Raw genomic sequence first — 57,279 nt, forward strand, 5'->3', positions numbered from 1 at the left:
GAGCGCGACGGCATGGAGCTGCCTGCGGAGGTCTGCCTGACCATCGCCGAGCTGGTCCGGTCCAACGTCCGCGAGCTCGAGGGCGCGCTGCTGCGCGTGACCGCCTTCGCCCAGCTGCGCGGCGTGGCCATCGACAAGGCCTTCGTCGAGTCCGTGCTCGGCAAGCGCCGCGTCGACAAGACCCCGATCACCATCGAGGCCGTGCAAAAGGCCGTCGCCGGCTACTACTCCGTGCGCATCAGCGATCTCAAGGGCAAGCGCCGCCACCGGGGCATCTCCCGCCCGCGCATGGTCGCCATGTACCTGTGCCGTCAGCTGACCGACTCGAGCTTCCCGGAGATCGGGATGCGCTTCGGCGGCAAGGATCACTCGACGGTGATCAACGCGTGCAAGCGCATCGCCGCCCTCCAAGAGGACGACGAGGAGCTGCGCGGCGCCGTCGAGTCCCTGCGCGGCCAGCTGGCGAGCTGAGGCTCTCCGAGCCGGCTCGGGGACGGACCTCGCGGGCTGGCGTGCGTGAGGCCGATGGCTCGTTCTGGCGCGCTCAGCCGGGGACGCGGGCCACCATCTCCACCTCGATCAGGAGTTTGGGCCCCGCGAGCACCTGGACGCCGACGCCCGTGATGCTGGGCTCCACGCCGTCGAGAAAGTCGGCGAGGGGGGCGAAGATCGCCTCACTCTTGTCGGGGGTCCAGTCGACCACGTAGACGCGCAGGGCCACGATGTCGTCCTGAGTCGCGCCGACGGAGTCGAGGCAGGTGCGCAGGTGGTCCATGACGATCTTGGTCTGCTCCCCGTGGGAGTCCGGGGGTGGTGTGCCGTCGGGCCTCCAGGCGACCTGACCGGAGAAGAACGCGAGCTCACCCGGCTCGACGACGCTGACTTGGGAGTGATGGTTGACGGACGAGTCGAAGAGTCCCGGTGGGTTGAAGCGACGGATCGGAGTGTTCATGCTCGTGGGCCCTGCGGGTGTTGCTCGCTAACGGTAGACCTTCGATTGCTGAACTGGGTTCGCGGCACTGAGGACGAATTTTCGCCTCGCCAGCCCCGTCGACCTGGTCGAGACTGAGTCGTGGACGTGGGGCAGGGAGGGCGTGGCGTCGTCCACGACGGCTAAAATAGACAGGGACTGTGATTTACTCACAGTCCCTGAGTCGTGGACGTGGGGCAGGGAGGGCGTGGCGTCGTCCACGACGGCTAAAATAGAAGGGGCTGTGAATTCCTTCACAGCCCCTGAACTCGACGGCTGCGATGAGCACCCAGGCCAAGCTCAACGAGATCTTGATCTTCATGGCGGTCGCCGACGCGGGGACCTTCGTCGGGGGTGGTCGCGCGCTCGGTCTCACGGGCTCGGCGGCGAGCAAGGCCGTGTTGCGCCTCGAGTCTCGCCTCGGCGCGAAGCTGCTGTACCGGACCACCCGCGCTGTCAGCCTGACCGACGAAGGGCGGGCCTTCTACAAAGGAGGGGTTCGGATCGTCGAAGCGATCGAGGCCGCGGAGTCCAGCGTCGGCGGCGACGTGGGTGAGCCCCGCGGAACCCTTCGACTCACGGTCCCCGACGCCTTCGGTCGCAGGGTGCTGATGCCGTTGGTGCGCGGGTACCTGGAGCGGTGGCCGAGCGTACGCGTGGAGATCAGCTTCACCGATCGCCCGGTCGACCTCGTCGAGGAGGGCTTCGACCTGGCGATCCGAATCGGGGGCGCGAGCGCGAGCGAAGGCCTCATCTCCCGCGTCGTCGCGCGCTACGAGGTGTTCATGTGCGCGTCGCAGGCGTACCTCGACGCCGAGGGCACGCCGCGGACCCTCGGTGAGCTGGAGGCCCACGAGGGCATCGTGTTCCGCAGCGGAACGACCTCGCAGGCTTGGACGCTCACGAGCGCCGACGGTGAACGGGCGCGCCACCGTCCACGCTCCCGCGTCGCCCTCGACAGCGGCGAGGCCATTCGCGACGCGACGCTGGCCGGCCTCGGGATCGGCTACCTCCCCGAGTTCCTCGTCGGCGAGGACCTCGGCGCGGGACGCTTGGTCCGCCTCCTCCCCGAGATCGACGCTGGCGTCGCTCAGATCGTCGCCCTCTACCCGAGCAAGCGCATGCTCGAGCCCCGCGTCCGGCAGTTCATCGACCTCGTCATCGCGCAGCTGCCTCACCCGAGCACGGGCGCGTGACCGGGGCGGCCGCTGTCGGGGTCACGCATTGCGCCGCCCTCGCGCTTGTCGGATCATGGGCCGACATGGCCTGGGTCAAGATCAGCTCCGGGGCGCAGGCGGGCGCGCGGATCCGCCTGGACCAGAACAAGCTGACGGCCGGGCGCGACGCGGGCAACGACATCGAGCTGCGCGACAGCAAGGCGTCGCGGCGGCACCTGGAGTTCGTGTGGGTCGAGGACCACTACGAGGTGGTCGACCTGGACAGCAAGAACGGGACCCGGGTCAACGGCGTGCCGGTCGAGCGGCGGGCGCTGAGCGACGGCGACTGGATCGAGGTCGGGGGCTACGTGCTGATCTACGAGTCCGAGACCGACCTGCCCGCGCGCGACGTCCAGATCATCACGGGCTGGCTGCGGGTCGTGGCCGGGCCGCGGGCGGGGGCGACCTTCCTGCTCGGCGAGCGGACCTGCACGGCCGGGCGCGACCCGGGCAACGTGATCCAGCTGGTCGACGACGACACCTCGCGCCGCCACGTGCAGTTCAAGTGGACGGGGCAGCACTACGAGGTCCAGGACCTCAGCAGCACCAACGGGACCTTCGTCAACGAGGCGCGCATCGACGAGCCCGTGCGCCTCGACGACGGCGACCTGGTCCAGGTCGGCGCCCACGCCCTGCGCTTCGAGCTGCTCTCGGCGGCGCGCTACCGCGACGAGACCCTGCGGGCCAAGGACGTGCGCGTCGAGAACCGCGTCGAGCAGACCAAGGTCATGCGGAACCCGCTCTATCGCCGCCCGGCCGCGCGCAAGGCTGCCCGACCCGCGGTCGACTCGGAGTACGGCATCGAGCTCCACGGCGGCGACGCGGACAGCTTCGAGCACAGCGTTGAGGTGGGGCACAGCAGCTCCATCGACTTCGAGGTCGACGTGGACCTCGAGGAGAGCCTGGTCATCGACATCGAGGTGGAGTCGGGCCCGGACCTCAACGCCGCCCTCGGGCGCTTGCTCGAGCAGGCCCGCGGCGACTCGCCCCTGGCGGATTTTTGGGCGGCCATGCTCGACCTGCTCGTCGGCGCCCTCGAGCCCGACCGGGCCCTGCTGCTGGCCTTCAAGGGCCCGAGCCTGGTCGCCCGGGGGATCTACGCCGAGGGCCGCACGGGCCACCGCTCCATGCCGCCGGACCTCGAGCAGGGGGTGGTCCGCGAGGTCCTCAGCACGCGCCGGGGCCTGTGCGTCCGCGACCTGCTCATCGGCCGGGGCGAGACCCCCGCGCGCCTGCTCTCGCTGCCGAGCACGGCTTTGTGCGCGCCCTTGAAGACCATGGCCTTCGACTGCGGCGTGGTCTACCTCGATCGCCTGGGCCCGAAGGTGCGGGCCTTCAGCGACCACGAGCTCAACTTCTTGCGCAACGCTGCGGGGCACATCGCCGAAGGCGTGGCCGCCCGGCAGCCGCCTTGAAGGGCGAGGGGCTTTCACCGCTTGGGCACGAGCTGGGCCCTGGTTGGAGGCGATGCAAAGCATCGACCAGCTTTGGAGTGGATGATTAAAAAGAAAGTAAATAGCCATTGTGTGAGCTCACCGAAAATCCACGACGGGGCACGTCGCTTTTCGTTGACCCCCACGGCGAAGCCGGCTAAGGCTTGAAGCATGCACGGCGCCGCAGCACCGAGCCAAGCCAGGACCGCGCCCGCGGCCTGGTCTTCGGCCGCCCGCGGCCAGACGCCCTCCGCTGGCGAATTCGTGCTTCTGAGCGCCCCTAGCCCCGTGCTAGCGGGCGTTTCGCAATTGATCGGCTCGAGCCTTCCGGTCCTCGCTCTCGTCCTCGTCCTCGTCATTGGAGGTGGGGCGGGGCTCTGACGCGAGACAGCAACTCGAAGCGCAGAGCCCCGCACCTCCCAAGGTCGCGGGGCTTTCGCTTTTGAGGGCGTCGACGCCCGCAGGTGGGTCCTTTGACCCGGCCTCGGCCGCGCCTTGCCTCGCCTCCAATCACCGCACTCGCGACTCGCACTCAAACGTCGTTTCAATGTCTGACTCCAAGCCCATTCAACGACCCAGTCAGCTCGTCACCCTCGGGCCCAGCCGCGCCCCCGCCCGGGCCATGCTGCGCGCCACGGGCCTCGAAGACGAGGACCTCGCCAAGCCGCTGATCGCCGTGGTCAACACCTGGAGCGACGTGACCCCCTGCAACGTGCACCTGCGCGGGCTCGGGGAGGCGGTCCGCCGCGGGGTCCAAGACGCTGGCGGAACGCCCTTCGAGTTCAACACCATCGTCGTCAGCGACGGCATCTCCATGGGCACGGAGGGCATGCGGGCGTCGCTGGTCTCGCGGGAGGTCATCGCCGACAGCATCGAGCTCGCCGTGCGCGGGCACAGCCTGGACGCGGTCGTGGTCATCGTGGGCTGCGACAAGACGATCCCGGCGGCGGCCATGGCCCTCGCGCGCCTCGATCGTCCGGGGCTGGTCCTCTATGGCGGCTCGATCGCCAAGGGCCGGCACCGGGGGGCCGACGTCAGCATTCAGGAGGTCTTCGAGGCCGTGGGCGCCTGCGCGGCCGGGCGCATCGACGCGGACGAGCTCGACGCCATCGAGCGCAGCGCGTGCCCGGGCGCGGGGGCCTGCGGGGGCCAGTTCACGGCCAACACCATGGCCCAGGTGCTGACCTTGCTCGGGCTCTCGCCCCTGGGCGCGAACGACATTCCGGCCACGCACCCGGCCAAGCTCGAGGTCGCCGAGGCTTGCGGGCGTCAGGTCCTCGAGCTGCTCGAGCGCGAGCTCCGGCCGAGCAGCTTGCTGAACCGGGCGGCCTTCGCCCGGGCGACGGCGGGGGTGGCCGCGAGCAAGGGCTCGACCAACGCCGTGCTCCACATCCTCGCCATCGCCCGGGAGGCCGGCTGCGACTTCTCGTTGCGCGAGCTCGACGAGGTCTGCGCGGCGACCCCCGTGCTCTGCGACCTCAAGCCCTCGGGGCGCTACCTGGCCGTCGACATGAGCGAGGCCGGCGGGACGGCCCTGCTCGCCCGGCGGCTGTTCGAGGCCGGGCTGTGCGAGGACGGGGCGAGCGTCGACGGGCCCTCGCTCCGGGCCCTGGTCGCCGACGCCCCCGAGCGCGAGGGGCAGCGGGTGATCCGGCCGGCGAGCCAGGCCTTCGCGCCCCGGGGCGGGCTCATGGCGCTGTTCGGCAACCTGGCGCCCGAGGGCTGCGTGCTCAAGCTGCCCCCCGAGCTCCCCGAGGTGTTCGAGGGGGTCGCCAGGGTGTTCGACGACGAGGACTCGGCCTTCGCCGCGGTGCAGGCCGGCGCCGTCGAGGCCGGCGACGTCGTCGCGATCCGCTACGAGGGGCCGGCCGGCGGCCCGGGCATGCGCGAGATGTTGGCGGTCACGGCTGCCCTCGTGGGTCGGGGCCTCGGCGGGCGCGTGGCGTTGATCACCGACGGGCGCTTTTCGGGGGCGAGCCACGGGCTGGTCATCGGCCACGTCGCCCCCGAGGCCGCCCGGGGCGGCCCCCTGGCCAGGCTCCGCGACGGCGACCGCGTGCGCATCGACGTCGTCGGCCAGCGCCTCGACGTGCTCGACGCGGACTTCGAGGCCCGGCGAAGCCCGGCCGCGAAGGCGCCTCGCTACCTCACCGGCGCCCTCGCCAAGTTCGCCGCGCTGGTCGACTCGGCCAGCGAAGGCGCCACGACTTCTCGTCCGCAGTTTTGACTTCTCACCCCGACTCCAGCTCCACACCAATCCCCAGAGACAACACCATGCACGTCTTCACCGAGCGAGACCTCACCACCACCCTCGACTCCTCCACCCGCGTCTGCGTCGTCGGCTACGGCAGCCAGGGCCGCGCCCACGCCCTCAACCTCCGCGACTCCGGCGTCGACGTCGTCCTGGGCCTGCGCCCGGGAGGGGCCAGCGCGCGCCAGGCCAGCGCCGAGGGCTGGTCGCCCCGGCCCATCGCCGAGGCCGTCCAGGGCGCCTCGATCGTGATGATCTTGCTGCCGGATACGGCCCAGCCGGCGGTGTTCCGCGAGGCCATCGCGCCCCACCTCGAGCCCGGCGCGCTGCTGATGTTCGCCCACGGCTTCAACGTCCACTACGGCCAGATCGACGCGCCCGCGGGCGTCGACGTGGCCCTCGTCGCGCCCAAGTCCCCGGGCGCCATGGTCCGCCGCGAGTACACCCGCGGCTGCGGCGTGCCCTGCCTGATGGCCGTGCACCGCGACGCCACGGGCAGCGCCCGCGCGCGCACCCTGGCCTACGCCCACGCCATCGGCGGGACCCGGGCGGGGGTGCTCGAGACCAGCTTTGCCGAGGAGACCGAGACCGACCTATTCGGCGAGCAGGCCGTGCTCTGCGGCGGCGTGACCGAGCTGGTGACCAAGGGCTTCGAGACCCTGGTCGAGGCCGGCTACCAGCCCGAGATCGCCTACTTCGAGTGCCTCCACGAGCTCAAGCTGATCGTCGACCTGATGCACGAGGGCGGCCTGGCCAAGGTCCACCAGTTCGTGAGCGAGACGGCGATCTACGGCGACCTCAGCCGCGGCCCGCGGATCGTCGACGCCGGGGCCAAGGCGCGCATGAAGGAGGTCCTCGAGGAGGTCCAGACCGGGGCCTTCGCGCGGGAGTGGTTGGTCGAGAACCAGGTCGGCAAGCCCAGCTACCGGCGCATGCTCGCCCGCGACCTCGAGCACCCCATCGAGGCCGTGGGCCGGTCCCTGCGCGCGCGCATGACCTGGCTCGAGGAGGGGCCCGGGGACGCGGACCAGGAAGACCGGAGCGCCGCGCAATGAACGGCGCCCAGGCCCTGGTCCACGCCCTCGAGGCCGAGGGCTGCACGCACGTCTTCGGCTACCCCGGCGGGGCGATCATGCCGGTCTACGACGCGCTGCGGGACAGCCCCATCGAGCACGTCCTCGTTCGCCACGAGCAGGCGGCCGCCCTCGCGGCGGACGCCTGGGGCCGGCTGCGGCGCGAGCCCGGGGTCTGCCTGGCGACCTCGGGGCCGGGGGCGACCAACCTCGTGACCGGCATCGCCAACGCGGCCATGGACTCGGCCCCGCTGGTCGCGATCACCGGGCAGGTCCCCACCCAGGTCCTGGGCACCGACGCCTTCCAAGAGCTCGACGTGTTCGGCGTGACCATGCCGATCGTCAAGCACAGCTTCCTGGTCCGCGACCCCGACCAGGTCGCCTCGACCCTCCACGAGGCCTTCGCCATCGCTCGGGAGGGCCGGCCTGGGCCCGTGCTCGTCGACTTGCCCAAGGACGTGCAGATGGCCCCGGCCTCCGTCGAGGGGGCAGCTCGGCGCCCGCTCGCGGCGACCGAGCCCGTCGATCCGGCCGGCCTCGTCCGCGCCCTGGATCTCCTCGACGCCGCCGAGCGCCCCTTGGTCTACGCGGGCGGGGGCGTGGCCATGGCCAGCGCCGTCGAGGCCTTCCGCGCCTTCATCGAGGCCAGCGGAATCCCCTGCGTCACCACCCTCAAGGGCCTGGGCCTGCTGCCCCGGGAGCACGACGCCTTCGTGGGCATGCTGGGCATGCACGGCACGACGGCCGCCAACGCCAGCGTCCAGGCCTGCGACCTGCTCGTGGTCGTCGGCGCCCGCTTCGACGACCGCGCGACCATGGCCCTCGGCGAGTTCGCGCCCGCGGCCCGGGTCATCCACCTCGACGTCGATCCTGGCGAGGTCGGCAAGCTGCGGGCCGCCGACGTCCGGCTGATCGGCGACCTCGCCAGCGCCCTCGCGGCGCTCTCGGGCCGGCGCAGCATCCCGGCCTGGCGCGACCGCTGCCGGGCCCGCAAGGCCTCGGCCCGGCCCCGCCTCGACCACCCCGGCCCCGGCGTGTTCGCCCCCCGCTTGCTCGACCGCGTCAGCGAGGCCTTCGGCGACGAGCTGATCCTCGCCTGCGACGTCGGCCAGCACCAGATGTGGGTCGCCCAGCACTGCCGCATCCCCGAGCCCCGGGTGCACCTGAGCTCCGGGGGCCTCGGGACCATGGGCTACGGGCTGCCCGCGGCGATCGGCGCAGCCCTGGCCGAGCCCGAGCGCCACGTGCTGTGCGTGACCGGAGACGGCTCGATCATGATGAACATCCAGGAGCTGGCGACGGTGAAGCGCTACGGCCTGCCCGTGAAGATCCTGCTCCTGGACAACGCCTGCCTGGGGCTCGTGCGCCAGTGGCAGGAGCTGTTCTTCGAGGCCCGCTACTCGGAGATCGACCTGTCCGACAACCCCGACTTCGTCGAGCTCGCCGAGGCCCTGGGCATCCCCGCCTTTCGCATCGAGCGCGCCGACCAGGAGGCCGAGGCCGTCGAGCGCCTGCTCGCCGCCGAGGGCCCCACGCTGTGCCACTGCGTCATCGACCCGCGCGAGAACGTGTGGCCGCTGGTGCCGCCCGGCCAGTCCTTGAACACCCAGATGCTCGGGCCCCGCGGCGGGCCGAGCTGAGCGTCCCCCTTCGAACTCCAACGTTCCATCCGCCTAGAGAGCGCACCGTCATGTCCCAGATTCGCCAGCCGATCCTCGCCGACCGTCCCCAACTGAGCATTCGCTTCACCGAAGCCGAAGGCGCGCTGACCCGAGCGCTGCTGGTCGTCGGGCGCCGCGGCTGGTCGATCGCCGACTTGCGGGCGTGGCGGGAGCCGGGCTGCCTGCGCGTCGACGCCCAGCTCGAGGCCACGCCCCGGGCGACGCCGCTGCCGGCCCGCGTGCTGCAGCGTCAGCTCGCCCGCCTCCACGACGTGTCCGAGGTGGTGCTCCGGCCCCCTCGCGTCCCAACCGGCGAGCGGCCACCATGCTAGGCGCGCTCGCCCCGTCCGCGCCGGCGCAGCCCGAGGTCGAGATCGAGGATCCTGCGCTCGCGGGCCTGCGCCCCAGCTTTGCCGAGATCCTGGGCGCGCGTCGGCGCCTGTCGGGCCTGCTCCCGCCGACGCCGCTCGTGCGCCACCCCGGGCTGTCGGCGCGGGTCGGCGTCGACTGCCTCGTCAAGCTCGAGAACACCCAGCCCGTCGGCGCCTTCAAGGTCCGCGGGGGCCTGAACCTGCTGCTCACTTCGAGCCCCGAGCAGCGCGCCCGCGGCTACGTCACGGCGACCCGGGGCAACCACGGCCAGTCCTTGGCCTACGCCTGCGCCCGCTTCGGCAGCCGCTGCGCCCTGGTCGTCCCGCGCGGCAACGATCCCGCCAAGAACCGGGCCATGCGCGAGCTGGGGGCGGAGCTGCTCGTCACGGGGGTGGACTTCGACGCCGCCTGGGAGGCCGCCCGCGGCCTCGCCGAGCAGCGCGGGGCGACCCTCGTCCACCCCGGGGCCACGCAGGCCCTCGTCGCCGGCGTCGGCACCTGGGCCCTCGAGCTGCTCGAGCAATCGCCGGGTCCCCTCGACGCCGTGTTCGTACCCGTCGGCGTGGGCAGCTGCGTCGCGGGCACGGCCATCGCCCTGCGCGCGCGCAGCCCCCACACCCAGGTCATCGGGGTCCAGAGCGCGGCGGCCCCGGCCATGACCCTGGCCTGGCGCGGGCGGAGCGACGCCGGCCATCCGCCCGCGCCGACCCTCGCCGACGGCCTCGCCGTGGGTCGGGTCGTCGCCGAGACCATGGCGGTCATGCGCGCCCTGGTCGACGACATGGTCCTGGTCGACGAGGACGCCCTGGCTCGGGCGATCCGCTGGTACGCCGAGACCCTGGGCCAGCTCGCCGAGGGCGCGGGCGCGGCCGCGCTGGCCGGCGCCCACCAGCTCGCGTCGCGCTTTCGGGGCGGTCGCGTGGCCGTGTTGCTCAGCGGCGGCAACGTGGACCCGCGGCGCCTGCTGACCGTGCTCACCGGTGAGGACCGCGAGCGCGGTTAGTCAGGGGCCTGGCAGCAGCAGCGCAGCTCGCCGTTGAGGGACGAGCGCACGGGCGAGTCGCAGTCGGTCAGCTGCGACTGCCCGGAGCCCGGGTCCCGGCAGACCTGATCGGTCACGCCGAACAGCTGGGTCGCGCCCTCGCAGCCGGGGGTGGTGCAGCCCGGCTCGAGGGGGCAGCCGCCCTTGATGCAGCGGCTGCCCGCGCGGGCGCACAGCTGGTTGCAGTCCTCGACGGTCTCGCTGGGGCTGCAGGTCGACCACGCGCCGTCGCCGACCTCGACGGTCGGGGTCTCGGCCTCTTTCGCGGCGCGCTCCCGGGCCTCTTGGTTCCAGCGCACGAAGAACACCACGAGCAGGCCCAGGAAGCCGACGACGAGCAGCGAGGCGACGGTCCAGGGCGGGGGTCCTGCGCGCTTGGGGCTGGGCGAGCGGGTCTGCGAGAGGTGGGAGAGCTGGGTCGGGCCCTCGTCGCTCGCGTTGGCTGCCGAGGGCTCGCGCGAGGGCTTGGTCGTCGCGCGTCCCCGCGGGGCGGCGCGGTCGGCCTCGGTCGCGGTGCGCTCCCCGGTGCGGGTGTGGAGGTCGACGGAGAGCTCGCTGAGCGCCAGCCCCGAGCTCGCCGCCGAGCTCGGGCCCGAGTGGGGGCGCGCGGGGGACGGCTCGCCGACGTCCACGCCCGTCTCCGTGACCTCCTCGGTCCCGACCATCGCCGAGCTCGAGTGCGCGGCCTGGGTCGGCTCGGTGCCTTGCGGCAGGGCGTCGGACTCGACGAACTGCCGGACGAGGGCCTCGAGCTCGAAGCTCAGGTCGCGCAGGCCGGGCCAGCGATCGAGGAGCGCGAGGGCTTCGCGGGCTGACTGGACCCGCTGCCCAGGATCCGCCGCGAGCAAGGCCACGCGCAGGGCGTCGAGCTCGGGCGGCACGTTCGCGTTGTCGAGGGGCGGGATCCGGCCGGCGAGGATCATCCCGTAGAGCTCGCCGTCGTCGGCGGCTTCGCTGCGGAATTTCTTGTTGTCGAGGAGCTCGTGGAGGATCGCCCCGACCGCGAACAGGTCGATGGTCGGCTCCCGGGCGTTGCCGCGCAGCTGCTCGGGCGGCATGTAGCGCGGCTTCCCGCGGATGTGCCCGCCGCTGGTCTCGTCGCTCGACAGCCGCGCGATGCCGAAGTCCATCAGCTTGACTCCGCCCTCGACGGACAGCATCACGTTCTGCGGCGAGACGTCGCGGTGGATGATCTGCCCCTTGGTCCCGCGGTGGTCGACGCTGTGGGCGTAGTCGAGGGCGCGGAGCAGCTTGGCGACGACGTGGGCGACGAGCCCGACGTTGAGCCGCCCGCCCTGGGCCCGCAGCCGCGCCGTGAGCCGGGCCAGGTCGAGGCCGTCGACCCACTCCATGACCATGCAGCAGGTCGAGCCCTCGGCGATCACGTCGAAGACCTGGACGATGTTGGCGTGGGTCAGGCCCATGGACAGCCGGGCCTCTTGCACGAACATCTGGCGCAGGGGCTCGGAGTCGGCGTGGCGCGCCCCGAGCATCTTGATGGCGACGATCTTCGCAGCGCCGATCGTCGTGGACCGCCGGCCGAGCCAGACCTCTCCCATGCCGCCCTCGCCGAGCTTGCGCAGCAAGGTGTAGCCGCCCACGCGGGTCACGCTTCCTTCTCACACGCCGCTGACCCCGTGGTCAACCGCACGTATCACGGGGAACACCTTCGGGCCGCGCCGGGGTTGTAGACTCATGTCCTTGGCCACGCATCGCCCCCCCTTTGTTTCCATTGCCCTGCTCGCGTGCGGGCTCGCCTTCGCCTGTGGCGAGGACGGGAGCGGCGAACTCGGCGGGGGCGCGGGCGACGAGGTCGGGGAGACCCAGCCTGGGCCGGAGACCACCGAGGGCACCGAGACCAGCCCGGGAGACAGCACGGACACGGGCGCCGAGGGGCCCGCCGGCCTCGAGTTCGTGCCAGCGCTGGCGGGGCTGTGGACCGGGCCGGTGACCATGACGCCCCTGGGCGCCTTCCCGACCATGAACATGGACCTGCAGTTCGTCGACGGGCAGGTGCTGTTCTCCCGCGCCGACCTCGACGCCGCCAACTCCCTGCGCTTCGCCTTCTCCGTCGAGACCATCGCTGGCACCGATACGCTCATCTACCGCAACGGCGGCTACTTCCTGGGCATCCTCCGCGACTCCCGGACCGTGCTCGTGGAGCACGAGGGGGTCGCGGGCGAGGGCCCGGCGAGCTACCGCTTTTGCGCCCTGGACGGGGGTTGCGACTACATCGACGCGCTGTGGGAGTTCGACGACGCCGAGCACCTGGTCCTCGACGTGAAGGTCAAGGGCATGCAGCACGTGTACTGGCTGGCCGAGCGGGTCCAGACCCGGCCCGTGCCCGAGGGGCTGCCCGAGGGCCTCGAGAGCCAGGGGGCCGGCGACGCGCCCTTCCCCGAGATGCCGAGCCTGCGCGCGACGGTGACCTGGATGGACCCGCTGGCGATGCCCGGGGACGCGTGGGTGCTGCTGTCCAAGCAAGACTGCGGGATCAACGAGCTGTGCGACTTTTCCCGCTCGCTGCTGACCACCGTCGAGGCCGGTGCGGTCTCGGGGGAGCTGCTGATCGACCAGCTGCACCCTGGCGATTACAAGATCACCGCCTTCCTCGACCGCGATCAGAACCTCGCCGAGACCCTGTTCCCGGGTACGGGGGACGGGGTCAGCCTGCCCAACGGACCCGTGACCGTCGCGCCCTCGGGGGAGACGACGACGACGGTCCCGATCCTCGTCGAGCTTTGAGCTTCTCGGTGGCTCACTCGCAGGTGGGCGCCTCGGGCGAGCACTCGCCCTTGGCGTTGCACTGCTTGACCACGGCCGTCTCGTTGCAGTCAGCGTCGTCGGGCGGGCAGACCGTGCAGCCCTCGCCGCAGGCCTTGCCCGCGCAGGGGTCGTAGGCCGCGTCGGCGGGCGGATCCGCGGGGGTGTTGGTGCCGACGTTGGCGTCGGCAGGCGGGGTCGAGTCGGCGGGCGGGGTCGAGTCGGCGGGCGGATCCGCGGGGGTGTCCGCCTTGGCGTCCGCGTCGGCGGGCGGGGTCGAGTCGGCCGCCGGGCGATCGCAAGCGGGCGCGAGCAGGGCGAAGGCGGCGAGGGCCATGGGGAGACCGATCTTGAGCTGCACCATGGCGTCCACGATCGTCGAACTGGCCGTGGTTTCCAACCCGAGTTTCGCGCCTTCGAGTGCCGTTAGGTCCCTGGGGTGTCGCCGTAGAGGTGAATGTGCAGCCGCAGCCCGAGCCGGTAGGGGCTGTGGCGCTCGCGGGTCACCGCGTCGACGCGGGCGTAGCCCGAGCTCAGCGCGTTCAGGTCGCGCCCTTCGGGCATGAGCAGCACGCGGTCGCGCAGCGCTGGCGGGACCGCGAGGGCGTCGACCAGGGCGTCGATCTCGGCCAGGTCCGCGAGCAGGGCTTCGTCGCTCGCGGTGCGGACCACGAACTTGAGCTGCCACGGCGCCGCCGCCATCAGCCTGGCCAGGACCTCGAGGTCCAAGCGCGCGTCCTCGTGGCGCTGGGCCAGGCTGGGCTTGCCCTCGGCCGCGGCCCGGGCCCACGGGGTGCTGTGGCTGAGCTTGGGCGAGATCGACATCAGGTCGGCCTCGACGCCCTCGCACCACAGGCTGCCGGCGGTCTCGATGGTCAGGTGGTGGCCCGCGGCGCGCAGCCGGGCGCTGAGCTCCGCGCACGCCGGGAACAGCAGGGGCTCGCCGCCCGTGAGCACCACGTGGCGCGGCTGGCCGGGCGCCCCGCACCAGTCCACGAGCGCGTCGAGGCTCGCCCGCTCACCCTCCGGCGCCCACGAGGTCCGCGGCGTGTCGCACCACACGCAGCGCAGGTTGCAGCCCGAGACCCGCACGAAGCTGCTGCGCACGCCGACCAGCGAGCCCTCGCCCTGGATCGAGACGAAGCGCTCTTGGACCCGCAAGCTGGGGCTGCGCTCGGGTTTGAGGTCGGCCACGGCCGGATGCTCGCCCATCTCTTTGCGCGGCGCCAGGGTCTGGCTACCCTTGCGCGCATGCAGTCGCCGCGAACCAAGATCGCCCAAGCGCTCCAGGCCGAGATCCCCGCCGACGGCGCGCTCAACCTGCGCGTCAAGGGCTGGGCCCGCACGGTCCGCTCGGGCAAGAAGGTGACCTTCATCAGCCTCAACGACGGCTCCAGCTTCGGCTCCCTGCAGGTCGTCGTGCCCCCCGAGGTCGACGACTACGAGGCCATCACCCACCTGACCACGGGCTCGGCGCTGAGCGTCGAGGGCGAGCTGATCGAGTCCCCGGCCAAGGGCCAGCGCGTCGAGCTCAAGGCCACCAAGGTCGAGATCGTCGGCAAGGCCGACCCGAGCTACCCGCTGCAAAAGAAGCGCCACGGCTTCGAGTTCCTCCGCGAGCAGGCCCACCTGCGCGTGCGCACCAACACCTTCGGGGCGGTGTTCCGCGTGCGCTCGGCCCTCGCCCAGTCCGTCCACCGCTTCTTCGGCGAGCGCGGCTTCTACTACATCCACACCCCGATCATCACGGCCAGCGACACCGAGGGCGCCGGCGAGATGTTCCGCGTCACCACCTTGCCCGTCGGCGACCCGCCCCGGGACGACGAGGGGGCCGTCGACGACAAGCAGGACTTCTTCGCCAAGCCGACCTTCCTGACCGTCTCCGGCCAGCTCAACGGCGAGACCTTCGCCCTCGGCCTGTCCGACATCTACACCTTCGGCCCGACCTTCCGCGCCGAGAACTCCAACACCAGCCGCCACGCCTCGGAGTTTTGGATGATCGAGCCGGAGATGGCCTGGCACGATCTCGACGACGACTGCCAGCTCGCCGAAGACTTCGTCAAGGCGATGTTGAAGACGGCCCTCGAGGACTGCGCCGAGGACCTCGCGTTCTTCGACAAGCGCATCGACAAGGGCCTCATCGAGCGGCTCACCAAGGTCGCCGAGGCCGACTTCGCGCGCATCACCTACACCGAGGCCGTCGAGCTGCTCGAGAAGTCCGGCAAGAGCTTCGAGTTCCCCGTGGAGTGGGGCAAGAACCTCCAGGCCGAGCACGAGCGCTACATCACCGAGGAGATCCTCGGGCGCCCGACCTTCGTGGTCGACTACCCCAAGGAGATCAAGGCCTTCTACATGCGCCGCAACGACGACGGGAAGACCGTCGCGGCCATGGACCTGCTCGTGCCCAAGATCGGCGAGCTGATCGGCGGCTCCCAACGCGAGGAGCGCCTCGACGTGCTCGAGAGCATCTTCGCCAGCGACCCGCACCTGAGCGTCGAGGACTACGACTGGTACCTCGACACCCGCCGCTTCGGCACGGCCCCGCACGCCGGCTTCGGCCTCGGCTTCGAGCGGCTGGTGATGTACGCGACGGGCATGGAGAACATCCGCGACGTGATCCCTTTCCCGCGTACACCGCGGACCTGCGAGTTCTGATTTTGCCCCCGCAGCCGTCTCGGGCCGGTGACGCTCGTCGCTCCGCTCCTCCTCTTTGGCTGTAAGGCAAGGGGGGGTCGTGCCTCCTCAGACCGCATGTGGTCGCCCCCGCGAGCGGGGGCGTAGCGTGGCGGGGACGAAGAACGCCTTGGATGCAGGGTGCCGACTTCGCGCCGCCAGGCGTGAAGTGATCGCTGGAGGAAACGCGCGTAGCAGGGGTTCAGCAGGGCACAAAAGTCGACTTTTTCTGCTCGCCCCGAACAAAAGCTCTCGAAGTCGACACTCCCCCCTCCAGCATGGATGCGCAGCAAACCAGCACCGGCAAGGAGCACAGCGTGTGCGTCGCCAGTCGCCAGGCCCAAGCCCTGCACCTCAGCCGCCGCTGGGGCATGGGCTCGCTGAGCGAGGCCTTCGTCGACGGCCCCCGCGCCAGGCACCGCAACAGCAAGCTGTGCCTGCGCTTCGTCGAGATTTTGCCCGTGACCCTGAGCCCCGACGCCCCGCGGCTGTGAGCTACTCCACCCCTTCGAGGGTGCAGCGCCGCGGATCCGGCAAGGTCGAGAACAGCGGCTCGATGTCCTCGGCCTCGTCGAGGGCGGCGAGCTCCTCGGCGAGGATCGACAGCGCGACGGAGGCGTCCTCCAAGCAGGCGCGCTCGCGCTGGAGCTCCTGGGAGTCGCCCTCGCTCCGGCACACGCGCTTGGCGATGGTCGCCCAGCGCATCGCGTAGCCGTCGAGGCGAGCCAGGGTGGGCTGGACGGGGGCGCCCGCGGCCTCGAGCGCGGCCTCGACCTTGGGGTCGCCGGCCTCGGGCCACGAGCGGGCGATGTAGGCCTTGGGGTCTTCGCAGGCCGAGGCCATGCCCGAGGCGCTCGGCGCTTCGGCGCCCTGCTCTTTAGCCGCGCTCGGCTCGGCGCCGCCACCCCAGGGCCGGGCCTTGGCCAGGGCGTAGCCGCCGAGCGCCGCGGTCACGGCGATGGCGACGATGCCCAGGGGCACGGCGACCGGGCGCAGCCCCGACCAGCGCGCGGCCCAGGACGGCTCGGCGGCCTGGGAGAGGGCGTCGATCAGCTCGCGCATGGACGGCCAGCGATCGTCGGGGTAGACGGCCAGGCCGCGATCGAGGACGTCGAAGACCGAGTCGGGGACGCCGGGCAGCTTCTGCGGCCGCGGGTTTCGCTTGCCCAGGGTCACGGCGTCGGTCAGCTCGGACAGGGTCGAGCCGGGGTAGGGGCGCTCGCCGACCAGGGCCTCGTAGAGCGCGACGCAAAACGCGAACTGGTCGCTCTTGGGCGTGGCCTTCTCGCGCAGGATCTGTTCGGGCGACATGTACAGCGGCGTGCCGATGAGCACCCCGCCGGTCGAGGCCTCGATGGTCGCCAGGGACACGGAGGTGATGTCGAGGGTGCTGCCGAGCTCGCGCTGGGCGGTGCGGATCGCCCCGGCCACGCCGAAGTCCGCGACCTTGACCACGCCCTGCGAGCCGATCAGCACGTTGTCGGGCTTGAAGTCGCGGTGGACCATCTTGGCCCGGTGCGCGGCGTAGAGGCCCTCGCCGGCCTTGGCGAACACGTCGAGGATCTCCCGGGGCGAGCGCGGCTCCTCGCGCACCCACTCGTCCAAGGTCGCGCCGCGGACGTACTCCATGGCCAGGTACAGGCGCCCGGAGTGCTCGCCGACCTCGTGGATGTGGACGACGTTGGGGTGGCTGACGCGGGCCATGGCCCGGGCCTCGTTGCGCATGCGTCGTTGGGCCTGCTCGGCCCCGTCGCTGTGGGCGATCTCGGGGTGCAGGAGCTTGATCGCGACCTTGCGGCCGAGCTCGGGATCGCGGGCGAGGTAGACCACGCCCATGCCCCCCGCGCCCAGGCGGTGGTCGACGACGAAGCGACCGATCTGCGTCTCTCGAACTTCGTGCGCGGCGCCGAACAGCTTGCTCGAGACCTGCTGGAACAGCGCCCGCTGATCGATGGAGCCGATGCCCAGCTTGGCCGCGCCGTGGTGGCTGAGACCGGGTTCTGACTCAGCGTGCGTCGGGGGGTTTTCGGGCTTCGCCGGCGGCCCAGCGGAGACGCTGGGCTGCTTCGCGGACGAAGGCTGGAGCCGGTTGGCCATGGCGGTGGAACCCACGGGGGGAGTCCGTTTGCCCGCCCGTTTCATTCGTCAATCAACGCAAGCAGACTCACGGAGGTCAAGGTGGGGACCCACCGAAATCGGCGGTCTTCCCCGTGAAACGTCGATTTTTTGCTCACGCGGGCGGTGCATGCTTCGGTGCCGATCGTGTCCGAGTCTGCCTCGAGCCCCGGCGAGTCCGTCGCGCAGACCCCCAGCGATCGAGCCGACGCCCCCGAGCGCGGGGCGCGAAGCGGCGCGCGTTCGGCCGGTCGAGGCAGCGGGCTGGGCTTTGACCAGGCCATGGACCCCTGGCTGTTCTTCGCCGCCCTCGCGCTGGCGTGTGTCGGCCTGGTCATGGTCTACAGCTCGAGCAGCTGGCTGGGCAGCCGACGCGCGGGCTCGTGGGAGTTCTTCCTCGAGCGCCAGGGCGTGTTCCTGATCCTCGGGACGGCGGTCATGCTCGCCGTCAGCCGCGTGGACTACCGGGTGCTGCGGCGGTTTTCACCCCACCTCATGGGCGTGGCGGTGAGCCTGCTCGTCCTCGTGCTGTTCATCTCCGACGACATCAACGGCGCCCGGCGCTGGATCGACCTCGGGCCGATCCACATGCAGCCCTCGGAGATCGCGAAGATCGCGCTGGTCGCGTTCTTGTCCGCGACCCTCGCCCGCCGCGGCGAGCAGATCCGGCAGTTCAAGGCCGGCTTCCTCCCGCCGATGCTGGCCGCGGGCGCGACCATGGCGCTGATCTTGATGGAGAAGGACCTGGGCACCACGGTGCTGCTCGGGACCACCACGCTGATCCTCCTCTACGTCGCCGGCACCCGCGCGAGCTGGGTGCTCGCCGCGATCATGGTCGCCGCGCCCCTGGCCTGGTCGCAGATCGTCAACGTCGGCTACCGGCGCGAGCGCGTCGAGAGCTTCCTGTCCGGCGACGACTACCAGGTCGAGCAGGGCCTGATCGCCATCGGCTCGGGCGGGCCCTTTGGTCTGGGCCTGGGCAACGGGCGCCAAAAGCTGGGCTTCCTGCCCGAGAACCACACCGACTTCATCCTGGCGACGATCGGCGAAGAGCTCGGCTTTTTGGGCATCGCCACCGTCGTCGGGCTCTACATCTTGCTGGTCTGGCGCGGCCTGGTCATCGCTCGCCAGGCCCAGGACCGCTTCGGCACCTACCTGGCCGTGGGCCTGTCGGCGCTGTTCGGGCTCCAGGCGCTGATCAACATGGCCGTCGTGCTCTCGGTGATGCCGGCCAAGGGCATCACCTTGCCCTTCGTCAGCTACGGCGGCTCGAGCTTGCTCGTGTCCATGGCCGCGATCGGCGTGCTGCTCTCGATCTCGCGCCGACCCAAGCCCTGGGCGATCAGCGACATGCGCGGCCGCGGTCGCGCGCCCGCGCCGGACGAGCCGAGCTGGGCGACCAAGCTGCGCGAGACGGCCACGGGCCTCGCCGCGCGGGCGGGCCTGGGCAAGCAGGCCGGGCAGCCGCGCGCGCAGGTCCAGCCGCGCCAGACCCGACCCAACACGCGGCGCTGAGCTAGCGCCCGAGCAGGCGCAGCGTCACGTGGCCGACGATCACGGCGATGCAGGCGAGGTTGCGCGGGATCGCGGCCAACCATCGGTGTCGCGGCGGTGGCTGGTCGGAGGCGAGCGCCCTGGCGAGCGCGTCGAGGCTGTCGGTCGTCAGCGGCCAGTCCCAAATGCCCTCGAGCCAGTCTTGGGGGAGGCCGCCGACGCCGTCTCGCGCCCCGACCAGGGCGCCGACGATGGCCGCCGTCGTGTCCGTGTCGCCGCCCAGTCGGACCGCGAGCTCGAGGCTGGCGCGCGCGTCGGCTCCGGCCATGACGCAGTAGAGGGCGGCGGGCACCGTGTGGACGACGAAGCCAGACACGCCGCGCTCGTAGCCTGCGCGCTGACGGTAGTCTTCGAGGGAGGCGTCGCCGCCGGTCCAGGCCCCGCGCGCGCGCTCGCGGAATTCGGGGTCGCGGATCGAGTCGACGATGGCGCGGTCGAGGGCCCCCGCGGCCAGCTGTCGCGCGAGGCGGGCGACGAGCAGGGCCCCGTCTTCCGCGCGCGGATCGGTGTGCGTCATCCGGGTCGAGGCGCGGACGAGCTGCGCGAGGTGGGCGTCGTCGCGGGCGTAGACGCCGAGCAGCGCCGAGCGCATCGCGGGGCCGTTGCCGGCCGAGTGGACGCCGCTGCGCTCGGGAGGGACGCCGACGACCAGCCGCAGGGTCCCGCGCAGGGTCGCCAGCCCGACGCCGGGCGGGAGGGCCAGGACCCAGCGGCGCAGCTGTCGGGCGAAGGCGCGGGTGAAGGCGTCGAGCTCACCCTTCGACTCGGCGAGGGCGCGGCCGACCATCCACGCGTGCTCGGTGTCGTCGCTGAGCATGCCGCGGCCGAGCACCATGCGGTGGCGCAGGGGCGCTCGCTCGAGCCGTCGGGCGATGCGTCGAGGGTGCAGGCCCTCGTGGGGTAGGCCGATGGCGTCTCCCACGGCTGTTCCGAGCAAGACCCCTGCGAGTGGTTCGAGAGTGGGCATCGCCGCTGTGAAGAGCAACCGGCGTGCCAGCGCTCGGGGGCGCGCATCGAGAGCCCGCGGTCGCCAACGAGGAGCTTGCGCGCCGATGTGGCGAAGACGGACCGCACCGGCGACAAGCTGTCGACGCCGCTCACACGTCCGGCAGCGTCATGCCCTGAGCCGGCGCGCTCGAGGCCTCGGCCGGCAGCTTGCCCAGGCCCAGCGCCTCCCAGCGCTCGCCCGGCTGGAGCAGCGGCAGCGCCGAGCGAGCCTGGGCGGGCAGGGGCGAGCGGCGCCCGGTCTGCTTGCAGGGGATCTTGCTCATGGCGCGCTCGGCCAGGGCGGTGATCGTCAGGCTCGGGTTGACGCCGGGGTTGGCCGAGATCGCCGAGCCGTCGATGACGTAGAGGCCCGCGTAGCCGAACACCCGGTGGGCCTCGTCGATGACCCCGTCCTTGGCGCTGCGGCCCATGCACGCGCCGCCGAGGATGTGCGCGGTGGTCGGGATGTTGAGGGCGGTCTCGGTCAAGATCGAGCCGGTGAAGCCCTGGGTCTTCTCGGCCATGGCCTCGGCGAGCTCGGTGGCCTCGGGGATGGACGCGACGGGGCACTCTTGGCCCTCGAGGTCGCTGGCCAGGCGCCGGGTCAGGAAGCCCCGGTGGCGCATGCGGAGCGTGCCCTCCATGGTCCGCATGTACAGCAAGATGATGGTGTTGCGGGCCCAGTGGGGCACGAAGTAGCTCTTGAGGAAGCGCAGCGGCTGACGCAGGGAGCGGGCGGCGGCCTGGACCAGCTTGAGGGGGCCGGGCGCGTTGCCGCCGACGTGCGGGGCCATGAGCGTGCGGAAGAAGCCCGAGCCGTCGCCGTAGCGCACGACCTCGAGGTGGGAGTGGTCGTCGGTCTGGTAGATCGAACCAATCGCCACGCCCCGGCTCATGTCTTCGTCGCGGGTGCCCGCGACCACGCCGATCAGCGACTCGGAGTTGGTCCGCACCCGGTAGCCGATCTGGCCCGAGAGCTTGGGCAACGAGCCGCCCTCGCGCAGGCGCAAGAGCAGGTCGACGGAGCCCAGCACGCCGGCCGCGAAGATCACCTTCTTGGCCGTGTAGCGCCCGCGCTTGCGGAACATGTTGAGCACGCCGGTGCCCTCGCGGGTGATGACCTCGTAGCCGGCGGGGGCGTCCGGGTCCTCGGCGCTGGGGTCGGGGGGCAGCGGCCGCACGTCGACCACCTCGCAGTCGGCCCGCAGCTTCATGCCGTGCTTGCGGGCGAAGAACAGGTAGTTCTTGTCGAGGGTGTTCTTGGCCCCGTGGCGGCAGCCGGTCATGCACGCGCCGCACTGGATGCAGGCCGTGCGCTCGGGGCCCTCGCCGCCGAAGTAGGGGTCCGGGTGGGTGGCGCCGGGCTTGACCGGGGCCTCGCCGGCGGGGCCCTTGGGCGCGCCGAAGTAGACCGCGACCTCGGTGGACTCGAAGGCCTCGGGCTGCCCGCGGTCCTCGGCGATCTGCTTGAGCAGGCGGTCGGGCTTGGTCAGGAAGGGGACCTTGCGGGCGCCGAGCATGCGCCGCGCGACCAGGTAGTGGGGCATCAGCTCGCGCTCCCAGCGGGCGAGCTCGGCCCAGCTCGAGGCCGAGAAAAAATCGCTCTTGGGGATGGGCAGGGTGTTGGCGTAGACCAGCGAGCCCCCGCCCACGCCCGCGCCCGCGAGCACGGTGATGTGCCTGAAAAAGCGCATCTGGAACAGGCCGCGGAAGCCCAGCCGCGGCATCCACAGCCACCGGCGCAGGCGCCAGTTGGTCTTCGGGAAGTCCGCGGCCTTCAGCTCGCGCCCCTTCTCGAGCATGAGCACGTCGTAGCCCTTCTCGACCAGGCGCATGGCCGAGACGCTGCCGCCAAAGCCCGAGCCAATGATGATGTAGTCGTGGTCGATCGACGCTGCACTCGCCTCGGGCGCGGCCATTGGGGGCTTTTAGCACCGAATGGCCAGGGCCGACGCGCTATCCTGGGAGAGTGCGTTCCTCCGCGCTTCGCCGGTTTTTCGCGGCGCTGATCGCCCTCGCGCTCGCGCTGCCGAGCACGGCCGCGGCCGCTCCCAGCCCGAGCCCGGCGGCCGAGGCGGGATCGCAGCCTTCCTCGTCGCGGACTCGCTCGCCCCGGCTCGGGGGCGCGGGCGCGGTCGAGATCAGCCTGGGCGCGATCATGGGCGCGACGGCGGTGGGCATGGTCGCCTACGCGAGCGTCGAGCTCGGGCGAGCCAACGCGCGGCGGGACTACTGCGCCGAGCCGCCGAGCACCGACGAGCTCGGCGTGTGCACCCTCGATCCGCCGGGCCTGGCCTACGCCGCGGTCGGGCTCGGCTACACCCTCGGGGCCCTGCTCGTGGCGGGCTCGGGCCTGGCCATCGCTCGGGGCGTGCGCGAGCGCAAGCAGCGACGCACGGAGCTCGAGGGCGCGGATGGCCTGGGTGGGGAGGCGGCCATGCGCCACGCGCTGCGCGTGACTCCGTGGTGGACCGCCCGCCCGTCCGCGGCCGCGGGCTGGGGATTTGCCGGTGGTCTCGCCGTAGATCTGCGCTTTTGAGCTCGCCGCGGTCCGAGCTGCTAGCTTCGCGTGGTGACCTCTGACTTCGAGCTCCTCGATCGCTGGCGGGCCGGCGACCGCAAGGCCGGCAACGAGCTGTTCCAGCGTCACTTCGACAGCATCAGCCGCTTCTTCGAGAACAAGCTGGCCGACGACGTCGACGACCTCGTGCAGGGCACCTTCTTCGCCCTGGTCAAGTACGCCGAGGGCTTCCGCAAGCAGGCGAGCTTTCGGACCTACCTGTTCACCATCGCCAAGCACGAGCTCTACCGGCACCTGCGCAAGCGCGCGAAGCAGGGGGTGGACTTCGCGGTGACCTCGCTGGCGGATCTGGGGACCTCGGCGCCCTCGAAGCTGATCCGCGGCGAGCGCAAGCACCAGCTGCTCCTGGCCCTGCGCGAGCTCCCCGTCGAGCAGCAGATGCTGATCGAGCTGCACTACTGGGAGGGCATCGCGCTCGAGGAGCTGGCGACGATCTTCGAGGTCGCGCCGGCCACGGTGCGCAGCCGACTGTTCCGCGCGCGCAAGGACCTGCGCCGGCGGATGACGCGATTGGCCAAGACCGGCGGCAAGCCCATCGGGGTCGACGCGGGACCAGACGAGGTTGGGGCGGAGCTCGGCGGCCTCGACGAGGCTGGCCTCGAGGCCTGGGCGCGGGGTCTGCGAGACGACTGGATGGACGCGGACGGGGCCTGAGGGGCGTTCTCTGGCTGAGTCACTTTTTTCGAAGTTTTTTGCAACGCAGCAGCGAGCCGGAACTCGCGCCCAAACACACGCGCCGGTTTTGTAATGGGGTGGAGGAAGCCGGATGAAAGCGCCGCGGGGGCGCACTTCTGGGGTGAACCGCCACCGACGGACAGCCCCATGCGTACCCCTGCCACCATCGCCACCCTCGCTCTGAGCCTCCTGACCTTCGCCGCTTGCGACAGCGGCACCGAGACCGAGACCGAGGACTCGCTGCGCAGCGTCTACGTCTACAACAAGACCCTGAACTTCGGGCAGTGTCCCACGCACCTGTGCGGGACCAACGCGAGCATCGGCGGCTCGATCTCCGTCAACATCGACGGCAAGGCCTCCAACGCCGACGAGCGCCTCGTCGAGGTCATCGGGCCCGACGACGCAGAGATCGACCTCGAGCTCGCCGGCAACCTGCTGTGGGCCATCGACGCCCAGGGCGACACCCTGCTCGGCCACGACCTCGTCGGCACCGAGATGGTGTTCGAGAACGACTTCTCCCAGGAGCGGACCTCGGTCTACCTGACCGAGTACTGGCCCGAGGGCGTCGAGTCGAAGCTCGTCCCCGGCATGTTCTACCCGACCTACGAGTTCGAGTTCCGCAAGCACGACGAGCCCGAGGAGGTCCGCCACGACCTGTGCACCTCGAACACCTGGACCGAGGACGCGGACCCGAGCGAGCTGCCCTCGAACGACGCGATCATCATCCAGGCCGAGGCCTACGACTGGTTCGGCTTCCCCGTCGAGAACATCGACGCGGACGGCGAGGCCGAGTCCTGGGGGACCATCGGCTGCGCGGGCGGTGCCTTCGCCAAGAAGGTGCTGATGGGCTACGACGTCAACAACCCCGCGCCCCAGGACGTCACCCGCGCGGACAACGACGCGATGATGCACATGCTGACCGCGCGCTACTGCGGCGAGGACACCCACACCGAGATGGGCACGCCGATGTACTGGCAAAACCAAAAGAACTGGTTCCAGCCCCCGGAGGACCTGGAGATCGAGGCCATCTGGGGGGAGGACGGCGCGCTGTGCCTGAACGTCCCGCGCCACGCCGAGCGCGAGGAGATCATCGCGCTGTGCGGGGAGATCCCGACCTGCGACGACTTCGAGCCGAGCGAGCACGCGCTGGTCTCCTTCCACGCCGAAGACCCCGAGTGAACGAATCGGAGGCGACGGTCAGCCACACCATGGCCGGGCCCTCGGCGGCGACCATGGACGCCCTCGAGGCCTGGTAGGCTGAGCCCGGTCGGGCAGCGCGTGGCGGGCGGGGGAAAACGAGGGCGCAGGCAGGGGCGAGCGCGGGGGCCGAGGCCCCAGAGCCTCGAGTCCGCCGAGGGGTGGCCGCTCGGGCCGAGCTTCATCGGGGCGGGCTGGCGCGAGGGCGGAGTGATCGGCGTCGTCGTGAGTCGAAGCTACGGCGAGCGCTGGGCCCTGCTCCTCGCCACCGTCGACCTCGCGGAGGATGGGCTGCTGAGCGCCGAGGTGCTCCGCGCCAGCGAGCCCCGAGCCCGCGCGCGGCTGGATGCCTTCGTTCAGCTTCACGGCCTCGAGGCGTGCGCGCCCAGCCTGGCGGCGCAGACCATCTCCGAGGCGGCCAGGTTCGCGTGGTTGCGGCGTCGTCAACCCCCGAACCTCGCGGTGGCCCTCGACATCCTGCGCGGCATCGAAGCGGATCCCGAGCGCCCCCGAGCTCGCTTTGGCGACCGCAGCATCGAGCACATCCCAGTCGCCGCGCTGTTCGAAGGTTCGCAGGTGCGGATGGCCGTCCCCGAGCCGATGTGTACGGCGACCTGCAGCAGCTTCACCCACCCCAACGCCACGCTGCGGGCGCTCCGGGAGCGCAGCCCGATCAAGTGCGGCGAGCTCGAGCTCAGCTTGCGCGTGCTCGAGCGCCCGCCGCAGCGGACCTTGCTGGACTTCGCGGCCAGCTGGATCGCGACTTCGCTGCGCTGCCCAGAGGGTCCGGCCGTCTCGCTGAGCCTGTTCGACTGCGCCCTGGACTGGGGCTACGAGGACGAGCGCGAGGTGCTCGAGTGGGTCCAGCCCCCGGCCGCGACGACCCCGGCCGGCGTGCTGTGGGAGATGGCCGCGTTCGGATATTTCGACAAGCTTGGGATCGAGGTCGGGCCCGAGACCCGGGCGGGAGACATCGACGCGCTGCTCGAGCGGGCCCAGCCGCGCTGCCCCGACCCGGAGGTCGACCTCCAGCTCATCGAGGCCCTGTGCGAGGCCCACGGCACCCTCGGCGACGCCGTGCTCCCCGACGCGTCTGCGAAGCTGGAGCAGACGCTCGCGCTCATGAACGACGGCAACTGCCGGGAGGTGTTCTTGCAGACGGCCTCCCACTTCACGCATCTTTATTTCCTGACCTCGTGATTCGCGCGGCCCGGGGTATGCTCGGCCATGAGCTCTCCCGAGCCCGCCACCTCGGTCCTCGCCCTCGCTTCGCGCCCGCCCTCCGAGGCCGCCTTCGCCAAGCTCATGGACGCGCTCGCGGCCCAGGCCAAGGCTGGCGAGGCGCTCGCGCTCGCGCCCGTCGAGGCGCAGCTCGACGCCTGGCCCGACGCCGCGCGCATGTGGCGGGTCTGGCAGCCCAAGCACCCCGGGTGGTCGCTGGTCCGTCGCCTCGACCTGAGCCACGCCCACTGGGCCAAGCCCTGGCGCCCGGCGACGCTGAGCTCCGAGGCGGGCGCTGGGTTGACGCAGCTGGACCTGAACCTGGGCTGGCCCAAGCGCGGGGCGTCGGGGAAGGACCTGTGCACCGGGGCCTCCTTTTGGCCGGCCGCCCCGGCCTTGCTCGGGCTGCAGACCTTGAACATCTCCCTGGCGACCCTCGACGAGGTCGCGCTGAAGCTCGGGCGCACCCCGGGCCTGCGCGCGCTCAAGGTCTGGGACGGGGCCGCGCGCGATCGGGCCTTCGAGGTCGACGAGCTCGCGCCGCTGACCGAGCTGCGCCGCCTCGAGCTCGGGCGCTGCGACCTGAGCGATCGCTGCTTGCCCGAGTCGGTCGCGCTCGAGGAGCTGCACCTCGACGCCGTCGCGGGCCTGGGCGGCCTGGGCGGCTCTCGCCTGGAGCGGCTGCGCCTGCTCGAGCTCACCAACCTGGACCTCGGCGGGCGCCCGCTGCCGCCGATGCCGGCCCTCGAGCGTCTGGTGCTCCGGGGCGTCGACGGGGTCGAGGGGGCGCTCGTCCACCTGAGCGACGCGGTCGTCATCGAGGCCGAGCTGTTCCATCCCAGGCACTTCCTGGGCCTCGTCGAGGACCCCCGCCTGCGCGCTCTGAGCTGCTACTTTTGGGACGACCCGGACGCGCCCGCGCCCGCCCTCGGGGCGCTCTCCGGGCTCGAGCGCCTGCGCTACGAGGTCTACATGGAGACCGAGGAGGAGCCCGAGCTCAGCAGCCTGGGAGGGCTGCGGGAGCTGGCCCTGTGCGCGGGGGAGGAGCCCACCGACAGCTGGCCCGAGCTCACCTGCGACCTCGAGCGGCTGCGCGGGCTGACGCAGCTGCGGGCCCTCGACCTCAACCGCCGCAACGTCGCGAACCCGGGCGTCCTCGCCGAGCTCGTCAAGCTCGAGCGCCTCGACCTGCACGGCTGCGAGGGCATCGAGTCCCTCGACTTCCTCGCCAAGCTCGAGCGCCTCGAGGTCCTCAGCCTGCCCTCGACCGTCGAGGACCTCGGCGTGCTCGAGCGGCTGCCCAAGCTGCGCGAGCTCCGGCTCGTGGGGCCCAAGTACGGGGACGGGGAGATCCTCGAAGACTGGAGGCTGCGCGACTGCAGCGTGCTCGGGCGGCTGTCCAGCCTCGAGATCTTGCACATCGGGGACAAGGACGAGGTCGAGGGCTTGGATCTCTCGGGCTGCGTGAAGCTGCGGGAGCTGGAGATCGGCGAGATGGACAAGCTCGAGACGATCACCGGGCTGGAGAGCCTCCCCGCGCTGCGCTCGCTGTCCCTCGAGCTCGGGGAGGAGTCGCCCTACGCCGAGGCCTGGGAGGCGCGCGGCCTGGGCTGGAGCTTCGTGGGGCGCGAGGCCGTCGCGGCCCTTCGAGCGAGCCTGCGCGAGACGCCTCTTTAGAGCGCGTCGAGGGCTCGATCGACCGCCGCGAGCTCCCCGGCGTAGTCCGGGCCCGCGTCGGCGTACCAGACCCGGCTTTGGTTGAGCAGCGTGCGGGCCTGGGCGCGCTCGCTATCGACGGCGATCAGGCTCTCGGCCCAGAGGACGCGGACGCGGGCCAGGTCGCGGTCGAGGTCGACGTCGTGGCTTCGCTCGGTGATGGCGCGGAGCCGGGCCTCGGCGGCGGCGAAGGCTTCGCTGGCCGCTTCGTGGCGGTAGCGCGCGCGCAGGCTCAGGCCGCGGCCGAGCTCGGCGTGGGCGACGTGGCGGTCGAGCCACCACTGCTCCGAGAGCGGCGCGAGCAGGGCGAGGGCCTCGCCAAAGTGGTGCTCGGCGAGGGCGGGGGAGCCGTCGAGGAGCTCGACGTAGCCCTCGGCGATGCGCGCGACGGCGCGGGTGTCCGGGCCCGAGCTGGCGTCGCTGAAGCCCGGGAGCTCGGCGAACAGCGCGGCCGTGTCGCTCGCCGTGTCGTCGTCGAGTTCGCGCTGGGACAGGCGCAGGAAGGCCAGGGCGTAGAGGCACTCGGCGCTGGCCTGGAGCTGGTCGGGGTGAAAGCGGCGGTAGCGGGCGCAGGTCGGCGCGCGCAGCTCGACGGCCTCGGGGCGATCGGCGACGGCGTGGCTGAGCAGCAAGGTCGCGTTGAGGGTCATGGGGTGCGCCGGGCCCAGCTCGTCGTCGAGGGCGCGGACGCTCCGCTCGACGAGGGCCCGGCGGCGGGTCGGCTCGGGGCTGAGCAGGGCGAGGTTCATGGCCACGGAGCTCAGCTCGAGCTCGCGCAGCTCCGGGTGGGCGTCGAGGACCTCGAGGGCGCGGCCGAGGTAGTCCCGGGCGGGCCCGAGCTGCCCGCGGCTCATGGCGACGATGCCCGCGTTGTTGAGCAAGAGGGTGTGGGCGAAGGCGCCGTCGGGGTCGTCGCGGACCAGGGCCTCGGCGAGGGCCAGGTCGAGGTCCGCGGTCTGGGCCGTGTCCACGCCGGGGGCCGCCGCCGTCTCATCAGGGGACACCGTGGCCGCGACGTAGAGGTGCCGCGCCCGGGCCTCCACGCCCACGGCGTGCATGCCCCAGGCGTAGGCCGTCACGCTGGCCTCGCGCAGGGGCGCGAGCGCGCCGGCGCGCTCGTCCATCTTGACGAGCACGCGCCCCGTGAGCAGGTCGAGCTCGGCGAGCAGGGGCGCGTAGTCGAGGGGCTCGGCCTCGCTGCGGAGCTCGCGGGCGGCGGCGAGGGCCGGGCCGTAGCGGCCGGCGCGCTCGAGGGTCTGGGCGTGGATCGCCTCGCGGCGAAGGGTCTCCACGGACGCGGCGAGGGCCGGATCCTCGGGCGGGGGCAGGGCCGCCGAGAGGGCGTCGAGCTCGGCGCAGCGCTGCACCCGGGGGAGCTCGCCGACGAGCTCGACGGCCTTGCTCAGGCTCGCCGGCGTCGCGGCCTCGGGCTCGAGCTCGGCGAGGAGCTCGGCGGCGCTGTCGAGGGCCGAGAGCCGGCGCTCGAGGCAGGTGGTGACAGGGTCTTGCCGGCGAAGGGGCGGCGGTCGTAGAGGGCCTCGAAGAGCGCGGCGCAAAACGAATATTGGTCCGCCGTGGGCCCGACCTTGGCGCGCAGGTACTGCTCGGGCGCCATGTAGGCGGGGGTGCCCAGGACGGCGCCGGTGGCCGTCAGGTCCTCGTCGAAGCTGCTCGGGCGCTCGCCCGTGGACGTGCGCTCGAACACCCAGCCCTCGCCGGCGGGCTGGCTGCCCGAGCGCGCGCTGGGGTTGGCGTCGGGCCGGGTCACGGCGTGCTCGAGGGCGCCCTCGTCTGCGTCTTCATCTGCGTCTTCTTCGAGCCCGAGGGCAGCCCGCCCCGACGCGTCCGGATCGAGGGAGCCCCCGGTCTGCTCGGCGTCGCCTGTCTCTGGCGGGGCGGTCTCCTCCGCACTCGAGCGGGCGTCCCGGGCCAGGCCAAAGTCGAGCACGCGGACCCGCCCGTCCTCGCCGAGGATCGCGTTGTCGGGCTTGAAGTCGCGGTGGACCACGCCGGTCGCGTGGGCGGCCGCGAGGCCCCGGGCCGCCTGCAGGTAGACCTCGAGGATCTCGGACCACGAGCGCCTGGCCTGGCCCCCCTCGCCGCCGCGGGCCCAAGCGCGCAGGGTCTGCCCGACCACGAACTCCATGACGATGTAGACCTGCCCGTCGATCTCCCCGGTCTCGTAGACGGGCACGACGTTGGGGTGGGACAGCCGGGCGAGGGCCTGGGCCTCCCGACGCATGCGCAGGCGCGCGGCCTCGGACACGTTGTGGTGGGCGCGGAGCAGCTTGAGGGCGACGCGGCGGTCGAGCTCGGCGTCGTAGGCGAGCTGCACCGTGCCGACGCCGCCCTCACCGAGGTGCTCGAGCAGCAGGTAGCGGCCAAAGTGGCTCGGCCCCGTGTCCTCGCCGAACATCATCGCGGCCAGGCGCTTGCGCCTGAGCTCGCGGTCCGTCGACGGCCCCTCGTCGCGGGCGGCCTCGAGCTCGTCGAGGCCGACCACCGAGGCGGCGTCGATGCTGGCGTCGACGCCCGCGTCGACATCGGTGTGGGCCTCGACCTCGCTCGTGCTCCCGAACTCGTCCATGGATCGGGGCCTCCAGGCTCACAGGGGCTCGCGCAGGTCGGGGTGGCGCAGCATGACCTCCGCCTGCGGCGTCGAGAAGTAGGCCGAGCTCGGGTCGCTGGCCATGCTGATGTCCGAGCGCATCAAGGTCGCCTCGGGGCCCGTGGCCAGGTGCTCGCCCAGGGACACGTCGCTGTGGTGCAGGCCGAGGTAGTGGCCGATCTCGTGGGCGAGGATCAGGCCGTGGGCCGTGGGCGTCTTGACCGGCTCGGGGGAGCCGTCGTCGAGGCAGGCGCCCGCGGCCAGGACCACCAGGCTCGGGTTGGTGGTCTCGTCGAACACGCCGGGCACGTGGGGGTTGTGGCCGAACAGCTGCGAGGAGCTCCCCGGGGTCTCGAGGTAGACGCAGGGCACGGCGACCACGGGCACGAAGCGCTCGTCGTCCTCGGCCCCGCGCAGGCAGGCGAGGGCCTCGCCGTGGAGCTCGCGCAGGGCCAGCATGGTCGCGTCGTAGCTCAGGGTCCCGACCGCGCCCGTCGTGCCCTCGGCCTCGAGGCTCAGCTCGATGTTGGCCGCGGCGAAGCGCTCGACGGCGACGGCCCAGGCCTCGGCCATGGCCGGGTCGTCCGCGCTCAGGCCCCAGCCGCTGTCCTCGGCCACGAGCATGCGCGCGGCCAGGCGCGCGGGGGCGTCGGGCTTGGGGGCTTCGCTCCACTGTGGCTCGCTCGCAACCTCGACGCGCAGCTGCGTGGCCATGTCGGGAAAGAAGGCCCGCGAGGCCTCGGTCCCGGCGATGCAGTTGCGCATCTGCAGGCGCAGCTCGAGGGTGTCCTCGGCGCCCGGGGGCAGCAGGGGCTCGAGGGTGTTCGAGAACGCGAACACGCCCGCGCCCGGGCCGGCGAAGCGGCGCTGATCCGTGTCGGTGAGCGGGGCGTCCTCGTCGGGGATCAGCGAGCGGTCCGCGGCGATCAGGTGGGCCTCGAGCAGGTCGTGGCACAGCTGGGCGTTGTCGGCCTCGTCGCCGTCGACGGGCGAGGTGCGGATCGCCAGGTAGCGCTGGTCGGCCGGGATCTCGATGGCCAGCGTGGCCGTCGAGCCGTCGTCGGCCAGGGCGACCTCGCCCGCGAGCTGCCAGGGCACCGGGTCGACCGCGCCGTCGGGGAGCTCCACGGGCCTCTCGCAGCCGAGCGCCTCGCCGGTCTCGCCGAGCTCGTCACTGCCCGCGCTCGTCTGGGTGTCGCTGGCGTCGTCGAGGGCCGAGTCGTCGGCGCAGCCGAGCGCGAGCGCGAGCGCGAGCAGCGAGGGCCAGAGCGTGGCAGCGGGGCGCACGAGACAGAGCATAGCGGCATGGCCAGGGGACGATGGCGGGGCAACGAAAACACCCGCGGAGGCCGGAGAGGCCGCCGCGGGTCGGGGGGAGGCGTCGGGGCCCGTGGACCCCCGACTGCTAGCAGCCTGCTAGAGGAAGAAGCTACCGTCGAGCTCCCACTGCGAGCTCCACGCGCCGGCGCTGACGTGGCCGACCGCCAGGGACCCGTACTCGCGGTGGAGGGCCTCCCCGGTCCAGCGGTTGATGATCCGGTAGTGCTTTTGCATCCCGGGCACGGCCACGAGGGACCACTGGCCGCTGTGGCCGTTGAAGCCGTGGTCGGCGACGAGCGGGCCGTTCTCGCGGTGGAGGTAGCTGCCGTCCGAGGCGTTGCGGATCTTGTAGTACTGGGTCCCGCTCACGCGCTCGAAGATCCAGTCGCGCGACTCGTAGCCCGCGCTGCCGACGACGGTGTTGGTCGGCACGCTCGTGGCCAGGCCGTTCTCCTTGTTGATGTACTCGCCGCCGTACCAGCGGTTGCGGATCTTGGTGCGCTTGAACTGCGAGTCGCCGGTGGGGCTGTGGAAGTCCGTGCCGCCGAGGTGCCCGTTTTGGTCGGTGTAGTCGTACCAGACGTTGTCGTTTTGATCGCGGCAGAGGATGTCGTCGCGGCCGTCGCCGTTGTAGTCGTCGATCTGGATCGACGCGCCGGCGTGGGAGCACCAGTCGATGCTCAGGTGGAAGTCCGTGCCGTTGAAGTGGCCGTTTTGGTCGGCGAAGTCGATGTACTTGTTGCCCGCGTCGTGGCACAGCAGGTCGTCGCGGCCGTCGCCGTTGAAGTCGCCGACCATCAGCTTCTGGTCGCCGCCGCACCAGTAGTGCTGGCTGACGTAGTCCGTGCCCGCGAAGTTGTTGCTGCCGTCGTTGAAGTCGATGTACTTCCAACGGTTACCCGGGACGTGGCACATCCAGTCCTGCTTGCCGTCGCCGTTGAAGTCGCCCTCGTAGAGGGTCTCGTCGTGGACCCAGCACCACTGCGCGCCCGGGCGCTCGGAGCCGATCGTCATCACCTGGTTGGCGCTGAAGAAGTTGACGTAGGTGCTCAGCCCGTTCCAGCTGGCGATGGTGTGGTGGTGGTCCTTGGTGCAGTTGGACCAGCACAGCGGCCACGGAATCTTGTACCAAATCTGGAACTTGATGTTGCCCGAGAGCGTCGAGATCTGGGCGCCCACGTCCTGGGTGAAGTACAGGCGCTGGGCGTCGAGGGCCTCGTAGTCCTGGAACTCCGCCGTGGCCGTGAACGGCATCTGCACGTCGATGAGGTCGAGGGTCGCCACGATGCCGCCGCCGATGAACTCGCTGTAGTGGACCGTGGCGCCGGCCTTGGCCGCGAGGTTGATGTAGGGCTGGAACACGCCCTGGAGCTTCACGCCGCGCTCGGTCACGAAGGGGGTGATCGAGGTGGCCTCGGTGTTGACCCCCAGCGTGCCCTCGACCCACAGGCCCGCGCTGACCGAGCCGCAGCCGTCGTCGAAGTTGACCCCCGCGAGGTTGAAGCTCTTGCTGACCGCGAGCTCCGACTGCACGCCGGCCAGATCCAGCATCTGCTGCAGGGTCACGGGCACGCCGTCGGCGATCTGGATCTCGAAGTCGGGGACGATCTGGTTGAACAGCACGTAGGCGCCCATGGCCACGCCGCCGCCGCCCCAGTCGTAGGCCAAGAAGGTGCCGTAGATGTCGACCAGGGTGACGTCGGTGCCGAACACCTTGGCGTTGGAGTAGACCCCGGCCTCGAACCAGGAGCCGGCGCTGTGGACGGAGATGCCCTTTTCGGTGGTCGTGGGGCCGTCGGCGCTGGTGCTCTCGACCCAGGCCTTGAAGGTCAGGTTGGACTCGCCGAAGTTGTAGCCGCTGCCGGCGGACCAGGTCTGCTGCCACACGTCGGCGGGGCGGGACTTGGTCGCCGCGCCGGCGAGCAGGGCCTCGCTGTCCTCGATGGTCTGGCGGGCGACCACGACCGGGATCGCGCCGCAGTCGTTGGCCCGGGCCTCGGTCTCGCCCTCGGCCGCGTAGACGGCCTGGTCGAACTCGGTGCCGAGGCAGGTGACGACCTCGAAGTCGGTGAGCTTGGACCACGCGCCCTCGGTGATCGCCTCGCGGGCCTGGCCCTCGATGAACAGGGCGTCGGTGGTCGCCACGGCGCCGTGGGACTCGACGGGCACGGCGGCGGCGGTGGGCACGGCGAGCTCGCGGCCCTGGCTCAGGTCCTCGATGCGGGTCAGGGGCAGGCCGTCCTCGCTCGAGCCGAGCGGGCGGATGCGGTACTCGATGTTGACCAGGCCGTCGAGCAGGCTCTGGCCCTGGGCCAGGCCGGTCACGCGGCTCTGCGCGGACACGGAGAAGTGGGGCTGGTTGCCGAGCTCGGGGGCGTTGCCGTCCTCGTCGGCGACGGGCAGCACGGCGACCACGCTGTCGAGCTCGAGGCTGTCGAGGCGGGCGTCGTAGCCGGGGTTTTCGTGGACGGCGTAGACGGTCTCGCAGGACTCGCAGCCCTCGGCGCTCAGGGCCGAGGCGGCGACGATGTCGTAGAGCTCGAGGCCGGCCTCGCCAGCGCCCGCGAGGTCGCCGAGATCATCGCGCTCGCCGAGGCGGTTCCAGGGGTCGAAGGAGGCGAACAGCTCGACGTCGTCGCGGCCGGCCAGCTGGGCGCACTCGCTGCTGACGACGAACTCCATCTCCTGGGAGAAGGGCGCGGGCTCACCCTCACCGTTGGCTGCGTCGTGCTCGGCGGGCATGGCCCCGAGCACGCAGCCGGCGTTGCCGTCGAGGGTGCGCAGGCCGACGAGCAGGTCGGTGCGGTAGGACTCCCCGGCGGTCGTGCCGGACACGGCGACGCGCATGGGGTGGTTGACATAGACGGCGCCCTCGGAGCTGATCTCGAGGCTGTCGACGGCGATGCGGTCGCTGCTCAGGCCGTCCTCCGTGACCGTCTGGGCGTCGCCGCAGGCGGTGGCGAGCAGGGGGAGGGTCAGGGGGAGGGCCAGGATGGACAGAGATTTGGTGTTCATGGCTCGAACTCGGTGCGTTGCGCCAGGCCATTTGCCGGGCTCAACTTGCTAGAGATCGAGGGCGCGGCCGCGTTGCGCCGTTTTTGAGGTGTTGCGGGAAACTGAGCGAGAGCCAAGTCAAGGCGCGCAGGCGAATGAAACGTCGAGGGGTCGACACGCGGGCCTCGAGGCCCACTCGGATCGACGTCGGCCAATTGAAAAGAGCGCGCCCGGGGGGACCGGGCGCGCTCGCTCTCGGGAAGAGAGGGGACGGTTGAGTGCCGAAGCTCCTTTCTGAATGCTGCGAGATACTGCGAGATGCTGCGATCAGTTGTTGGCTCGCCAGCGCCCGGGCATGTTGCGGCCGATGGCGGCGATGGCCTTGGCGTCGATGGCCTCGCCGTCGAGCTGGGACCGGAGCTCGTCGTCGAGCAGGCCGCGCGCGTCGGCGTCGCCGCGCTTGGCGGCCTCGCCGAGCAGGGCCATGGCGGCGTGGCGCTCGGCCTGGTGGGCGTCGGGGGCGAGGGAGCCGGCGGCGAGCTCGACGAGGGCCTCCGAGGGCGCGGTCCCCTGGGTCCGGGCCACGGCCGCGGCGGTCTCGAGGGCGGTCTGCCGCACGACCCGCTGCTCGTCGCCCATGGCTGCCTCGAGCCGCGGGAAGGCCTCCTCCGGGGACATCTGGCGCATGGCCTTGGTCGCCGTGGTGCGCACCTTGGTGTCCTCGTGGTCGAGGTAGCGACCCACGGCCGCGCCGAGCTCGTCGTGGCCCGCGTTGCCGGCCGCGGCCAGGGCGACCTGGATCTGCTCGTCGTCCGCGGGCGCGTCGAGCCAGCCGCCGATGATCCCCCGGGCCTCCGCGGCCGCCTCGGGATCGGTGAGCTCGGCGTGCTGCGCGACCGCGCCCAGGGCCAGGCCCATGGTCCCGCGCTCCATGGGGTGCAGGGCCTCGTCGCGCGAGCCCTCGGCGAGCAGCGCGAGCATCTCGGTGCGCGGGGAGTCGACCATGCTCAGGGCGTGGGCGGCCCCGATCTGGTTGGCCACGCTGGACTCGCGCAGCAGCGCCGTCAGGCCGTCCTTGGCCGCCTCGGTGTTGGCGCTGCCGAGGGCGAAGAAGATGCCGGCGCGGGCGTGGGATTGGCCCTCGAAGCTGCCGTCCTCGAGCAGGGCGAGGACCGCCGGGGTCTGCTCGGGGTTGGCCCGGAGCCAGTCGCGGAGCAGGCCGCCGTAGCTGCCCACGCCCTCGCCGCCCTCGAGCATGTCGCGGAAATTGGCGAGGACGTCGTCGAGCTCCCTGCCGACGAGGTCGGGGTCGAAGCGCTGGCTCTGATCCGGGGCCTCGGCGGGGACCAGGCCCCAGCTCCAGCCGCCGTCGTCGAGCTCGACCGTGGGCGCGAAGCCCTCGAAGTCGGCGCGCTCGGCCTTGGTCGAGCGCAGGTGGGCGCCGAAGGGCTCGCCGCCAAAGCGCAGCTCGAGGTCGCGCGCGTTGACCAGGCGCTCGAACCACTGCCCGGGCTGGAGCTGGGCCTCGATGGTCGAGTCGACCACGGTCATGGCCACGGGGGCGAAGCTCGAGCGCACGCTCGCCGCCCCTGGGTTTTGCCCGAAGCTGTGGACCTCGCCGGTCAGCGTGCCGTCGGTCTCGAACGCGTAGGCGGCCTCGTAGCGCCCGGTGGCGTCGAAGCTGACCCCGGTGTAGGTGCTCTCCTCGGCGGTCGAGCGCGGGGCCCAAAAGGCCAGGCCGGCGGCCATCAGCTGCTGCTGCCGGGTCGCGTCGAGGTCGCCCTCGGTGCGCCAGCCGAACTCGCGGATGCTGCAGCGGCTGTCGAGGCGGATCAGGAAGGTGTCGTCGATGTTGGCGGAGGCCTCGGGGGCGGCGGACTCGGGCTCGTCCTCGCCGACGCTGACCTTCATGCCGCGGTCTTGGATGCGCGCGGCGAGGACCGTCGCGCCGTCGTCTTCGGTTGCGAGGGCGACCAGGTCGAGGTGCCACGAGCGCTCGACGTCGTGGATCTTGGCCTCGTCCCGGGCGACCTGCATCTGCGCCCCCTGCTGCTGGGCCATCGCGTCTTGGGCGTCCGCGGCCATCTGCCCAAAGTCGATCTCCACGTGCGTGTGGGTGACGACGTCGTAGGCCATCTGCGTGCCGGGCTCGAAGGTGCACAGGCCGCCCGCGCCGTCCTTGGCGAGCTTCGCAAAGGCCTGACGCTTCGCCGCCGAGCGCTGGGCGGCCAGCGCATCAGCCGCATCCTCGTCGTCTGCGGCGTCCTTCGAGCCCTGCGCGTCGAGGGCCGTGAGTCCACCGACGAGGCTGAGCGCGAGGACGCCCGCGCTGGCCAGACGCCAGCGGCGTCGGGGGGAGGTGCCGTTCGGAGTGGGGGTCGAGGAGTTGGCGGCGGTCATGGTCTTTCTTCCCTGCAGCTCTTGGCCTGCTGTTGGGGTAGAGCGCGCTTGCTCGCGGCCGTTGCAGAAAAGTGCTGGACCAAAAAACGGTGACGTTGCTCACCCACTCCGAGGGCGCTCCCGACCGCGCGAGGGGCTAGGGTCGGCCCCATGCCGTACAAGCTCGTCACGCTCGGAGGAGACGGAACTGGACCGGAAGTCATGCGCGAGGGCCTCAAGGTGCTCCACGCCGTATCGGAGCCCCTGGGCATCGAGTGGGCCATCGAGGACGTGCCCTGTGGCGGGCAGTACTACCTCGAGCAAGGCGACCTCGACTGGCCGTCCGACGCCCCCCAAAAGTGCGACGCGGCCGACCTGATCTTGCTCGGCGCCGTGGGCTGGCCCGACCCCGCGGGCACCGGCGGCCCCGTGCTCATGAAGGACAACAAGATGGCCGGCTTCTCCCCGGTCATCGGCAACCGCATGCGCCTCAACCTCTACGCCAACGTCCGGCCCATCAAGCTCTACCCCGGCGTGCAGCACCGCATCCACGGCGGGCACAAGCAGATCTGGGAGGCCGGCAAGGTCGACATGGTGATCATCCGCGAGAACACCGAGGGCCTCTACGCGCCCACCGGTGGCAAGCTCGCCCCCGGCGGCAAGGCCGACGTCGCCATCGACACCCGCGTGATCACCCGCCGCGCCTGCGAGCAGGTCATCCGCCACGCCTTCGAGCTGTGCAAGCGCCGAAACAAGGGCGCGCCCAAGGACGGCAAGCTGCGCGTGACCGCGATCATCAAGGACAACGTGCTCCACGGCTGCCAGCTGTTCCGCGACGTGTTCTTCGAGATCGGGGCCGAGTACCCGGAGATCGAGAAGGACACGGCCATCGTCGACGCCTTCACGCAGTGGCTCGTGGGTCAGCCCGAGTACTACGACGTGTGCGTGACCTCGAACATGTTCGGCGACATCGTCACGGACCTCGCGTCCACCCTCCAAGGTGGCATGGGCATGGCCGTGGGCGGCAACATCGGCAAGCACAACGCCATGTTCGAGCCCATCCACGGCAGCGCGCCGAAGCACGCGGGCAAGGACAAGGTCAACCCCATCGCGATGATCCTCTCGGTCAAGGAGGGGCTCGAGTGGCTCGCCGCGCGCAAGGACGACGCCACGCTCACCAAGGCCGCCGAGGCCATCGAGGCCGCCGTCGTCGAGGTGCTCGAGAAGGGCGAGACCCTGACCTACGACCTGGTCGGCAACGATCGCGCGAGCAAGTGCAGCGAGGTCGGCTCGGCCATCGCCGAGGCCGCGGTCCGCAAGCTTGGCTGACGCGCCGCCAGCATCGGCGTCGGGCGGGCTGATCCATCTCGGTGAGGGCCTCGACGAACTGAAAGGGCTCGACGACCCCCGTCTCGAGCCCTTTCGGGCGCTCCGAGGTCGACGCGAGGACGGCCGCTTCATCGTCGAGGGGGCGCTGGCCGTCGAGCGCCTGCTCGAGCAGGCCGAGCGCTTCCCCGTCGAGTCCCTGGTCTGCACCCCCAGCCACGGCGCGCGCCTCGAGGCCGCGCTGCCGCCGGGGGTCCCGGCCTTCGTCTTGCCGCGCAAGCGCATCGCCGAGCTGGCCGGCTTCGACTTTCACCGCGGCGTGCTGGCCTGCGCCCGCCGCCCGCCGACCCGCGCGGTGCTCGAGCCGTGGGAGATCGAGGCCTTGCGCCGGCGCGAGCAGGTCACCGTGGTCGTGGCCAGCGGGCTCGCGGATCCGCGCAACCTCGGGGCGCTGATTCGCAACGCGGCCGCGTTTGGGGTCGACTGGGTCGTCGTCGACGGTCGGGGGGCGGACGCCTTCGCCCGGCTGACGATCCGCGCCAGCGTGGGCAACGTGTTCCGCGTGCCCCTGCTCGTCAGCGAGGCCCTGCCGGCGACGGTCGAGCAGCTGCGCCGGGAGCTGCCGGCGACGGTGGTCGCGGCGACGCCTGCGGGGGAGCTCGAGCTCGACGCGCTCGCCGTGGATCGACCCGCGCGGCAGATCGTGCTGGTGGGCAACGAGGGCGCGGGGCTCGACGAGGATGCCCTGGCGCGGGCGGATCGGCGGGTGCGGATTCCGGTGGTCGCGGGGGCGGATTCGGTCAACGTCGCCGCGGCGACGGCGATCTTGCTCTACGCCCTTCGGCCCCGGGGGCTGTAGGTCGGCGCTCGTTGTCGTTCGCCATCCCGGCAGTTTGTTCATCGGTCTAGAGCAGGCCGGCGAACAGCACCGTCCGTGCCCCGCGGGAGGATGGGTATCGAGACCGCTGCGGGCCGATCTGCTCCAGCCAGCGGGCCTCGCCTCGCGCGTCTGGATCGTCAGACCAGTTGTTGTAAGCTCTGCCCATGCGAGCGCGGCTCGAGTTCTCCCTGGACGAGGACCCGCAGGACGACGTCGCCCTGTTGCGCTCGATCGCCGACGAGCTCGAGGCTCAGGGCGAAGACGTCGACAGCCTGCGCGACCTCAGCGAGGAGCTCGAGGCCTACGAGCGCCCCCCAGGGTTGCTGCGCCGGGTCAGCAAGCGCGCCCGCGACGTGGCCCTCAAGCAGTGGTCCCTCGTGGTGGGGGAGTACGAGGAGAGCGTCGAGGCGGCGCAGCTCATCGGCGTCAGCATGCGGGGCGAGCGGGAGCTCAGCACCGAGGAGCGCAGCAAGGTCAAGGAGCAGGTCCTCGACCTCATGCGCGTGGTCCCGGCCGGCTTGATCGTCGCGGTCAACTCCGTCGTCCCCGTCCCGGGCACCTCCGTGTTCTTGCCCTGGGTGCTGATCCGCCTGGGCCTCATGCCCTCGCGCTGGCGGGAGGCCCACCTGCTCGCGCAGCTGCGCAAGCAAGAGGCGCGCCTGCGTCAGGCCGGGCGCACCGACCAGGCCGAGAAGATCAGCACCATCGTCTCCCAGCTCGAGCACGCCGCCGACGAGCGCGAGGCCATCCAGCGCGAGAGCGCCCTGCTCAGCCACTGGGACGCCAACGGCAACGGCGTCTGGGACGACGACGAGCGGGCGGCCTACGACGCCGAGGTGACCCGGGTGCGCGAGCTCGTGGCCAGCCGACCGGGGCGCAAGCGGTGGTTCTTCGAGTACGAGGGCGAGGTCTACGGGCCGACGAAGCTCTCGGACCTGGGCGAGGTCGGCAAGCTCGACGAGCTCCAGGCCAGCTTGCTGATCAGCTTCGACGGCAAGACCGGCTGGGTCGCCCTGGCCGATGTGTTCGGCGCGGCCTGAGCAGGGCGACCTGAGAAGTTGGGTCAAGGGCCGACGCGGACGAGCTGGGTCAGCTCCTCCCGGGCCGCGAGCGCGTCCGCGGCCCCGCCAAAGCCCACGATCACCCGAACGGGCTTGTCCACGGCCAGGGCGGCCTCGGCCTCGGCCAGGGACTGATCGCCTCCGCCGAGGACGAGGAACTCGTCGCACAGCTCGACGAAGTCCTGGGACTCGTCGCCAAAGCGCGAGCCGACGGGCACGACGAAGTCCATGGCCCCGACCTCGTAGGCCAAGGCTCGCCCCGAGGTGATGCCCATGGCCAGGATGCCCAGCTCGACGCACAGGTCGTAGGCGAGCTCGAGGACGCCGTTGTTGGTCGCGCCGCTGGCCATCACCAGCTTGATCCCGTGGCGCTCGCGCGCGGCGCAAAGCTCGGCCTCGAGCGCGGCTCGAGCCGCCGCGACGTGGGCCTTTAGCGCTGCGCCGGTCTTGCCCGTTCGCCGCCAGCTCCCCGCGTAGCCCATGACCCCGAGCAGCGCGAAGCCCTGGGCCTGCTTGTAGGCGGCGAAGGAGGCCGGCGTATGGAACGCGGCCTCGGTCTTGGCCCGCCACGCCTGGGGCTCTGGGGGCTTGGGTGCTCGGCGGCGACGAGGCATGGTGTCATATATACACGGTTGTCGGCGCGAGGCCAGCCCGCCCGTGATCTCGACGCGTTCACTCGCGGTCGTCGGGCATGGTCAGGATCGCCGCGGTCGGCGGACCAGGGGTGTTTGGTGCAAGAAGGCGTCGCTCCAGACCTGCTCGAGCATGAAGGCGGCGACGTCGACCCGGGGGATCGTCGGTCGCACGCGACCGTCGAGCGGGCCGGCCTCGACCTCCCCGGTGCCGGGCTCGTCCGAGAGCCGGGTCGCGCGGACCAGCACGTAGTCCAGGCCGCTGCCGAGGATCACCTCGGCCTGGCGGCGGCTGTCGGTGAAGCGGCGGCGGAACAAGGGGCGAAAGGCGTGGGTGAGGCAGCGGTAGCCGAGGGGGGGCCGGTCGCCGGGGACGAGGATGCTGCCGCTGATCAGCGCGACCACGCGCTCGATGGGGCGACGTCGGGCGACCTCGACGAGGTTGCGGGCCGCCTGGGTGAGCACGTCGTCGGCCGAGCTCGGCGTGTGCCCGAGGGTGCTCAGGACCACGCTCGCGCCCGCGACGGCCTGCTCCATCGCCCCGAGCTCGCAGGCGTCGCCGGGGACCAACTCGAGGCGCGGGTGGGGGCTGGCGAGGGCCCGGGGGTCGCGGACGAGGGCGCGCACGCGGTAGCCCCCGTGCAGGGCGAGGCGCAGCAGGTGCCGCCCCGTCCGACCGGTGGCCCCGAGCAGGGTCAGGGTCCTGGGCGGGCTCCGCCTAGCTCGCATCGCGCCGCCGCTCGCTGGCTCGGGCCTGGCGGCCAAACACGTGGTCGAGGAGCAGGCCCTGGACCGCGGTCGCCTCGACAGCCTCGGCCTGGGGCAAGAGCTCGGGGGCGTTGGTCAGGAACACCGGGCCCGCGTCGAGGCTGTCGGTGACCCGCCCGTGGGAGCCCCGGACGATCGAGGCGTCGAGGGGGATCAGGTCCAAGAGCGCGCGCTGGTTGAGCAGCTTCGAGCGCAGCAGCCACGAGGCGACGCGCAGCTGAGGCGCGCGCAGCTGCGGGTCCACGAACAGCTCGGCGGGGTCGTAGCCGGGCTTGCGGTGAATGTCGACGGTCCGCGCGTAGTCGGGCGCGCGCGCGTCGTCGAGCCACCAGTAGTAGCTGAACCATCGCTTCGCCTTGGAGATCGCCACGAGCTCGCCGGAGCGCGGGTGGTCGAGGCCCGCGGCGGCCTTGGTCGACGCGTCGAGGACCCGCTCGACGCCGTCGAGGCCCTCGAGCAGCGCGCGGACCTTGGCGACGTCCTCGGGGTCGCGGACGTAGACGTGGGCGACCTGGTGATCGGCCACGGCGAAGGCCCGGGACGCGCCGGCGTCGAAGTGCTCCTCGCCGATCTCCGTGCGCGTGGCGACGAGCCCCGCCGCACGCAGGGCGCGGTTGATGTGCACCGGGCCGTCGACGGCCGTGATCCCGTACTCCGAGAGGATCACCACCCGCAGCCCCGCCGCCTCGGCGGCGTCGAGGAGCTCGCCGCACACCGCGTCGATCTCGCGCAGGGCCGCGGCGGCCTCGGGCCCGTCGGGGCCAAAGCGCTGCAGGTCGTAGTCGAGGTGGGGCAGGTAGACGAGGTTGAGGCTGGGCTGGTGGCGGCGCTCGAGCTCGATGGCCGCCCGGGCGATCCACCGCGAGGACGAGATGTCCGCGCGCGGGCCCCAGAAGTTGAACAGCGGGAAGCTGCCCAGGCTCCGGGTCAGCTCCGCGCGCAGCGACCCGGGGGCGGTGTGGATGTCCGGGAGCTTGCGCCCGTCGGCGCGGTAGATGGGCCGCGGGGTCACGGCCCAGTCCACGCTCGCGTACATGTTGTACCACCAAAACAATTTGGCGCAGGTGAAGTCCCGGTCGCGGTCGCGGCCGAGCTCCCACAGCTTGGGGCCCTCGACCAGGGCGTTGGACTGGCGCCACAGCCAGACCTGGGCCAGGTCGCGGAAGTACCAGCCGTTGGCTACGCAGCCGTGCTGGCTGGGCAGGGCGCCGGTCACGAAGGTCGACTGCACCGAGCAGGTCAGGGCCGGGCAGATCGTGCGCAGCGGCAGGGCCCCGCCGGCCTCGGCGAAGGCCTGGAGCCGGGGCGTGTGCGGCCCGAGCAGGGCCTTGGTCAGGCCCACGACGTTGAGGACGAGGGTGCGCTGCATGGGACTCACGCCAGGTTGTCGACGCGCGGGGCCTGGCCGCGCAGCACGGAGTTGCCCTCGAACAGCACGCGCTGGTCGATGCTCGGGGTGGTCGCGACCTCGCGCAGGTCGAGGCGGCCGCTCTGGGCGTAGAAGCGGACCGGGTTGTTCCAGCAGACCTCGGCGATGGCGTCCTCGCCGAAGCCCGCCGCGCGCATGGCATCGGCGGTCTTGGGCACGGCGAGGGGGTCGCTGACGCCCCAGTCCGCCGAGCTGTTGACCATGATCCGCTCGGTCCCGTACTTGCGGATCAGCTCGACCATGCGCTCCGAGCTCATCTTGGTCTCGGGGTAGATCGTGTGCCCCGCCCACGCCCCCGACGCGAGCACGGCCTCGATGGTCTCCTCGGTGTTGTGGTCGACCAGGGCCAGCTCCATGGGGAAGTTCAGCCGGCGCAGGAGCTCGAGGGTGCGCAGGGTGCCCGCGAGCTTGTCGCGGTGCGGGGTGTGGATGAGCGCGGGCAGCTCGTACTCCATGGCCATGCGCAGCTGGATCTCGAAGCAGCGCTCCTCGCCCTCGGTCATGTCGTCGTAGCCGATCTCGCCGACGCCGAGCACGGTCTCCTTCTCGAGGTAGATGGGCAGCAGGTCGAGGACCCCGTCGGCCAGCGCGGCGTGGTTGGACTCCTTGGAGTTGAGGCCCATGGTGCAGTAGTGGCGGATGCCGAACTGGCTGGCCCGAAAGCGCTCCCAGCCGACGAGGGACAGGAAGTAGTCCTCGAAGGAGCCGACGTGGGTGCGCGGCTGGCCGAGCCAAAAGGCGGGCTCGATGACCGCGGTGATGCCCGCGGCGGCCATCGCCTGGTAGTCGTCGGTGGTCCGCGAGCTCATGTGGATGTGGGGATCGAAGTACTGCATGGGTCGTGTCCGGTGGGTGGGTGTATTGCTTGGTGGTGGAGCTTTAGATGGCTTCGGCGCGTTGCTGGGCGAGGGCGAGGACTTCCTCGACCCCCGCGGGCACGCTGCGGTGGGCCGCGGCGCGCTCGCTCGCGTAGCTGTGGACCATGCGCGCGAGCTCGTCGGTGGCGCGCGCGGCCAGGCCGCGGATGCGCGCCACGGGCAGGCCGAGGAACACGGCCTTGAGCACGAGCTGGTTGAAGTTCAGGGCGGGGAAGCGCGCGGCGGGGAAGGGGTTGTCGAGGGCGAGGGCGGCGAACACCGGGGTCGCGTTGGTGCGGCTGGCCTCGATCGCCGCGTCCACGAGGCCCTCGCCGTGGGGCAGCAGGGGCAGCGCGCGCAGCAGGCTCTCTTGCTCGCTCAGCCCGCCGCTGCGCAGCAGCTTGGCGTAGCAGTCCGCGACCTGCGTCGCGCTCGCGCCTTCGAAGGCCTCGCGCACGAGGGCCGCGCGGCCGAGGTCGACGAGCCGCCACGCCTCGCTGGGGAAGGGAGACAGGGGGAGGGGCAGGGGCGCCTCGAGGGTGTCCGCGGGCAGCTGCACGCCGCCGAGCATGCGACCCGAGCGGGCCATGGCCACGCGCAGGGGCGTGTCGGCGGGGAGCGCGAGGGTCCGGAGCCGGCCGAGGCTGCGGCTCAGCCAGGCGTGGGCGGGGTGCCCGGCATGGACCGCGACGAGGGCCGCGGCGAATTCCGAGAGGGCGTGGGTGTCGAGGGGCGTGGTCATGGGAGGGTTCCTTGGGCTGCGCGCTCAGGTCCCCGAGACCAGGCGCTGGAGGGCGAGGGTGGCCATGAACGCGGCCAGGGCTCCGAGGGCCATGGGCAGGCCCACGCCGGTCCCCGCGACCGACGCGAGGGCGAGGGCGTCGACCCACGCGATGCCGGCGATCAGCGCGATCACGCCGCTGCGGATCGAGCCCGGCCGCTGGCCCCGGACCAGGCGCAGGGCTCGGGCGAGCCACAGCCCAAAGCCGACGACGAGGGCCACGCCGAGGGGGCCCTGGAGGAAGACCGAGCCGTAGACCGCGAGGGGTCCGGCGACGCCGACCAGCGGACCGACGCGGACCAGCGCGCTCGAGTCCTCGTAGCGCGCGGCGTAGGTCAACCCGAGCACGTAGCCCGCGAGCACGAGGGCGCCGAGGCCCAGGGCGCCGATCGAGCCCGGATCCGTGGCTGTCCCCGCGGCCGCCCCCGCGCACGCGTAGAGGCCCACGCGGCACATCGCCATGAGCACGGGCGCTGCGGGGTTGCCCTTGTGGTTGCGGTTGTAGAGCACGATGAAGGCGACGGTGGCCAGGGCCGCGAGCAGCACCGCGAGGCCGAGCTGCCAGGCCAGCCACAGGCCCCCGGCGATCAGCGCCGCGGCCCAGCGCAGGACCTCGTCGCGCTCGACCTCGCCGGCGGGGATCGGCCGCTCGGGCCGCTCGCGCAGGTCGTACTCGACGTCGAACACGTCGTTGAGGAACATGCCGCCGATGTAGAAGGCCGAGCCCATCAGGCCGAGCAGCACGAGGGGGCGGGGCGCGAGCTGTCCCCCGGCGAGGACGTAGCCGGCGAGCACGTTGCTCCACACCGTGGGCAGGTTCGAGACCCGGCCGAGCTTCGAGGCGGTGGACAGTTTCATGGCGTGGGGGCTCCGGCGCGGGCGGTGTTCGGGGAGTGGGTGCGGGGCCGGGCGAGGGCGAGGGCGAGCTCGAGCTCCCCGGGCGATGCTCTGGTCCAGGGGCTGCGCGCGCAGCCGCGGCGGCAGCACCTCCCAGGTGTAGGTCTCGACCTCGAAGTGCCGGCACCCGCCGCGCTCGAGGGCGCAGTCGATGACCTCGGGCAGCGAGGCGGCGGTGCTGCCCAGGGGCCCGAAGCCGGCCTCGAAGATCGGCACGTGCACGTGGGCGCGCCACTGCGCGGGCGCGTGCTCGCCCGCGGCTCGGGACCGGACCGCGTCGTGGATGTCGAGGAAGCGGTGCAGCTGGTCGTCGCGATCGCGGGCGACGACCTGGTGGAGGTAGACCGGATCGGCGAAGGCCTCGAGGGCCTCGACGGCCGCGTCGTCGACGGGGTCGAGGACCAGCGCCGCCGAGATCTGGACCTTGGCCAGGCGCAGCCCCGCGTCGGCGATGGCGCGGATCGACGCCCGCGGATCTTCGAACTCGACCGCCGCGTGGCAGGCGTCAAAGCACACGCCCACGTGGGCGCGCAGGGCCTCCCCGGCGGCGGCGCGGGACAGGCCGGTCATCGCCGCGAAGCGAGCCCGGGCCGTTGGAGCTCGGAGCTCGTCGCGGAGGAAGGCGACGAGCTCGGCCGTGGTCTCGAACATGCAGGAAGGCTCGGGCTCGAGGGCGAGGGTGATGTGGGGTCCGCCCGCCTGACGCCGACGCCACAGATCGGCCGCGGCGCTCAGCAAGCCGGCGACGACCTCGGCCCGGGCTTGGGCGCCGCGGGTCTCGGGGCGAAAGCCTCCGGGCACCGTGCTGATCGAGCCCTCGACTCCGGGCGGGAGCAGAGCGCCGAGGATCGCCGCGAGCTGGGCGGTGTAGCGGGCCCGGGCCGGCTCGCGCCAGTCGGGGCGGTAGACGGCCTGCTTGACCGCGCGGCCGTGGAAGGGCCCGTAGGGGAAGCCGTTGATGGTGAACACGTAGAGGCCGCGCTCGGCGAGCTCCCGGGCAAAGGCTGGGAGCGCGGCCGGGTCGGCGAGCAGCTCGGCGGCGGCGCGGGCCGACAGGCGCAGGCCGACGCCGAAGGGCTCGCTCGATCGGCCGAGGGCGCCGCGGACCGCCGGCACGCGCTCGAGCACGGCGCGGCGGACCTCCGCCCAGCGCTCGCCCGGGTGGATGTTGGTGCAGTAGGTCCAGTGCGCCTGGGGCCGGGAGGGGAGCCGCATCTCAGCCCGCCCGCTCCATGCGCAGCCCGGCGATGGCTCCGGCCATGTGGTCGCGGTCGACCTGGTGGACCTCCACGCCCACGCCCAGGGCGCGCAGCATGGTCACGGTCAGCTCGCCGCCGAGGTGCTCGCGGAACTCCTCGAGGCCGTCGAGGACCTCGAGGCCGCCCGAGGGGCCGCGGCGATTGAGGGCCGGGTGCCACAGCGGCAGCCCGATCGCCGCCAGGGTGCGCTCGACCCGGGCCGCGTCCTCGGGGGCGAGCAGGCCCACGCGCGCCGAGTAGCGGCAGTCGATCGCGATCCCGATCGACACCGCCTCGCCGTGCACGAGCCCGTGGGCGCTGAGGACCTCGAGCTTGTGCGCCGCCCAGTGGCCAAAGTCGAGGGGCCGGGCGCTGCCGTACTCGAAGGCGTCGCCGCTGTCGCGGATGTGGGCGAGGTGAAGCTCGGCGCAGCGCTGGATCATGTGGCGCGTCGCCCGGGACTCACCGGAGGCGAGGGCGTCCGCGTCGGCCTCGAGCTTCAGGAAGAACTCGCGGTCGCGGATCAGCGCGACCTTGACGGCCTCGGCGATCCCCGCCGTGCGGTCCCGCGTTTTGAGCGTGGAGATGAAGGCCGCGTCGTTGATCACGGCGAAGGGCGGGGCGAAGCAGCCCAGGGCGTTCTTGCTCCCGAAGCGGTTGACGCCGTTTTTGACCCCGACGCCCGCGTCGTTTTGGGCGAGCACCGTGGTCGGCACGCGCACGACCCGGAGCCCGCGGTGGGCGATGGCTGCGGCGTAGCCGACGGCGTCGAGGACCGCGCCGCCGCCGATGATCAGCACGCAGGCGTGCCGGTCGAGGCGCAGGGCGAAGAAGCGGCGCAGCAGAGCCTCGACGAGGACCGGGTCGTTCTTGGCCGGCTCGCCCCCGGGGACGATCAAGGGCGAGTCGACGAGCTCGAGGGTGTCGGCGTGCGTCGAGCAGTAGCGGTGGATGGCCTCGTGGAGCCCGGGCCAGGCCGTCGCGACGCCGCCGTCGATGACCACCGAGACCCGGTGGCGCCGGCCCGGCTCGCGGCGGGCGACGGCCTCGACGAGGGCGCGGTTGCCCGGCGCGAACATGGCCTCGGTGAACGAGACGGGATAGTCGAAGTCGACGGCGAAGCGTTGATCCACGCCGGCCGCCGCGCGGGCGGGGCTGCGGCGAGCGCGGGCGAGGGGAGTGGGCGAGGGCGTGGGCAGCATGGATTGTCTCGGTGTCAGCGGCCTGTGCGAGCGTGAGGCCGTGGGGCGAAGCTCCCCAGCACCTCGGGGAGTGTTCGCAATGGAGTGTTCACAGTTGGAGTCACGACCCCAGGCAGTTTTTTTCAGCGCACTCCCATCTTTGCGATGGGCTCAAATCGGCCTCGTGACGTCGTTAGCTCCAAAATGGCGCCGCTTCGAGGTGGCGCGAGCTGACGTAACCGCATTACGCACGGATCCGAATCGGTCCTCGGCGGTGAAGGCTATGCGTTCAATGTCATCTTGGAATGACCACGCAGCCCGACGACCCCATGGAGCCCCGCCCGCCCTTCTTCCATTTCTACGAGCGCCGCCGCGACCTGCGGGAGGAGCTCTCCCTCGCGGCGCTGAGCTTCGTCCTCGCCAAGGCCGTGTCCGCGAGCGTCGGGCCGTTCGAGCCGGCGCGCGTCGGCCTCCTCGCCGTGGGCCTCGTCCCCTTCCTGAGCTACGCCTGGATCGCCATCCAGAGCGTCCGCGGGAGCCTCGGCCCCCAGCGCTGGAAGAGCCCGCAGGCCAAGGCCAGGCATCAGCTCGAGGAGCTCGCCCAGTTCGGCGTCCGCGTGTTCGTGGCCCACTACGCCGGGTTGCAGCTGGCCGGCCACGTTGGCGCCCACGAGGGCCTCGCCGCCCAGCTCCTCCCCTTACTGATCTACGCGCTGCAGGCCAAGGCCTACCACGACATGCACGTGGTCCAGCACCTGCGCGGCCACGCGCTGGGGCCTGCAGACCGGGACCTCGCGGCGCGCTGTCGCTCCCTCGATTGAGCGCTTCGGGGGACAATCACGGCCGACCAAACGGGGAGGTCGCGCGCCTGCGCCCCGTGGACCTATGCTGCGCCCACCATGACCGAGCTGCGCTATCGACTGTTGGGGAAATCGGGCCTGCGCGTGTCCGAGATCTGCCTTGGGACCATGAGCTTCGGGACCCAGTGGGGCTTTGGGGCCGACGAGGCGACGAGCCACCAGGTCCTCGACGCCTTCGCCGGGGCGGGCGGCAACTTCTACGACACGGCGAACAAGTACCACGGCGGCGAGACCGAGGAGATCCTCGGCAACTGGTTGGAGGCCGGCGGCTCGTCCCGTCGCGATCGCAGCGTGGTCGCGACCAAGTACACCCTGGCCATGGATCACAGCGATCCCAACTCGGCCGGCAACAGCCGCAAGAACATGGCCCTGGCCGTGGAGGCGAGCCTCGAGCGGCTGCAGACCGACTACATCGACCTGCTGTGGGTCCACGCCTGGGACCGCTACACCCCCTACGAGGAGACCATGCGCGCCCTCGACGACCTGGTCCGCGCGGGCAAGGTGCTCTACGTCGGCATCAGCGACGCGCCGGCCTGGGTCGTCTCGGCCGCCAACGTCAAGGCCGAGCTCAGCAACTGGACCCCCTTCGTCGGCCTGCAGATCGAGTACAGCCTGCTCCAGCGCACCCCCGAGCGCGACCTGCTGCCGATGGCCGAGCACTTCGGCCTGTCCGTGGTCGCGTGGGCGCCCCTGGGCGCGGGGGTGCTGACCGGCAAGTACACCCGCGGCGACGGGGGCGGCGGCGACTCCCTGCGCAAGGCGGCCAACGAGGCCCGCGGCCGGACCAGCGAGCGCAAGCTGGCCGTCGCGCGCACCGTCGACGCCGTCGCCGACGAGCTCGGCGTGACCTCGGCCCAGGTCGCCCTCGCCTGGGTCCGCGCCCAGGGCTACGGCTTCTTGCCCATCGTCGGCTCGCGCAAGGTCGCGCAGATCGAGGACTGCATCGGCGCGGTCACGGTCGAGCTGAACGCCGAGCAGCTCGCCAAGCTCGACGAGGTCAGCAAGATCAACCTCGGCTTCCCCCACGACTTCCTCGCGGCGCCGCAGGTCCTCGACCTGGTCCACGGGGAGATCCGCACGCGCATCGACGGGCGCTGAGGTGGAGCTTCGGGGGCTCTTGGGTGTGCTCGCGGTCTTGGCCGCGGGCGCTTGTGTCGACGGCGCGCGCGAGCTGCCGAGCGCCGCGATCGTCGATCAGCCGGCGGAGTCGGAGGAGCCGCCGCTGCCCGAGCTCGATCCGGAGCCCGAGCCCGCGCCGGTCACGAGCTGCAGCGTCCGCGAGACCCTGCAGATCGGCGAGGGCGAAGAGGCCGGCGAAATCTCGGTCCTCGACGACGGCAGCGTGCTCTTTTCCGCGGGCATGGCCATCGACGCCGACGGCTCACCCCGGGCCTACCACCCTCGCTCCAGCGTCGGCCTCGACTACCTCGCAAACGCCGGCCGCCCCGGTCACTGGTGGGCCCTCGTCGTCGACCCCGACGGCGCGCCCGTGGTCCAGGGCGAGGGCGACCCCGCGCCGGGCTACTACGTCTCGATGACCGCCCTCGAGGATCGCGGCAAGGCGGAGACGGATCCGCGCCGCTACGTCGACGCCGAGCGCATCCCCTACGTCGTGCTCCCGGCGAAGGCCCGGACCGAGATCGGCATCTGGCTCGGCGACCTCGCCCTCGTCGTCGACCCGGAGTCTGGCGAGCAGGCCTTCGCGCTCTTCGCCGACATCGGCCCGAACGGTCACCTCGGCGAGGGCTCGATCGCGCTGGCGAAGGCCCTGGGTATTCCGTCAAACCCCAGGCGCGGGGGAACGGATCGGAAGTTGACCTGGCTGGTGTGGCCGGGGACCGGGGACCACCACCCGCACGATGATGCGTGGATCAAAGAGCAAGGGCGCGCAGCCTTTGAGGCCTGGGGCGGCCAAGCGAGGCTCGAGCGCTGCCAGCTTGGTTCATCGTCCAACCCTCCCGACAGCCCGAGCACCAACTAGGCCCGAAAACGCTCACCTTTGGAGGAGAATGGTCATGGTGTCCGGCGTAGCCGAGGTCTATCGTGAGGCCCGAGCTGTGATGAGCCAGAGCACTCCCGTTACCGTCGACACCTCCAAGACCAAACAAGCCCGGATCTCCATGGGCGTCATGGGCAGCGTTGGCGTTGGCCTCCTCGCCGCCGGCTTCAGCTTGGACTGGGGCTTTTTGGGCATGTTCTGGTCGGGGGTGCTGGCCGTCGGCAGCTTGGGCGGCCTGGCCATGACCTTCAAGAGCGGCGGCTTTGCGGTGGCGGCGTGCCCTTCGTGCTCGGCGCCCATGCAGCTGGGCCAGCTGGGCGAGACCTTCCTGCACCGATGTGAAAAGTGCGGCAGCTATAGCCACGGCAAAGACACCATGACCCTGGTCGCCGACGACCACGTGGCCGAGTCGGCGACCTTCCTCAGCCCCTTGAACAACGTCGGCCTGCGCTGGCCGACCAACGAGGCGGGCGAGCTCGCGTGCCCCATGTGCAACGCCGACGCGCAGCTACGCAAGATCGAGCTCGGGGACCTGTCCGCTGGCGCCGCGATCGGGGTGGGCGGGAAGATCACGACCTACAGCTTCGACGTTCCGCAGTGTCCCCAGCACACCGACGGCATCGCGCTCGAGAAAGAGTGGGACCAGGAGGATCAGCCGCTCGTGCTGGCCTTCCGCTCGCGGGCCTACCAGCTGCGCTACAACGAGCTCAACGGGTATTGAGGCCTTTGCCTCGACGCTGCGGAGCGCTGGATCAGCGCCAGACTGATTTGTTCCCGTCCCGGTCAGCAAGCTATGCCTGGCCGGGACAGGCTGATTGGCCGGATGACACGTGTCTTCCTCAACGATAGATTGAGGTGTGGACGTTCCGGAGGAGTACTTTGGCCGCGAGCAGAGCTACCTCAAGCACCGGTTCTTGACCGAATACTTGCGAGCTTGGGCACACAAGATTGGGAGACTAGTCGCAAGGGAAGGTGGCAAGCAGCGGATTTGGTACATCGATGTGTTCGCGGGGCCGTGGCGATCGCAAGATACTGATCTTCGGGATACGTCGATCTACATCGGTTTACAGGCTCTGGAGGAGGCCGCTGAGACTTTGCGGGAACAGGTTGGGGCAGGGATTGAGCTTGGCGCGGTCTTCGTTGAGAAAAGTCCGTCTGCCTTTCGGCGGTTGAAGAGCTACCTCGACGGGAGAGGGGGCGCGGTGGTGACCGACGCCTATCTCGGCGAATTTGGTACCCATGTCCGGGCGATCCAGGAGCTCATTGGTGATGATCCTGCCTTCATCTTCGTGGATCCCACAGGGTTCAAGGGAGTCGAGATGCGCTTCATCGCGCCCTTGGTCGAGCCCCGCTTTCGGGATGTCTTGATCAACGTGATGTTCAATGACGTCAATCGGTGGAAGGACGATCCGCGCGCCTTCCTTCGGGAGCAAATGCGCGCGTTCTTTGGTTTGTCCGACGCCGATCTACCCTCGGGGCTCGGGGAAATCGAACTGATGCGATTGTATCGCGCTCAGCTCAAGACGAGGTGCAACGTTGCGTGGGCTGCGGACATGAGCATCCCGCATCCAACGATCGAGCGGACATGGTTTCGTCTCGTCATCGGCGGCAAACACGAAAAGGTGCTCGAGGTCTTCCGCAGTGCGGAAAAACGAGTGGCCGGAGCGGAGGCGTCCATCATTCGTGAGGGGGCGAGGAGCCGCAGGACGGCGCAGGGCTCGCTGTTTGCGCCGGAGGAGATTGCTTCCACGGAAGACCGGCGCTACGCGCAGCAGCAACAGGCGGATCTGACTCGGGTGGGCGCTGAGTTGAGCAAAGTCCTAGAGCGGGGCCCACTGCGATGGAGTCGAGTCTGGCCGCGCTTGCTGGAGGAACTCCACCTGACCCGTGGAGACCTGAGCAAGCAGTGCTTTCAGCTGTATTCGAACGGGCAACTCTCGGTGTCGCCGACACCGGGGACGAGGCGAAGGACCTTGCACGACGATGACGTGATCTCGCTGAGAGCCAGTGATGCGCGTGGGCAGGCTTGACGATCCGAGCCGTGCGTGATCAGGTGATGCCATGAGCGACGGGAGCACGATCGAGTGGACGGACGCGACCTGGAACCCCGTGCGCGGTTGCTCGAAGATCAGCCCCGGTTGTAAGCACTGCTACGCGGAGACCTTCTCTGAGCGATGGCGTGGCATCCCCGGCCACCCTTACGAGCAGGGCTTCGATCTACGCCTCGTCCCCGAGAAGCTCGCAGAGCCCTTGAGCTGGTCGAAGACGAGGAAGGTGTTCGTCAACTCGATGAGCGACCTGTTCCATTCGGGCGTGTCGGATGACTACATCCGGCTCGTGTTCGAGACCATGAAGGCGGCCGACTGGCACCTCTTTCAGCTCCTGACCAAGCGCGCCGATCGGCTGCAGCAGTTCACGGCCTCGCTCCCCATGGACTTTGTCCAGGAGCACATCTGGCTGGGCGTCAGCGTGGAAGATCGCAAGTACGGCTTGCCGCGCATCGACGCGCTCCGGGGTGCACGCGCGGGAGTACGTTTCTTGTCGGTCGAGCCCTTGCTGGAGGATCTTGGCGCCCTCGACCTCACCGCCATCGATTGGGTCATCGTCGGGGGAGAGAGCGGCCCTGGTGCGCGCCCCATGGAGGCAGACTGGGTCCGCTCGATCCGCCGGCAGTGCCGAGCGCAGCGGGTGCCCTTCTTCTTCAAGCAGTGGGGCGGTATTCGCAAGAAGATCGCAGGCCGAAAACTGGACGGGCGGACCTACGACAACTTCCCGAAGGTCGCCACGAATGCACCGCCTGCTCGCGCCGAGCGGCACCGACGAGCCGCGGAGGTGCGCTCGCACATCGAGGCCGTGCTGAGCTCGCTGGCCCCCGCTGCTTAGGAGCCAGCCTAACCGCCGATCTTGCTCTTCGCCTTGGCGATGCGCGAGTCGGCCTTCGAGTTGCCGAGGCTCTTGGCCTTCTCGTACTGCTCGAGCGCGTCGCGGTAGCGCAGGACCTTGTAGTAGGCGTCGCCGAGCTTGATGCGGTAGCCGCTGTTCTTGGGCGCGGCCTTGACGGCTCGCTCGGCGTAGAGGACGGCCTTTTGGTTCGAGCCGGTGTCGAAGTTGATGTCCGACAGGCCCATGAGCGCCATGGCGTTGCGGCGGTCGTAGGAGATGGCCTGGTTGAACAGGGTCTTGGCCTCGCTGCGGCGGCCGGCCCGGAGGGCGTCCATGCCTTGCTTGGCGAGCTCGGCGGCCTTGTCGGGGTCGCGGGTGGAGCCGCCGAGGGTCTCGTCGTCACCGGAGCCCGAGTTGGACTTCTTGGGTCGACGGTTGCGCTTTTTGGTGCTGGCCGAGTCGATGACCGGCTCCTCTTCGCCGGCCTCGCCGGCTCCTTCGCCAGCCTCGGCGCCTGCGTCGTCGTCGATGATCTCGCCGTCGTCGGCACCCTCGTCCGCGTCGACGGGGGCGGTGGGCGGCGGCGGGGCGCTGGCGACGTTGATGCCGGCTCCGCGAGCGGCGTCGACGGCCCGGTTGCTGGCGAGGGCCGAGCGCTTCGAGCCGGTCTTGCTCTCCTCGGCCTCCATGGCGAGCAGGTCGTTGGCCTTTTGCTCGGCGAGGCCCTTGTCCTCCTCGGCGAACACGTCGAGCCAGCGGGCCGCGCTCAGCTCACCCTCGGTGAAGTCGCCGGTGGAGGCCCGGGCTCGGAAGTCGGCGAGCTCGCCCGCGGTCCGACCCGAGCGCTCGCGGGCCTCGCCGTCCTCGGGCTTGAACAGGTAGGCCATCGCGTAGTAGTCGCGGGCGAAGCCGCGGGCCTCGGGGACGCCCCAGTAGCGGTTGCCCAGGGTCGAGAGGGTGCCGTGGAATTCGTCGCGCAGCTCGACGGCCCGTTCTTCGCCGGCGTCGGCGGCCGAGCCCTCGAGGTGCTCGAGCTCGATCACTTTTTGGAAGGCGGTGGGCGAGTCGGGCTCGGTCTCGGGCGGGTAGACCCACTGGGTCTTCGAGCCGGCCTCGCGGGCCTCGATGGTCAGGGCCTGGATCTGGTCGAGCTCCTCGTCCGTGGGCTTGCCGCCCAGGAAGATCCACGCCAGGAGCACGCCGATGACCAGGGCGCTGGCGGCCGCGATGACCGGGACCAGCCAGCGGTTGCCCTCGGGCATCACGATGACGTTGGGGTTGGGCATCCCCTTGAACAGCCGCTCGCGGCGCTCGGGGTCGATGCCCTCGGGCAGCGGCAGGTCGTCCCAGGGGGTGACGATGCCGGCGGCGATCTGGGCCTCGCACAGCGCGGCCTCGAGGTCGTCCATGTCCTGCCAGCGCGCGGCGGCGTCCTTCTCGAGGCACTTCATCACCACGTCGGCGAGCTCCTTGGGGATCTCGCGGTCGGGGCGGCACTCGAGCAGGGGCTTGGGGGCTTCGTAGAGCTGCTGCTGGAGCAGCTCCTGGATGCCCTCGGCGAGGAAGGGCGGGTAGCCGACGAGGAGCTCGTAGGCCATGCAGCCGAGGGCGTAGATGTCGAGGCGGCCGTCGAACTTGGTGCCCGTGATCTGCTCGGGCGCCATGTAGTGCGGGGTGCCGGCGATGTTGCCCCCCTCTTCGGAGCCCGCCGCGACCATGGCCGAGATGCCGAAGTCGACGAGCTTGACCAGCTCGCGGCCGTCCTCGTTGACCACGATGATGTTCTCGGGCTTGATGTCGCGGTGGACGATGCCGCCCTTGTGGGCGGCGGACAGGCCCTTGCAGACCTGGCGCAGCAGGCCGATCAGGCGCGGGGGCTCGATCCAGTCGTCCTCGGTCTCGGGGACCAGGTCGCCGCCGGGGATGAGCTCCATGCAAAAGAACAGGCGCCCGTCCTCGAGCTCGCCGAAGTCGTAGATCTCGACGATGTGCTTGGACCCGACGCTGCTCGCCGCCCGGGCCTCGTCCTCGAAGACCTTGGCCATGGTCTCCTCTTGGGACAGGTCGAAGCGCAGGATCTTGAGCGCGACCTTGCGGGCGATGTTGATGTGCTCGGCCTCGTAGACCACGCCCATGCCGCCCTCGCCGAGCCAGCGGAGGATGCGGTAGCGGGTCCCGGGGATGACCTTGCCGGGGATCAGGCGGACGCGGCCCTGCTCGCTGCCGGGCTCGGCGAGGCGCTCGATGCCCTGCATCTGGGTTCCCCGGTGCTGCCCGCGGTTGGACTGGAAATCTTCGGCGGTCGGCCGGGTGTCGACCTCGGTGCGCCGGGTCGCGGCGTCCTTGCCCGGAGGCGGCAGCGTGCTCGCATTTGGGTTGACGTCTTCGCGAGCGATTGCTGCGACCGTGGGCGCCGCGGCGCCGCCGCGGACGGGGCCGGGCGGCGGAGGCCCGGCTCCGACCATGGTGCGCTTGGCCGAGGGGTTGGGCGGTTTGGCGTTGAGTTCGGACATCGACGCGTCCTCGCGGTCGCAGCTCGCGAGTGACTGCCATGCTACCTGGTTATCCGCTCGGTGCACACGCTTGCCCCCCGAACGAGGCCACCGTGGTGATTCGGGGAGGTGTCCCCTTTGGCCCCAGGCCGCCGCGCTTGGCGGTCCCTTCGATCACTCCAGGTCGAGGAGGGCAGGGGTGTCGGGTGGCTCCAGGCCAGCGGCCGCGAGCTCGCCGAGGGCAAAAACCGGAACGTGGGGTCGCAGGCCCGTCATCAGGGCCGCGAGGGCGGGGCGGGCCCGAGCGCTGCACAGCACGATCGCCGGCCCTTCGCCCTGGACCCGCGCGAGCACGCGCTGACGCTCCTTGGGGCTCAAGTGGACGCGGGGACGATTGGCCCCAGGCTCCCAGCGTGCGACCAGCAGATCCTCCAGGTCAGGGCTGGCTCGGAGCCAGCGAGGGTCACCGAGCTCACACACGCCAGCGTGCAGCTCTCGCAGCCAGCGATCGGCCAGGGCCTCGCGGGCGAGCTCGGGCCAGCGCGATCGCTCGTTGGGGTCGTGAAAGCAACGCTCCTCAGCCAGGGCGGTGAGCAATGCGGTGACGCTCGGCAGGGGCACGCGCTCGCGCACGAAGGCCCGGGCGATGTGCAGCAGATCGATGGACTCGGCGCAGCGCATGGCTCGACGCACGACCGCCGGTCGGCGCCGACGCTCGCGCTCGATCGCCCCTTCGATGGCGTCGAGCTCGAGGAGCGCGCTCGCGCCCCGGGTGAGGGCGTGGAAGCCCGCGAGCAACCAGGCGTCGGGGTCGTCGGCGGCGCTCGCTTCGATCGTCTCGCGGGCGAGGCTGCGGTCCTCGAGGTCGAGCGCGAGGGAGCGCTCGGGGAGCTCGGGGCGGAGCTCGAGCACCAGGGGCGGAAAGGGCAGGTTGAGGGTCGCGCTGCAGCGCTGGCGCAGGGCCGGGAGCGCGCCCTCGAGGTCCTCGCGCAGCTCGGGGCGAAGGCTCGCGGGCACGCCCACGCGCAGGGGCTCGGGGCTGGCGAGCTTCTTCGCGGCCGCGGGCGCGCGGGTGAGGTACAGCGCGACGAGCAGCAGGCCCACGCCGGTGGTACCAAAGGCGAGGGTCGGCATGCCCGGGACGGCCGCGAGGACCAGCAGCAAGGTCGCCGGGGCCAACAGCATGGGCGCCT

At 71.4% G+C, this 57,279-nt stretch carries 46 protein-coding genes (2 of these 46 running past the window's edge); 26 read left to right on the forward strand and 20 right to left on the reverse strand.

The window, feature by feature from the left end:
• Positions 1–471 carry the end of a chromosomal replication initiator protein DnaA gene (gene dnaA, locus PPSIR1_RS12230; RefSeq protein ID WP_006971376.1) on the forward strand. The gene continues 891 nt to the left of window position 1, outside the view, so 471 of the gene's 1,362 nt are visible here — the last part of the coding sequence; its start codon lies beyond the left edge, outside the window; it ends in the stop codon at positions 469–471.
• A 73-nt stretch (positions 472–544) separates the two neighbouring features.
• On the opposite strand, the gene PPSIR1_RS12235 is transcribed toward dnaA, so the two are convergent.
• A complete protein-coding gene (locus PPSIR1_RS12235; RefSeq protein ID WP_006971377.1) occupies positions 545–952 on the reverse strand; it encodes a RidA family protein in 408 nt (135 codons plus the stop codon).
• Positions 953–1,251: 299 nt separating this feature from the next.
• Between PPSIR1_RS12235 and PPSIR1_RS12240 the strand changes: the two genes are divergently transcribed.
• The 7 genes from PPSIR1_RS12240 (at position 1,252) to PPSIR1_RS12270 (ending at position 9,980) form a co-directional block, all read left to right on the forward strand.
• Positions 1,252–2,166, forward strand: a complete 915-nt coding sequence (locus PPSIR1_RS12240) for a LysR family transcriptional regulator (protein ID WP_006971378.1) — start codon at positions 1,252–1,254, stop codon at positions 2,164–2,166.
• 65 nt (positions 2,167–2,231) lie between these two features.
• Positions 2,232–3,602 (forward strand): FHA domain-containing protein, encoded by a 1,371-nt coding sequence (locus tag PPSIR1_RS42505; protein WP_006971379.1) that lies wholly within the window; start codon positions 2,232–2,234, stop codon positions 3,600–3,602.
• A gap of 565 nt (positions 3,603–4,167) precedes the next feature.
• A complete protein-coding gene (ilvD, locus tag PPSIR1_RS12250; RefSeq protein ID WP_086001263.1) occupies positions 4,168–5,847 on the forward strand; it encodes a dihydroxy-acid dehydratase in 1,680 nt (559 codons plus the stop codon).
• Between the two features lie 47 nt (positions 5,848–5,894).
• Positions 5,895–6,926, forward strand: coding sequence for a ketol-acid reductoisomerase (gene ilvC / locus PPSIR1_RS12255; RefSeq protein ID WP_006971381.1), 1,032 nt, complete (start codon positions 5,895–5,897; stop codon positions 6,924–6,926).
• Positions 6,923–8,584: an acetolactate synthase 2 catalytic subunit gene (gene ilvG, locus PPSIR1_RS12260; RefSeq protein WP_006971382.1), complete on the forward strand. Its 1,662-nt coding sequence runs from the start codon at positions 6,923–6,925 to the stop codon at positions 8,582–8,584. The genes ilvC and ilvG overlap by 4 nt, the downstream gene beginning before the upstream one ends.
• A gap of 50 nt (positions 8,585–8,634) precedes the next feature.
• On the forward strand, positions 8,635–8,937 hold the full coding sequence (locus tag PPSIR1_RS12265; RefSeq protein WP_006971383.1) for an ACT domain-containing protein: 303 nt from the start codon (positions 8,635–8,637) through the stop codon (positions 8,935–8,937).
• Positions 8,931–9,980, forward strand: a complete 1,050-nt coding sequence (locus PPSIR1_RS12270) for a threonine ammonia-lyase (protein WP_006971384.1) — start codon at positions 8,931–8,933, stop codon at positions 9,978–9,980. The genes PPSIR1_RS12265 and PPSIR1_RS12270 overlap by 7 nt, the downstream gene beginning before the upstream one ends.
• Here PPSIR1_RS12270 and PPSIR1_RS12275 read toward each other — a convergent pair.
• Entirely contained in the window at positions 9,977–11,629 is a 1,653-nt protein-coding gene (locus PPSIR1_RS12275) for a serine/threonine protein kinase (RefSeq protein WP_006971385.1), read from the reverse strand. The two genes, PPSIR1_RS12270 and PPSIR1_RS12275, sit on opposite strands and share 4 nt — an antisense overlap.
• A 91-nt stretch (positions 11,630–11,720) precedes the next feature.
• On the opposite strand from PPSIR1_RS12275, the gene PPSIR1_RS12280 reads away from it, so the two are divergent.
• Positions 11,721–12,764, forward strand: coding sequence for a hypothetical protein (locus PPSIR1_RS12280; RefSeq protein ID WP_157595475.1), 1,044 nt, complete (start codon positions 11,721–11,723; stop codon positions 12,762–12,764).
• Between the two features lie 13 nt (positions 12,765–12,777).
• On the opposite strand, the gene PPSIR1_RS12285 is transcribed toward PPSIR1_RS12280, so the two are convergent.
• Together PPSIR1_RS12285 and PPSIR1_RS12290 are read right to left on the reverse strand one after the other, a co-directional pair.
• Positions 12,778–13,146 (reverse strand): hypothetical protein, encoded by a 369-nt coding sequence (locus tag PPSIR1_RS12285; protein ID WP_157595476.1) that lies wholly within the window; start codon positions 13,144–13,146, stop codon positions 12,778–12,780.
• Positions 13,147–13,208: 62 nt separating this feature from the next.
• Positions 13,209–13,976: a 7-carboxy-7-deazaguanine synthase QueE gene (locus PPSIR1_RS12290; protein WP_157595477.1), complete on the reverse strand. Its 768-nt coding sequence runs from the start codon at positions 13,974–13,976 to the stop codon at positions 13,209–13,211.
• A 57-nt stretch (positions 13,977–14,033) separates the two neighbouring features.
• Between PPSIR1_RS12290 and asnS the strand changes: the two genes are divergently transcribed.
• Together asnS and PPSIR1_RS12300 are read left to right on the forward strand one after the other, a co-directional pair.
• Complete coding sequence (gene asnS / locus PPSIR1_RS12295; RefSeq protein ID WP_006971389.1) at positions 14,034–15,437, forward strand: asparagine--tRNA ligase; 1,404 nt, start codon at positions 14,034–14,036, stop codon at positions 15,435–15,437.
• Between the two features lie 296 nt (positions 15,438–15,733).
• Entirely contained in the window at positions 15,734–15,949 is a 216-nt protein-coding gene (locus tag PPSIR1_RS12300) for a hypothetical protein (RefSeq protein WP_006971390.1), read from the forward strand.
• A gap of 1 nt (position 15,950) precedes the next feature.
• On the opposite strand, the gene PPSIR1_RS42510 is transcribed toward PPSIR1_RS12300, so the two are convergent.
• Positions 15,951–17,552: a serine/threonine-protein kinase gene (locus tag PPSIR1_RS42510; protein WP_006971391.1), complete on the reverse strand. Its 1,602-nt coding sequence runs from the start codon at positions 17,550–17,552 to the stop codon at positions 15,951–15,953.
• 165 nt (positions 17,553–17,717) lie between these two features.
• Here PPSIR1_RS42510 and ftsW point away from each other — a divergent pair, with 165 nt between their 5' ends.
• Positions 17,718–19,085 (forward strand): putative lipid II flippase FtsW, encoded by a 1,368-nt coding sequence (gene ftsW / locus PPSIR1_RS12310; protein ID WP_157595478.1) that lies wholly within the window; start codon positions 17,718–17,720, stop codon positions 19,083–19,085.
• A 1-nt stretch (position 19,086) separates the two neighbouring features.
• Here ftsW and PPSIR1_RS12315 read toward each other — a convergent pair whose 3' ends face one another.
• Positions 19,087–20,091, reverse strand: coding sequence for an ADP-ribosylglycohydrolase family protein (locus PPSIR1_RS12315; protein WP_045115881.1), 1,005 nt, complete (start codon positions 20,089–20,091; stop codon positions 19,087–19,089).
• 130 nt (positions 20,092–20,221) lie between these two features.
• Complete coding sequence (locus PPSIR1_RS12320; RefSeq protein ID WP_006971394.1) at positions 20,222–22,030, reverse strand: GMC oxidoreductase; 1,809 nt, start codon at positions 22,028–22,030, stop codon at positions 20,222–20,224.
• Positions 22,031–22,080: 50 nt separating this feature from the next.
• On the opposite strand from PPSIR1_RS12320, the gene PPSIR1_RS12330 reads away from it, so the two are divergent.
• The 5 genes from PPSIR1_RS12330 to PPSIR1_RS12350 all read left to right on the forward strand — a co-directional run bounded on the left by PPSIR1_RS12330 (position 22,081) and on the right by PPSIR1_RS12350 (position 27,462).
• Entirely contained in the window at positions 22,081–22,650 is a 570-nt protein-coding gene (locus PPSIR1_RS12330) for a hypothetical protein (protein ID WP_006971395.1), read from the forward strand.
• A 33-nt stretch (positions 22,651–22,683) separates the two neighbouring features.
• A complete protein-coding gene (locus tag PPSIR1_RS12335; protein ID WP_006971396.1) occupies positions 22,684–23,346 on the forward strand; it encodes an RNA polymerase sigma factor in 663 nt (220 codons plus the stop codon).
• A 168-nt stretch (positions 23,347–23,514) separates the two neighbouring features.
• Positions 23,515–24,546: an ADYC domain-containing protein gene (locus tag PPSIR1_RS12340; RefSeq protein WP_006971397.1), complete on the forward strand. Its 1,032-nt coding sequence runs from the start codon at positions 23,515–23,517 to the stop codon at positions 24,544–24,546.
• 243 nt (positions 24,547–24,789) lie between these two features.
• Positions 24,790–25,764: a hypothetical protein gene (locus PPSIR1_RS12345; RefSeq protein WP_157595479.1), complete on the forward strand. Its 975-nt coding sequence runs from the start codon at positions 24,790–24,792 to the stop codon at positions 25,762–25,764.
• A gap of 27 nt (positions 25,765–25,791) precedes the next feature.
• On the forward strand, positions 25,792–27,462 hold the full coding sequence (locus PPSIR1_RS12350) for a leucine-rich repeat domain-containing protein (protein ID WP_006971400.1): 1,671 nt from the start codon (positions 25,792–25,794) through the stop codon (positions 27,460–27,462).
• 1,441 nt (positions 27,463–28,903) lie between these two features.
• On the opposite strand, the gene PPSIR1_RS49245 is transcribed toward PPSIR1_RS12350, so the two are convergent.
• The 4 genes from PPSIR1_RS49245 to PPSIR1_RS50750 all read right to left on the reverse strand — a co-directional run bounded on the left by PPSIR1_RS49245 (position 28,904) and on the right by PPSIR1_RS50750 (position 36,823).
• Positions 28,904–30,088 (reverse strand): serine/threonine-protein kinase, encoded by a 1,185-nt coding sequence (locus PPSIR1_RS49245; protein ID WP_006971402.1) that lies wholly within the window; start codon positions 30,086–30,088, stop codon positions 28,904–28,906.
• Positions 30,089–30,106: 18 nt separating this feature from the next.
• The gene (locus PPSIR1_RS12360) at positions 30,107–31,396 is read right to left on the reverse strand and encodes a hypothetical protein (RefSeq protein WP_157595480.1); all 1,290 of its coding nucleotides are present in this window, start codon (positions 31,394–31,396) and stop codon (positions 30,107–30,109) included.
• A 129-nt stretch (positions 31,397–31,525) separates the two neighbouring features.
• A complete protein-coding gene (locus PPSIR1_RS12365) occupies positions 31,526–34,444 on the reverse strand; it encodes an FG-GAP-like repeat-containing protein (RefSeq protein WP_006971404.1) in 2,919 nt (972 codons plus the stop codon).
• Between the two features lie 306 nt (positions 34,445–34,750).
• Complete coding sequence (locus tag PPSIR1_RS50750; RefSeq protein WP_006971405.1) at positions 34,751–36,823, reverse strand: HEAT repeat domain-containing protein; 2,073 nt, start codon at positions 36,821–36,823, stop codon at positions 34,751–34,753.
• Positions 36,824–36,973: 150 nt separating this feature from the next.
• Here PPSIR1_RS50750 and PPSIR1_RS12375 point away from each other — a divergent pair, with 150 nt between their 5' ends.
• The 3 genes from PPSIR1_RS12375 (at position 36,974) to PPSIR1_RS12385 (ending at position 40,048) form a co-directional block, all read left to right on the forward strand.
• Complete coding sequence (locus PPSIR1_RS12375; RefSeq protein ID WP_045115867.1) at positions 36,974–38,131, forward strand: isocitrate/isopropylmalate dehydrogenase family protein; 1,158 nt, start codon at positions 36,974–36,976, stop codon at positions 38,129–38,131.
• On the forward strand, positions 38,124–38,987 hold the full coding sequence (locus PPSIR1_RS12380; RefSeq protein WP_006971407.1) for a TrmH family RNA methyltransferase: 864 nt from the start codon (positions 38,124–38,126) through the stop codon (positions 38,985–38,987). Before PPSIR1_RS12375 ends, PPSIR1_RS12380 begins: the two co-directional genes overlap by 8 nt.
• 185 nt (positions 38,988–39,172) lie before the next feature.
• Entirely contained in the window at positions 39,173–40,048 is an 876-nt protein-coding gene (locus PPSIR1_RS12385) for a hypothetical protein (RefSeq protein WP_006971408.1), read from the forward strand.
• Between the two features lie 23 nt (positions 40,049–40,071).
• Here PPSIR1_RS12385 and PPSIR1_RS42515 read toward each other — a convergent pair whose 3' ends face one another.
• The 7 genes from PPSIR1_RS42515 to PPSIR1_RS12420 all read right to left on the reverse strand — a co-directional run bounded on the left by PPSIR1_RS42515 (position 40,072) and on the right by PPSIR1_RS12420 (position 47,873).
• Complete coding sequence (locus tag PPSIR1_RS42515) at positions 40,072–40,683, reverse strand: hypothetical protein (protein WP_006971409.1); 612 nt, start codon at positions 40,681–40,683, stop codon at positions 40,072–40,074.
• A gap of 81 nt (positions 40,684–40,764) precedes the next feature.
• Positions 40,765–41,430, reverse strand: coding sequence for an NAD(P)-dependent oxidoreductase (locus PPSIR1_RS12395; RefSeq protein ID WP_045115885.1), 666 nt, complete (start codon positions 41,428–41,430; stop codon positions 40,765–40,767).
• Entirely contained in the window at positions 41,420–42,838 is a 1,419-nt protein-coding gene (locus PPSIR1_RS12400; RefSeq protein ID WP_006971411.1) for an alkaline phosphatase family protein, read from the reverse strand. The genes PPSIR1_RS12395 and PPSIR1_RS12400 overlap by 11 nt, the downstream gene beginning before the upstream one ends.
• Before the next feature lie 5 nt (positions 42,839–42,843).
• Positions 42,844–43,734, reverse strand: a complete 891-nt coding sequence (locus PPSIR1_RS12405) for a TatD family hydrolase (RefSeq protein WP_006971412.1) — start codon at positions 43,732–43,734, stop codon at positions 42,844–42,846.
• Between the two features lie 43 nt (positions 43,735–43,777).
• Positions 43,778–44,497 (reverse strand): EboA domain-containing protein, encoded by a 720-nt coding sequence (locus PPSIR1_RS42520; RefSeq protein ID WP_006971413.1) that lies wholly within the window; start codon positions 44,495–44,497, stop codon positions 43,778–43,780.
• A gap of 24 nt (positions 44,498–44,521) precedes the next feature.
• Positions 44,522–46,648 carry a metabolite traffic protein EboE gene (eboE, locus tag PPSIR1_RS42525; RefSeq protein WP_006971414.1) on the reverse strand — a complete coding sequence of 709 codons (2,127 nt, stop codon included), beginning with the start codon at positions 46,646–46,648 and terminating at the stop codon, positions 44,522–44,524.
• Between the two features lies 1 nt (position 46,649).
• A complete protein-coding gene (locus tag PPSIR1_RS12420; RefSeq protein ID WP_006971415.1) occupies positions 46,650–47,873 on the reverse strand; it encodes a 3-dehydroquinate synthase in 1,224 nt (407 codons plus the stop codon).
• A gap of 284 nt (positions 47,874–48,157) precedes the next feature.
• Here PPSIR1_RS12420 and PPSIR1_RS12425 point away from each other — a divergent pair, with 284 nt between their 5' ends.
• From PPSIR1_RS12425 to PPSIR1_RS12450, 6 genes are all read left to right on the forward strand, one after another.
• Positions 48,158–48,673, forward strand: coding sequence for a hypothetical protein (locus PPSIR1_RS12425; protein WP_006971416.1), 516 nt, complete (start codon positions 48,158–48,160; stop codon positions 48,671–48,673).
• A gap of 78 nt (positions 48,674–48,751) precedes the next feature.
• Positions 48,752–49,810 (forward strand): aldo/keto reductase, encoded by a 1,059-nt coding sequence (locus PPSIR1_RS12430; RefSeq protein WP_006971417.1) that lies wholly within the window; start codon positions 48,752–48,754, stop codon positions 49,808–49,810.
• A gap of 25 nt (positions 49,811–49,835) precedes the next feature.
• Positions 49,836–50,693, forward strand: a complete 858-nt coding sequence (locus PPSIR1_RS42530; RefSeq protein WP_006971418.1) for a glycoside hydrolase family 75 protein — start codon at positions 49,836–49,838, stop codon at positions 50,691–50,693.
• A gap of 79 nt (positions 50,694–50,772) precedes the next feature.
• Positions 50,773–51,432 carry a zf-TFIIB domain-containing protein gene (locus PPSIR1_RS12440; RefSeq protein WP_157595481.1) on the forward strand — a complete coding sequence of 220 codons (660 nt, stop codon included), beginning with the start codon at positions 50,773–50,775 and terminating at the stop codon, positions 51,430–51,432.
• A gap of 136 nt (positions 51,433–51,568) precedes the next feature.
• The gene (locus tag PPSIR1_RS12445) at positions 51,569–52,741 is read left to right on the forward strand and encodes a three-Cys-motif partner protein TcmP (RefSeq protein ID WP_006971420.1); all 1,173 of its coding nucleotides are present in this window, start codon (positions 51,569–51,571) and stop codon (positions 52,739–52,741) included.
• 31 nt (positions 52,742–52,772) lie between these two features.
• On the forward strand, positions 52,773–53,594 hold the full coding sequence (locus PPSIR1_RS12450) for a DUF5131 family protein (RefSeq protein ID WP_006971421.1): 822 nt from the start codon (positions 52,773–52,775) through the stop codon (positions 53,592–53,594).
• 8 nt (positions 53,595–53,602) lie between these two features.
• On the opposite strand, the gene PPSIR1_RS42535 is transcribed toward PPSIR1_RS12450, so the two are convergent.
• Positions 53,603–56,107 carry a serine/threonine-protein kinase gene (locus PPSIR1_RS42535; RefSeq protein WP_006971422.1) on the reverse strand — a complete coding sequence of 835 codons (2,505 nt, stop codon included), beginning with the start codon at positions 56,105–56,107 and terminating at the stop codon, positions 53,603–53,605.
• Between the two features lie 153 nt (positions 56,108–56,260).
• Positions 56,261–57,279: the 3' portion of an FHIPEP family type III secretion protein gene (locus tag PPSIR1_RS42540; protein WP_086001266.1), read on the reverse strand. 820 nt of this gene lie beyond the right edge of the window; only the last 1,019 of its 1,839 coding nucleotides appear in the window; its start codon lies off the right edge, out of view; its stop codon occupies positions 56,261–56,263.

It is taken from the genome of Plesiocystis pacifica SIR-1, assembly GCF_000170895.1.
Lineage (GTDB): Bacteria > Myxococcota_A > Polyangia > Nannocystales > Nannocystaceae > Plesiocystis > Plesiocystis pacifica.

Bases quoted from the DNA above. Each gene is read 5' to 3' on its own strand.
- PPSIR1_RS12340 (WP_006971397.1), top strand. From the start codon at position 23,515: ATGCGTACCCCTGCCACCATCGCCACCCTCGCTCTGAGCCTCCTGACC.
- PPSIR1_RS12440 (WP_157595481.1), top strand. From the start codon at position 50,773: ATGAGCCAGAGCACTCCCGTTACCGTCGACACCTCCAAGACCAAACAA.
- PPSIR1_RS12350 (WP_006971400.1), top strand. From the start codon at position 25,792: ATGAGCTCTCCCGAGCCCGCCACCTCGGTCCTCGCCCTCGCTTCGCGC.
- eboE (WP_006971414.1), bottom strand. From the start codon at position 46,648: ATGCGGCTCCCCTCCCGGCCCCAGGCGCACTGGACCTACTGCACCAAC.
- PPSIR1_RS42515 (WP_006971409.1), bottom strand. From the start codon at position 40,683: ATGCCTCGTCGCCGCCGAGCACCCAAGCCCCCAGAGCCCCAGGCGTGG.
- PPSIR1_RS12400 (WP_006971411.1), bottom strand. From the start codon at position 42,838: ATGCAGCGCACCCTCGTCCTCAACGTCGTGGGCCTGACCAAGGCCCTG.
- PPSIR1_RS49245 (WP_006971402.1), bottom strand. From the start codon at position 30,088: ATGGACGAGTTCGGGAGCACGAGCGAGGTCGAGGCCCACACCGATGTC.
- PPSIR1_RS12270 (WP_006971384.1), top strand. From the start codon at position 8,931: ATGCTAGGCGCGCTCGCCCCGTCCGCGCCGGCGCAGCCCGAGGTCGAG.
- PPSIR1_RS12375 (WP_045115867.1), top strand. From the start codon at position 36,974: ATGCCGTACAAGCTCGTCACGCTCGGAGGAGACGGAACTGGACCGGAA.
- PPSIR1_RS12420 (WP_006971415.1), bottom strand. From the start codon at position 47,873: ATGCTGCCCACGCCCTCGCCCACTCCCCTCGCCCGCGCTCGCCGCAGC.
- PPSIR1_RS42505 (WP_006971379.1), top strand. From the start codon at position 2,232: ATGGCCTGGGTCAAGATCAGCTCCGGGGCGCAGGCGGGCGCGCGGATC.
- PPSIR1_RS12385 (WP_006971408.1), top strand. From the start codon at position 39,173: ATGCGAGCGCGGCTCGAGTTCTCCCTGGACGAGGACCCGCAGGACGAC.
- PPSIR1_RS12395 (WP_045115885.1), bottom strand. From the start codon at position 41,430: ATGCGAGCTAGGCGGAGCCCGCCCAGGACCCTGACCCTGCTCGGGGCC.
- PPSIR1_RS12300 (WP_006971390.1), top strand. From the start codon at position 15,734: ATGGATGCGCAGCAAACCAGCACCGGCAAGGAGCACAGCGTGTGCGTC.
- PPSIR1_RS12405 (WP_006971412.1), bottom strand. From the start codon at position 43,734: ATGCAGTACTTCGATCCCCACATCCACATGAGCTCGCGGACCACCGAC.
- ilvC (WP_006971381.1), top strand. From the start codon at position 5,895: ATGCACGTCTTCACCGAGCGAGACCTCACCACCACCCTCGACTCCTCC.
- PPSIR1_RS12430 (WP_006971417.1), top strand. From the start codon at position 48,752: ATGACCGAGCTGCGCTATCGACTGTTGGGGAAATCGGGCCTGCGCGTG.
- PPSIR1_RS12365 (WP_006971404.1), bottom strand. From the start codon at position 34,444: ATGAACACCAAATCTCTGTCCATCCTGGCCCTCCCCCTGACCCTCCCC.
- PPSIR1_RS12240 (WP_006971378.1), top strand. From the start codon at position 1,252: ATGAGCACCCAGGCCAAGCTCAACGAGATCTTGATCTTCATGGCGGTC.
- PPSIR1_RS12320 (WP_006971394.1), bottom strand. From the start codon at position 22,030: ATGGCCGCGCCCGAGGCGAGTGCAGCGTCGATCGACCACGACTACATC.
- PPSIR1_RS12285 (WP_157595476.1), bottom strand. From the start codon at position 13,146: ATGGTGCAGCTCAAGATCGGTCTCCCCATGGCCCTCGCCGCCTTCGCC.
- PPSIR1_RS12235 (WP_006971377.1), bottom strand. From the start codon at position 952: ATGAACACTCCGATCCGTCGCTTCAACCCACCGGGACTCTTCGACTCG.
- asnS (WP_006971389.1), top strand. From the start codon at position 14,034: ATGCAGTCGCCGCGAACCAAGATCGCCCAAGCGCTCCAGGCCGAGATC.
- ilvD (WP_086001263.1), top strand. From the start codon at position 4,168: ATGTCTGACTCCAAGCCCATTCAACGACCCAGTCAGCTCGTCACCCTC.
- PPSIR1_RS50750 (WP_006971405.1), bottom strand. From the start codon at position 36,823: ATGACCGCCGCCAACTCCTCGACCCCCACTCCGAACGGCACCTCCCCC.
- PPSIR1_RS12265 (WP_006971383.1), top strand. From the start codon at position 8,635: ATGTCCCAGATTCGCCAGCCGATCCTCGCCGACCGTCCCCAACTGAGC.
- PPSIR1_RS12450 (WP_006971421.1), top strand. From the start codon at position 52,773: ATGAGCGACGGGAGCACGATCGAGTGGACGGACGCGACCTGGAACCCC.
- PPSIR1_RS42535 (WP_006971422.1), bottom strand. From the start codon at position 56,107: ATGTCCGAACTCAACGCCAAACCGCCCAACCCCTCGGCCAAGCGCACC.
- PPSIR1_RS12425 (WP_006971416.1), top strand. From the start codon at position 48,158: ATGACCACGCAGCCCGACGACCCCATGGAGCCCCGCCCGCCCTTCTTC.
- PPSIR1_RS12315 (WP_045115881.1), bottom strand. From the start codon at position 20,091: ATGCCCACTCTCGAACCACTCGCAGGGGTCTTGCTCGGAACAGCCGTG.
- ilvG (WP_006971382.1), top strand. From the start codon at position 6,923: ATGAACGGCGCCCAGGCCCTGGTCCACGCCCTCGAGGCCGAGGGCTGC.
- PPSIR1_RS42520 (WP_006971413.1), bottom strand. From the start codon at position 44,497: ATGACCACGCCCCTCGACACCCACGCCCTCTCGGAATTCGCCGCGGCC.
- PPSIR1_RS42510 (WP_006971391.1), bottom strand. From the start codon at position 17,552: ATGGCCAACCGGCTCCAGCCTTCGTCCGCGAAGCAGCCCAGCGTCTCC.